We start from the raw sequence: 57,671 nt of genomic DNA on the forward strand, positions 1-57,671 counted from the left end.
TCTTTCCTCTCAAGCGCAATTATTAGTTTAACAAACCAATTGTTTACTGTCAAGAATAAAATCATTTTTAAAACTAAACATTAAATAGTTTACTTAAAAAAACAAATATTATTCACTAAAGCTTATACTTTTTTTCCTTCTGACTTTAAACGCAAATATTTATTATAAGCTTTCTTTATCTTTAAAAAGTCCTTCCAAACAGGTTTCTTCTTACTTGTATCATGTAATAAAGCAGCCGGATGAAAGGTAGGTAAAAAGTACTTTCCCTTTTCTTGTACCCAAGTACCTCTCTGTCTAGTGATACTACCATTAGGATCTAATAAACCTCGTAATGCAGTTGAACCTAAAGGAACAATTAATTTGGGATTAACAAATTGTATTTCTTGAGCCAAAATCCACAGACAAGCCTGCATCTCTTCTTGTTGAGGAGTTCTATTCTCTGGAGGACGACACTTAATAATATTACTAATATAGACTTCTTCTCTATCTATTTCAGCTGCCTGTAATATTTTATTTAATAATTGCCCTGCCTGTCCTACAAAAGGAACTCCTTGTCGATCCTCATCTCTACCAGGCCCCTCACCTATAAACATCAAATCAGCTTCTTGGTTCCCAGTACCAAAAACAACTTGAGTACAACCTTCTCTTAAACTGCATCGCTGACAATTAAGTGCTACTTCTTTAACCTCAGTTAGACTTCTTAACTTGTTTTCTGGTTGATTAGCAAATAAATCTAATTGAGACTGACCAGAAAATAACATTTGGATCCTCCTAACATTAAATTATACCGGTAATAAATTACTCAAATTTAAAACATTAATATCAAAATCTTCCTGTTTAATCTCTTCTTGCGTACAGGACTTATCTTGTAAAAAATCTAATTGCTTGTACAACTTACTGAATTCTTCATCATCCTGTAATAATCTCTCTTCATAAAAGCCTCTGCCTATTTTAAGCAAAAAGTTTACGTTTTCTTGATTTAATTGTGATAATTTATCTTGTTTACGATTTAAAGAATTAGTTAATCTTTCCTTCCGATTAATAATTTCTTCTCGTTTATCACTTGCTTCAGGAGATAAATTGGATAACTCCACTTCAGATTCACTAATTCCTTCTTCTAACCCAGAAATCCGACTTTGTAATTGAGAGCAAATTTGCAAATTGTTAACTAATAAAGTTAATTGTCGCTTTAATTTAGAATTTAATTGATTATTATACTGTACAATAATTTGAGCATAATTCTCAATTACTAAACATCCTACAGAAATTAGTAAGTTTTTCATATCCTTATCACTACCCTTAGTCTTCTGATATTCATTAACTACTGCTAACATATATATCAACCCCTAATAAATACAATCCAGAAATTACTTTTATTAATCTATTTTTAACTATTTTATCTATACCACACAAACAAGTTTATCAATTACAACCAAGAATATAAATATATAGCATAGCTATAAGGAGTGACTAATATGGAAATTAACAAAACATCGACACTAAAACAGTATAACTTAGACAACAATAAAATGTCAAACCCAATTTCCAAAAAAATAGATCAGATTACAACTAAGTCCTTAACTATTTCTGACTTATTAGACAATTTATCCTTAGATACAACTAAACATAATAAATTAATAGCTACTGAACTACTTAAAAATAATCTGCCTCTGCATCTCCCATTCTTTGAAGATATAACTGAATTCTTATAAACTAGACAGCCGATTCAACATCTAGTAATCTCCAACTAAAATTAAAGTAGCACTCCTCTTAAAAAACTTGATCTACCGCTGAAACCTAAATTTTTTAATCTGTTTAAAGATTATGATCCTAGCAACCAACAAACTAAACTAACTAGGATTGACTTTACAATTTAAAAGGTGCTAATGAACAAAAAAAGAAGGGGCTATAGCTTTACAATACAATATAGAGCAAGACCAAGCCCCTAAAGTTATAGACAAAAGAAGAGGAAACCTAGTACGAAAAATTATTCAGATTGCTGAAGAAAATGATATATATTGAAGAAGCCAAGATCTAATTGAAATACTACTGAAACTAGAACTAAACGAAGAAATTCCAGAGGAATTATATGAAGTAGTAGCTGAAAGATTAAGTTTTATCTTTGCAGTAGAAGAATTAGCTTAATTATTCATAATAATTACAATACTCAATAATTGGGCATTCTTCACATTGAGGACTTCTTGCTTTACAAGTATTTCGGCCATGAAAGATCAACCAATGGTGGGCTGGTGACCACAAATCTTGGGGAATAACCTCCATTAATTCCTCCTCTACTTCTGTTACCTGGTCACTATTAGCCAGCCCAATCCTCTTAGCCACTCTAAACACATGAGTATCAACTGCAATAGCATCTTTCCCAAAGGCACAACTAGCTACTACATTAGCTGTTTTTCTCCCTACACCTGTTAACTCCATTAACTCCTTTTTTGAGGTCGGAACTTGACTAGCAAAGTCAGTAACTAGTTTACGACAAGTCTGGACAATATATTTACTCTTATTACGATATAAACCAACTCCTCTAATATAAGGTTCTAAATCTTCTGGCTCCAATTGAGCAATCTCCTCAGGAGTTGAAAAAGCTGCAAATAAGTCTGGAGTAACATTATTAACTTGCTTATCAGTTGTTTGAGCAGATAAAATAACTGCTATTAATAACTGGAACGGATTATCATAATTTAATTTAGTTTCTGGTTCAGGATAGGTTTCCTGTAAAATATCTAAGATTTGTTCAACTTCTGCTTTATTTTTCATACTCTTCCTCCTTCAACCTACAAAAACTATTCTAATTCACTCATTAAATTAGCCATTTCCAAAGCACCTACAGCAGCATCCCAACCTTTATTACCTGCTTTAGTACCAGCTCGCTCAATAGCCTGTTCTATAGTATCAGTCGTAATAATTCCAAACATAACAGGTAAGTCTGTCTCAAAACCAGCTTTAGCCACGCCCTTTGAGGCTTCAGCACATACATAATCAAAATGAGGAGTGTCTCCCCGAATTACTGTTCCTAAACAAATCACAGCATCATATTGATCACTAGCAGCCATCTTTTTAGCTACTAACGGAATTTCAAAGGCTCCTGGTACCCAAGTCACCTCAACATCATCTTCTTTAACTCCATGACGATCTAAAGCATCCAAAGCCCCAGTTAATAACTTGCTAGAAATAAATTCATTGAATCTACCTAATACAATTCCAAATTTTAAATCTGCTCCTACTAAATCACCTTCATAAACTTTTCCTACATTATGATTCATTATTAATTCCTCCTCATTTTAAATTAAATTTAATTATTAAAAATTACCTTCTAATATATGACCTAACTTGTCCTTTTTAGTTTCTAAATAATCTTTATTTACTTCATTAGGTTCTATCTGATGGGGAACTCTCTTTACTACTTCTAGTCCATATCCTTCTAAACCTACAATTTTCCGAGGATTGTTAGTCATTAACCGAATACTACTCAATCCTAAATCAGATAAGATTTGCGCTCCAATACCATAATCGCGCATATCATCACCAAAACCTAATTCTTCATTAGCTTCTACAGTATCTCGCCCTTCATCCTGTAGTTGATAAGCTTTTAATTTATTAGCTAAGCCTATCCCTCGTCCTTCCTGGCGCATATAAACCACTACTCCTCTTCCTTCCTCTTCAATCCGCTCTAAAGAACGTCCTAATTGAGCTCTACAATCGCATCTTAAAGAACCTAGAGCATCACCAGTCAAACACTCAGAATGAACTCTAACTAATACATTCTCTTTATCTTTAACTTCTCCTTTAATAATAGCTACATGACATTTATCATCAACTTCGGTCTCATAACCTATAGCTCTAAATTGACCAAACTTACTAGGGAAATCCACTTCAGGTATAGGATAAACCAAATTTTCTTGCTTCATCCGATACTCAATTAAATCTTCTATAGTAATAATTTTAAGATCATGTTCTGCAGCAAACTCCATTAACTCGGGAACTCTAGCCATAGTTCCATCATCAGACATAATCTCACAGATTACACCAGCTGGTTTGAAACCAGCTAATCTAGCCAAATCAACAGCTGCCTCTGTATGCCCAGTTCTTCTTAGGACGCCGCCTTTTTTAGCTGCCAGAGGAAAAATATGTCCTGGTCGATTTAAGTCTGCTGGTTGTGTATCATCAGCAATTAAAGCTTTAATTGTCTCACAACGTTCAAAAGCAGAGATACCAGTAGTAGTCTCTTTATAATCTACTGAAACTGTAAAGGCAGTTTCATGAGGATCAGTATTATCTGTTACCATTTGATTTAATTCTAACTGATTAAGTCTCTTATTTTTCATTGGAGTACAGATTAATCCTCGACCATAACTAGCCATAAAATTAATACTTTCGGGAGTTACTTTTTCTGCTGCTAAGAGCAAATCACCTTCATTCTCTCGATCCTCATCATCTACTACAATAACCATCTCACCATTTTTAATATCAGCAATTGCTTCTTCAATGTTATTAAATTCCATATTATCACTCCTCACTTAAGCTAATAAAAAACCTTTTTCTCTTAATAAACTCTCATCTATATCCTCAGTAGTATCTTCTGTTGTAAACTTCATCATTCGTTCTATATACTTCCCAATCATATCCGCCTCTAAATTAACTTGATCCCCTACATCCTTATTACCTAACACAGTCACCTGAGCAGTATGAGGAATTATAGATACCGCAAAAGTAGGTTCTTCTAGTTGAGCAATAGTTAAACTAATACCATCTATTGCTATTGAGCCCTTAGGAATTACATATTTTAATAATTCAGCCTCAGGCTTAATAGTTACCAGCAATGCATTATCTTCTTTAGTATAACCTACAATTTCCCCTACCCCATCAATATGACCAGAAACTAAATGACCACCTAATCTATCACCAACTTGTAACGCTCGTTCCAAATTAACATTATCTCCTACCTTTAAATCGCCTAAACTAGACTTGCGCATTGTTTCCGGCATTACATCTACACTAAATTGTTGTTCATTAAACTCTGTAACTGTTAAACAGACTCCATTAGTGGCAATACTATCTCCAAGTTGAATATCTTCTAGTATCTTATCAGCAGCAATTACTAATTCAATCGATTTACTGCCTCGCTTAATCCGAGTTACTTCCCCTAATTCCTCTACAATTCCCGTAAACATAGTTACACCCCCAATCTATCAGCTGTCTACCGTCTGCTTAAAGCGCCTAACAACCAATTCACAACCTGATTCTTTATAATTTCTAAATCTTTTAATTATACTCTGGATACCCAACTACTAAAATATCTTCTCCACTTAAACTGACATCTTTATCTGTCAGTTTAATTCCTTCTTTAATCTGCTCTACTCCAGTACCACTGACTACTGACACAGCTTCTCTGCCCCCAATAATCTTAGGAGCAATAAAATAATATAACTTATCAACTAATTCAGCTTCCCAGAAGGAAGTATTAACTTGACTTCCTCCTTCTACTAGTAAACTAGTAATCTCTTGCTCTCCTAATTTATCCAACAACAAATTTAGGTCAACTTCACTAGACCCCACCTCAATAATATCAGCTCCTGCTTGAGTTAATAACTCTTTTTTTTCCCTAGCGGCTTGACTAGTAGTAGCAATTATTGTGTTAGCAGCTGACTCTTGATTGATTACATTAGCATTACAAGGCGTTTCTAATTTACTATCTAAGATAATTCTAATGGGATCCTCTCCTTCTCTATCCGGCAGACGAGTAGTAAGCCTTGGATCATCTGCTAATACAGTCCCAACCCCTACTAAAATAGCATCCACTTGATCTCGTAAATTATGAACTAGTTGCCGAGATTCTGGACCAGTAATCCATTTAGAATCTCCAGTCTTAGTAGCTATCTTACCATCTAAGGTTACAGCATTTTTCAGCAGAACGAAAGGTTGTTGAGTAGTAATATACTTAATAAAAACCTCATTTAATTCTCTAGCCTGTTCTGCCAAAACACCTACCTCCACTGCAATACCAGCCTCTTGTAGTTGCTTAATTCCTTCACCTGCTACTTGAGGGTTGGGATCTTTCATTGCTATCACTACTCGTTTAATTCCACTAGCTATAATTGCTTCTGTGCAAGGAGGAGTCTTACCGTGATGAGTACAAGGTTCAAGAGTAACATACATGGTAGCTCCTTGAGCAGTTGGCCCTGCCTTTTGTAAAGCATTCACTTCAGCATGAGCTCCACCAGCATAATGATGATAGCCTTGGCTTATTATTTCCCCATTTTTAACAATTACAGCCCCTACTAGTGGATTAGGGCTTGTTCTACCAGTTGCTCTCCTGGCCAATTCTATAGCTTGCTGCATATATTCTTCTTTAGTCATATCATCCCTCCTCAAAAATAAAAAAAGGCTCCTAAAGTTAATCCTTCAGGAACCTAAATCAGGTATAATTCATCTTATTTCTCTCTCCTCCCTGCCAGACTATTACTGTCGACTCTGGAATTACACCAGATCAGCTATTCGCTCGCGGGTTGTTACCGCCGGTTAGGAATCCCACCTGTTCCCGAAGAAAGTACTACTTACTAATATTAAATTGTAGACAATTATATTATATAATTTATTCAGCAAGAATTCAAATTTTATTTGCAGCATCTTTAAAATCAGCAATAGCTTGTTCTCTGTTAGTAGCACCAAAAACAGCAGAACCAGCTACTAAAATATTAGCTCCAGCTTCTATAGCATCAATTGCTGTAGTCTCTGGTTTAACACCACCATCGACTTGAATATCAAGTTCTAAATTACGTTGCTCGATTATATCTTTTAACGAGGCAATTTTAGATAATACCTCTGGAATAAAAGACTGTCCTCCAAATCCAGGATTAACAGTCATTAATAATACCATATCCAATTCCGGTAATATAGGTTGAATAGAAGTTAAAGGAGTAGCTGGATTCAATGCTACTGCTGCTTTAGCTCCTTGTTGTTTAATATTTTGGACTGTTCTATGTAAATGCGGACAAGCTTCAGCATGAACAGTTATAATATCTGCTCCAACCTCAGCAAAGTCTGGAATATATCTATCCGGATCCTCTATCATTAGATGAACATCCAAAGTATGATCAGTTTTATCTCTAATCGACTCTATAACTAACGGGCCAATAGTAATATTAGGCACAAAATGACCATCCATCACATCAAGATGTAGATATTCAGCTGCTTTAACTGTAGCAATCTCTGACTCTAATTGACTAAAATCTGCTGCTAAAATAGACGGGGCTATCTTAATCATCTTATCTCCTCCAATCTTGTGCTTCTTCTTTCTTTATTGTAGCCAAAAATTCTAGATAGTGATCATAACGATGTTGAGCAATCTGACCATCTGCTACTGCTTCTTTAACTGCACACTCTGGTTCATGGCTATGAGAACAAGAAGAAAATTTACACTGGTGAAGATACTCCTTCATCTCAGGAAAAAAATACTGTAGCTCCCGAGAACCAATAAAAGATATATCTAACACATTAAAACCTGGAGTGTCTGCTACCCAGCCTCCAAAGTCTAACGGAAGTAATTCAACTCGACGAGTAGTATGTCGTCCTTGTTTAGTCTTGGCACTAACCTGTCCTGTTCGCAATTCGAATCCAGGTTGAAGAGCATTTAGTAAACTGGATTTACCAACTCCTGATGAACCTGCAAAAACGGAAACTCTATTTTGGAGTTGTCTCTGTAAATCTTCTAAACCTATCTTTTCTGCAACACTAGTATACACAAGGTCATAGTCAAGGCTCTGATATGGTTGCATCATTTCTTTAGCTTTTTTTAAATCCCCTAAATCAACTTTATTAACACAAATAGTAATTTTTAATTTTGCTGCTTGAGCTAGAATTAATAATTTATCCAGTAATTTAAAGTTCAACTTAGGATTACAAACAGCAACAACTACTACTATGTGGTCTACATTAGCTATAGGAGGACGAAATAGGGAATTATCACGGGCCAACCGTTGCTCTATAACAGCTGTACCATCAGTTAAAATACTAAATTTAACCTGATCCCCTGCTATCACTTCAATATCATCTTGCTGTAATCTACCTCTGATTTTCGACTGGTAGACTTTATCTTGAGCACTATGATGAACAAAAAAGTAGCCCCCCTGAGCTCGTAGTACTCTCCCTTGTTGCATGATCACTCTCCTTTCTTCTGTACTAGATCTTTTTCTCAATATTTAATCGACCATCAATATATACTTTAATAGTAGCTGAACCTACAGTTACTATTTTCTGTTCTACTTTATCCTCAGGCTGATGGACTTGCTGGTAGACAATCCGACGCCCATTATCATCCTTAACTACAATCTTTACTTCTCTTTCTTTCCCCGGCGAAATATAAGTCTTAACAGTTGAAGTTCGGACAGGAGCATCATAAGGGTTTCTAATCCCTTTACTGATAATCAATTTAACAGTCGATCCTTCTGCTAATTCCTGGTTTGCTGTAGGCTGTTGCGCAATAATTTGTCCCTGCCGATAATTCAAACTTTGCTTTTTAATAATCTGACCTACAATTAAGTTTCGTTCCCGTAATTCATTAGTTCCTTCTTCTTGTCTAAGGCCAACTAAGTTAGGAACAGTTACTTCTTGAGGTTGTTCGCCTTTACTGACTACCAATTTAACTTCAGTTTCAGACTTAACCTCTTTTTCGGGCTCAGGAGTCTGGGAGATAATCTCCTCTTCTGGTACTTCAGCATTATAAACCCTCTTTACTTCTTTTAATACTAACTTTCGCTTATCTAATTCTAATCTAGCTTCTCTAAGTGTTTTCTCTCTTAAATCAGGAACCTCTACTAATTTAGCTCCTTTACTAACATCAACTTCTATAACCCGATTTATTTTGACTACTTCCCCAGACTTAGGACTCTGAGATACCACATGCCCCTCTTGCACTTGATTATTATAACTTTTCTGCCGTACTTCCAACGCTAAATTCTGTTGACTTAAACTCTGTTTAGCAGTCTCTAAATCCTGTTCAATAACTTTAGGCACCTTTACTTCTGGTACAGTCAAATAATCCACTAAAAAATAGTAGCCTGCTCCTAATAAAACAACAATTATTAATCCTACAATACCTAATCCCCATACTAAACTGCGGTTACTATTCTTTGCTTCCTGATTTGATGTCACTATTGTATCATCCTCTAGATCACTTTTCAATTTTTTAGTTGTCTCTTCTGCTTGATTTTGATTAAAATCAGATCTAGATATTACCATTGTTTCCTGATTGGATGTTTCTTTTTCAGCTTGCAAACTAGCAGTCACTTCCTTAAGATCACGTAACATCTCAGCAACTGAATTATATCTTTCTGCTGGTTCTTTAGCAATAGCCTGTAAAATAATCTTCTCTAACTCAAGGGGTAAAGTAGGAATCTTATCCCGCGGCGAAATAGGGTCTTCTTCCATATGCTTTAAAGCTATCGAAACAGAATTTTGACCACTAAAAGGTAACTCACCAGTTACTAGCTCATATAAAACTATTCCTAGCGAATAAATATCAGACTTAGTACTTACCTTTTCTCCAGCTGCTTGTTCAGGAGACAAATAAGGAGCCGATCCTAAAATGGAATTAGTCTGATTTAAAGTAGCATTAGTTACTGCTTGAGCAATCCCAAAGTCAGTTACTTTAACATTATCTCCAGCAGTTAATAAAATATTATGAGGCTTAACATCACAATGAACAATATTATTCCGATGCGCTTTAATCAAAGCTCGGCAAGCTCCCTGGGCAATTTCCAGAGCACGGCTAAGCTGTAATGGCTTCTCTTTGTTTAATACTTCCTTTAAATCCTGGCCAGTAATATACTCCATGACTATATAATGCAGGTTATCCTCCTGGCCTATATCAAAAATATTAACAATATTAGGATGGGATAGACTAGCTATAGCTTTAGCTTCGTGATCAAATCTAGCAACTGCCTTCTCGTTATCAACGAACTGTGGCTGTAAAATTTTAATAGCTACTCTACGATCTAACAATCTATCTTTGCCTAAATAAACTATAGCCATGCCCCCAGCACCAATCTTTTCTATTAATTCATATCTATCATTGAGAACTCTTCCAATCATCCCTGTCACCCCAGAACTCAAGCTACCTGTTATGTGATTAGTATACCAGAGAATCTATCACAACATAACCAGCAACTATAAATTTTTACTAGCTTAATCAGATTGATAAAGTAAAGCAGTTATATTATCATGTCCTCCAGCTTGATTAGCCTGCTTAATTATTTGATCCACCTTATCCTCGATCTTCATCTGTTGTTCTATAATCTTTGTTAATTCAGCTTCGGATAACATTTCAGTGACTCCATCAGAACAAAAGAAAAGCAACTCCTGATTGGTTAGCTCCAAAGTCATACTATCCACTTCAATTTCCTCTCTAATTCCTAAAGCTCTAGTCAATAAATTCCGTTTAGGATGTTTAGCAGCCTCTTGAGCATTAATTACACCTTGCCTTAACAATTTCCCAGCATAAGAATGATCATCAGTAAGCTGTCGTAACTGATCTTGCTGATATAAATAAGCTCTACTATCACCAATATGACCAATAGTTACTTGCTTGTCTTTAACCACAGCTAAAGTTAGAGTGGTACCCATTCCCTGATAAATACTATTTTGCTGGGCTTGCTGTAAAATTTCTGAATTAGCTAGCTTAATACACTCCTCAACTTCCTCTACTAAGTTCAGACCAGTAAACTCATAATTGGTTACTGTTTGCACAGCTAAAGAACTTGCTTTAGCTCCCCCATTATGACCACCCATTCCATCAGCTACAACCAGAATATCCAATCCATTCTGATTAATATCAACTAAACAATCATCTTGGTTCTCTTCCCTGACTTGACCTTGATCTGATCTTACTGCATAATCCATATTTTCACCTCGCTTAAAGGCTGTCTTTAGTCTATATTATTCTTTATAACAAAACTTTAAGACTGCTTCACCTAATCTGATCTGATCCTGATTAGCTAACTGCTTTTCTGTAACAAATTTTCCATTGACCACTACTCCATTTGTACTATTTAAGTCACGAATTAAATAATAATATTTCTTGTTAATAATCTGAGCGTGGACTCGAGAAACACTTGGATCAGAAATCACTATTTCATTACTAGATTGCCGGCCAATATTAGTTTCTATTGACTTAAGCTGAAAAGAAGCTTCTATTTTATCTGTTCCTAATAATTTAAGATAAGCTTGATTTTTACTTACAGGTGTAACTTGAATAGTAGAATTTATCTCTTGGTCTGAATCTCTTCTATCTTTAACCCCCTGAAACATTTTAGTCTCTTGGGTAATAACTCTATTTTCAGTCCCTAACTCAAGTCTAAAATCGCTAGTGATATAAGGAGTAGAAATCTCAGTTGTTACCTCAAATTTCAATTGTAACTCATTCCTTAAATCAAACTGGTGGTCAATTATTCTCTCTTCTATAAGCAGCTTAATTTCCTTCTTTAGCTGCTGATCAACTAATTCCAATTCAGAAGGTCGAAGATATATTTGATAATAATCGGGAACATAAGCTCCCTGCTTTCCTCGCCGGGATTTAGACTTCATTTCAGTTGCAATCTTAGTTACTATCCTATCAAGTAGGGACTCTTGTTCGTTGGCCCCAAAAAAACCTTTTACTTTCCGGGCCAACTTAGCTGCTAACTTCATCATTAGTCCTCCTTAGACTGCAGTTGCCCACAAGCTGCTTCAATATCAGTACCGCGCTCCACTCGCATACTAACGGGTATATTTCTACTAGTCAATTCTGCTTTAAAATTATTAATTCTTTCTCTGTCCGAACCTTTATAACCAGTCTCCGCAACTTGGTTTATAGGAATTAAATTAACGTGGGCCAACATCCCAGCCAACAAATCACTTAATTGCCTAGCATGTTGAAGAGAGTCATTAGTTCCCGCTACTAAAGCATACTCAAAAGTTATTCTCCGACCTGTTTGTTCGATATAATAGCGACAAGCTCTTAATAATTCCTCAAGAGGATACCGGTCATTAATAGGCATCATCTCGCTTCGCAATTCATTATTAGGGGCATGAAGTGAGATAGCTAAAGTAAGTTGTAACTCCTCTTGGGCTAATCTCTTTATTTCAGGGACTAGACCACAAGTCGATAAAGTTATCTTTCGCATTCCAATATTCAATCCTTGATCATGATTAATCAATCGAACTGCCTTAAGAACTTGTTCATAATTAGCTAGTGGTTCCCCCATCCCCATAAAGACTACATTAGTAATCCTAGTTTCTGTAATCTGTTCTATAGTTAAAATCTGATTGATTATCTCTCCTGCTGTTAAGTCTCGAGTTAATCCTTGTAATCCAGTAGCACAGAATTCACAACCCATAGCACAACCAACCTGAGTAGAAACACAAAGAGTATGTCTATTATCTGCTGGTAAGTAAACTGTTTCTATTCGCTTACCATCTTCTAAAGCAAAAAGATACTTTTCAGTCCCATCAGTAGCTTCTTGCTGGGCTATAACCTCTAATCTGCTAATTTTAGCCCTCTGTTGTAACTTACTTCGTAACTCTTGGGCTAAATTACTCATTTCTGAAAAATCAGTTACTTGTTTATCATATAACCAACTAAATAATTGTTGCGCCCTAAAACTTGCTTGGCCTAATTCCTCCACTAATGCTTCTAATTCTGTTAGGTTCTTACCTATGAGATCTATTTTCTTGCTCATCACTATCCTTCCTTTATCAATAATAGTCGTCTGTCATCTGCTGTGTGTCATGTGCTATGTGCCAAATCTTACTTATTTTAATTAACTCATAGCACATAGCCCACGACTAATAACCAATCATTGCTTACTCTTTCACTAACTTAGCCAAAAAGAAGCCTTCCCATAAACTCGAGTCAGGTAGTATCCGTAAATAACCATCCTGATAAGCAGCTTCTAATCCATAAGCAGTCGCTTGTTCTTGTAAATCAACTACTCTAAAGTCTGACTCAGCTTCTAAAAACTGAGTAATTACTTCAGTAGTCTCTTCAGGAGTAAAAGTACAAACAGTATACAATAACTCTCCTCCCGATTTTAGCAAGGAACTGGCATTAGCCAATAATTCTAACTGTAATTCTTGTAACTGTTGTAAATCTTGCGGTTTTTTCTGCCATCTGATTTCGGGCTTATTGGCCATAATTCCTAATCCTGAACAAGGAGCATCAACTAATATCTTATCAGCTTGGTCAGTAAAAGAAATCTCTCGTCCATCAGCAGAGTGAAATTCGACGTTATTAATTCCTAAACGCTCACAATTCTCTTTAATTAAGTTAACTTTATGCTGATGGAGTTCTACTGCCTTAAGCTGACCTTGATTATCCATCAACTGGGCTAGATGAGTCGTCTTTCCCCCAGGAGCACTACATAAATCAATCACTAACTCATCTCCTGTAGGCTCTAAAATATGACCTGCTAAGATAGAACTAAGGCCCTGGACTATAAAGTCTCCCGCTTGAAAAGCAGCCAAATTACTAATAGAGGAATAATCAATTAACTTAATAGCCTCAGCTACTTCTGGAATTAGCTCAGCTGTAACTTCTTCTTCTTCTAAATTAGCTAATAATTCTTCGCGAGATTTTTTTAAAGTATTAGTCCTGATCACTAATGATGGTATCTGATTCAATTGTTGGCAAATAGCAATAGTCTTTTCAATTCCATAATATTTACGCCATCGTTCTAACAACCATTGTGGATAAGAATACTTATAGCGCAAATGCTGGACTGGTTGCTCATCTAAAGCAGGATACTCAAGCTCCTCTAAATTTCTAATGATATTTCTCAAAATACCATTTAAGAATTTAATTGCTCCTGGATTACAATACTCCTTAGCCACCTCTACTGTCTCATTACAGGCTACCGGGGCAGGAATCCGATCCAAATGATTAATCTGATATACACCTAACCGTAAAGCATTTCGCACCCAGGGAGTCATCTTTTCTACCTTCCGATTAGCAAATTGATTAATTACCCAATCTAGACTATTCCGCCATCTAGTTGCCCCATAAACTAACTGAGTAACTAAATTTCGATCTCGTTGGTCTAAATTTGTTTTACCTAATAATTCATTAATTACTAAATTAGAATAAGCTTCTTCTTCGTTAATCCGATAAATTGCCTCTAAAGCTACAGAACGTGCTCTCTCCATAACTAGCCTCCATAAACTCGTAAGTTTTTAGTAGATACGAATATTTTTTGATTAGCAAATCTATTGAATACAGAATTAGCATAATTGTCCTGATTAATCCCTGCAATAACCATTCCTGCTACTTGGGCTGAAGTAGTAAACTTTTTCTGGACCCAGACTCCTAATGAGGGACCTAAAAAATTAGCTAGCAATAAAGCAATCACAACATTAAATAAGCTAAAAGTTTTAGTTATAAATAATAAAGTGAAAAAGATAAGAGCAGATAAAATATTAGCCATGCTTAAACTAGTACCACATCTTTTATGCACAACTAAATCCTGCTCTCCTTGTTGGAGTCGAAATAACCCCTCCTCAGCAGCTTCTTCAATAACTGCTGCATTAAAGACCCCACTAATATAAAAACCATCCTCTTGGGCCCAACCTGATAGATTTTTACAACCATATTTTTCCTCTAAGACATTGATTGTAGCGTGTTCTAAAGCGTGATTACGCCTCAAATCAGGATTAGTAGCTATAGCAATAATTTGTTGTGGAGCGTGTAATAAAGTAATAATCGAATCAATGGTAAATTTATAGGGAATCAGCAAGACTAATAAAAAAATAGGAAACAAAAACAATAACAATAGATACATTAGCTATCATCTGCCATACCAAACATCATTAGTAAGCGCAGCAAATGACCAATAGATACTAAAGTAGCAGCTACATAAGTCAAAGCAGCAGCATTGAGTACTTTTTTAGTACCTTTAGCCTCTTCTCGATCTAAAAAGTTATATCTTTGTAATAGTTTTAAGGCCCTACTACTAGCATTAAACTCAACAGGCAAAGTTATAACCTGAAATAAAACAGCACCAATAAAAAACAAAATTCCTAACCCAATTAACAGCTGAGACCTAAAGAAGATAAACCCAAATACTGCTAACATTGGCCCAAAACGAGACCCAAAATTAGCTACTGGAAATAAAGAATGTCTTAAACTAAGTGGTTTGTAGGCAGTAGCATGCTGGATTGCATGGCCTGTTTCGTGAGCTGCTACCCCAATAGCAGCTAACGAATCACCGCTAAAGACATCTGGTGATAGACGCAATGTCTTAGACCGAGGATCATAGTGATCAGATAATTCACCATCAGTCTGTTCTATTGTTACATCTCTAACTCCTTGTTGCTGTAATAACTCTCTAGCAATCTCAGCTCCTGTCTTACCTATCTTAGTTGGGACAGATAAATATTTATTAAATGTAGCCTTTACCTTATATTGAGCATAAAAAGTAAATAAAATAAAGGGCAGTAACACAATCATTGTCGGATCAAAAAAGAAGGGAACCATAATATCACCCCGTTTTTTAGTAGTTTACAGTTTATAATTTACAATTTACAGTTCAATTCAAATAACTAAAAACTAATTCCAAAACAACCTTTATAACCCTTGTACATTGTCAATTATCAATCACTAAGCCAATATCTCTTCAATAGCTGTTTCAATCTTATCCAATTCAACCTTAGTATTAAAGCAAGGACCATTCGGACGCAGATTAACCACACCTACTACTGGTAAAGGATAAACATCCTTAATCCCACTGCTCAAATCTCGTTCGCAAGCAATAGCAATAATTACTTTAGGTCGCTTTTCTTTAATAATCTTCCGAGCTAGAGTGCCACCAGTAGCAATAGCTAAATTAATCCCATATTCCTCTGTTAAATCAATTAAATCCTGTACCTGACATTGACCACAATGTTGACAATTATCCAAGTCACTAGTTACCCGGTGACTACATTCTGACCACTGAATACAATGTGGAGTCAAGATTAATACTTCATCAGGTGTAACATCAATTTCTTCGGGATCCACTAGCTGATTTCCTACCTTAATAAAGGAGGACATAACCTCCTCCTTCTCAAAACCTATTATTGCTCCTAACTGGATTATAACAGGTAAAAAGTAAGAAATAACTAATTTGGTAGGAACCACTAAAGCTGGTACTGGCTTACCACGTTGACTCGTTAACCAAATCCCTAACACACCTAAAACTAAAACCAATCCTATTCCTGAAATAACGAATCCTAAGGTTAATAATACAGCTTGACTTAATAAATTAAACCCAAAAAAGTTAAGATACCAAATACCACTGACTAAAACTCCTACTACAGTTAGAGTTAATAATAATAAACTAATAAATAATCGACTGGACTGCTCCATAGCTTAATTTCCTAACCTAGTTCCTGGTTCTAAATCATGTCCTAACAGATAATCGCTAGCAGCCATCTGCTGTTTACCAGCAGGCTGGATTTCTGTCAGTAATAATTGGCCTTGACCTGTTTGGACTACAATCCCTAAATCAGTATCTGCTTGTAAAATAGTACCTGGTTTATCCTCTGGCTTAGTCTCTGCCTGATGGACTTGAGAAGACCATAACTTCATTCGTTGGCCTTCAAGATAGGTATAAGTCCCAGGCCAAGGATTAAAACCACGAATTAAATTCCAGATTGTTGTAGCATCTTCACTCCAATCCACTTCCCCTTCTGCTTTATCAATCTTAGGTGCATAAGTAGCTTGCTCATCATCCTGGGGAATTCGAGGGGCAGTTCCAGCTGCGATCTGATCAATAGTTGTTATTAATAAATCAGCTCCTAGCTGAGCTAACTTATCATGTAGACTACCTACTGTATCTTCAGCTGTAATATCCACTTCTTCTTTGAGAATCATATCGCCCGTATCCATACCTTCATCCATATACATAGTAGTAATTCCTGTCTTCTGGTCTCCATTGACAATAGCTCGATGAATTGGAGCAGCTCCACGGTACTTAGGCAATAAAGAAGCATGCACATTAACACACCCCTTAGGAGGCACATCAAGTACTTCACTACCTAAAATCTGACCATAAGCCACAACAACTATCAAATCAGGAGCCCAATCATTTAACTGCTCAACTCCTGTTTCAGAAGTAATCTTTTCCGGCTGAAAAACCTCTATATCAGATTCTAAAGCTGTCTCTTTAACTGGAGTCGGTTGTTTTTTCTGTCCTCTTCCTTTTTTTCTATCTGGTTGGCTAACCACTCCTACTACATTAACAAACTCTGCCTGACATAATGCTTCTAAACAAGGCACAGCAAAATCAGGAGTTCCCATAAATACAATATCCATCTTATCCCTCCCAATAACTAATTTACAATTGACAATCATTAAGTAATTTCAATAATAAATTCTTAACTTGATTTTTAAATTATATATTTTAAATTGTCAATTGTACATTCTCAATTGTTTATACTGTCTTATCTATAAATAATTTACCTTTTAAATGATCAATTTCATGTTGTAAAGCTCTAGCTAATAAACCTTTTCCTTCTATTTCAAACTGCTCACCAGTTCTATCTAACGCCTCTACCTTAACAGAAAAGGCTCGTTCCACTTGACCTGTTTGCTCAGGAATGCTCAAGCAACCTTCCTCGTCAATATATGTTTTCTCAGATTTCTCTACAATTTCCGGATTGATTAATTCAATTAATCCCTTACCTATATCAATCACAATAATGGATTTAGAGATACCTACCTGCGGAGCAGCCAAACCTACTCCATCTGATTCATACATAGTCTCGGCCATATTATCTAACAAATTTCTTGTTTTATTAGTAACTTCAGCAACTGGCTGGGCTGTAGTTCGTAATACAGGGTCACCAACTTCTCTAACATTTAACATTGACATACTAGCTAACACCTCCGTATATAATATAAATCAATCCCCCTACCCTAAATTAATAATTATCAGCTATCAATTAAATTATAGCACTCCTAAGGGGTCTATATCAATACTTACTTGCACACTTTTGCAATTATCAAGCTCTTCTAGCTCAGCTAGTGCTTCTTGATTAAGTTTTCTTAAACTATCTAAGTTGGCCCCCTTTAGTAATAACTGCCATCTATACTCTCCTCTAATCTTAGTTAAAGGAGCTTGGACTGGGCCTAAAAGTTGAACTTCTTCGTTATTTAGTTCAGCTAGCTGACTAGTAATAATCTTTCCTAGCCGTTGGGCTACTTTGATAGTTTTTTCTTCCTCTTGATCACTAACAATTAGATTAATCAAATGGGTAAAGGGCGGATACTCCATTTCCGATCTAAATTCAATCTCTTGCTTATAAAATCCTTGGTAATTATGTTCTTTAGCCTGTTGAATACTATAGTGTTCAGGAGTATAACTTTGAATTATTACTCCCCCTCCTTTAGCTCCCCGACCAGTTCTACCTGCAACCTGGGCCAACAACTGAAAAGTCCGCTCACTAGACCTAAAATCCGGCAAATTAAGCGCTGTATCTGCTGTAATAACTCCTACCAGAGTAACATTAGGATAATCATGTCCTTTAGCTACCATTTGAGTACCTACTAATATATCTATTTCCCCTTGAGCAAAGGAAGATAAAATTTCTCTGTAGGCTCCTTTCTGAGTAGTAGTATCCCGATCCATTCTAGCTACTTCAGCCGAGGAAAATCTTTGCTGTAAAGCTCGTTCTACCTTTTCTGTTCCAACTCCAAATTGTTTAATATAACTACTGCCACAATCCGGACATAGATCAGGCATTGTCTGTGACTGATCACAATAATTACACCGTAATGTCTCATTAGCAGAATAATAAGTTAAAGAAACATCACAGTGATCACACTCTAGTACATAACCACACTCTCGACACTGAACAAAAGTAGAAAAACCACGCCGATTGAGAAAGATAATCACTTGTTCTTCTTGAGCCAATCTATCTTCTATCCCCTGAGCTAACTTACGACTTACCATCTGTCTATTCCCGGCCTTTAATTCTTCCCGCATATCAACTACTTCTACCTCGGGCAAGGGCCGATCATCAATCCTAGTCGGTAACTCCAACAACTTATAATTTCCTTCTTGAGCTTGATAATAGGACTCCAAAGAAGGAGTAGCTGTTCCTAAAATAGTCACCGCTTCATTTAACTGAGCTCTTTTCTCAGCTACTTTGCGGGCGTGATATTTCGGGTGGTCTTCTTGTTTATAAGTTGTTTCATGCTCTTCATCAATGACAATTATACCCAGATTGCTAAAGGGAGCAAAGATAGCTGACCGAGCTCCAATAGCTATTTTAGCTCTACCTTGTTTAATTCTCCGCCACTCATCAAACCGCTCTCCTGTAGATAATTGACTATGTAGGACAGCTACCTGATTACCAAAGCGTGCTTTAAAGCGAGCAATAGTCTGCGGAGTTAATGATATCTCGGGAATTAATACAATTGCTTCTTGGCCTTGATCCAACACCTTAGCAATAGCTTGAAGATAAACTTCAGTCTTACCGCTACCAGTAACCCCATGTAGTAAATAAGTAGCGGCTGTAGAATCATTAATAGCCTCATTAATGGTAGCTAAAGCTTCCTTCTGAGCCGGACTAGGAGTTAGAGGAGTCGTAGGATCAAATTCTATATCTTGATAAGGGTTACGTTCTACTTCAAGAGTATTATACTCCACTAGGTCTTTATCAGCCAATCTACGGACAGTCCCCGAGCCAGTATCTACCTGGCTAGCTAATCTAGTAGCAATCAATTGACTAGTAGGATGGTCTATCAAATAAGATAAAATAGCTGCCTGTTTTGGAGCTTTCCCCTTTAAATCCTGCACAATATCTTTAGTTTCAACCACTGATTGGGCCAACTCCACCACCCGTTTGGTTTTAATTTTTTGATTACCGCTAGGTATAATTGCTTTTAAAGCAGAAATCAAATAACACTGGTAGTAATCAGCCATCCATTCTGCTAACTCTAATAATTCCTGGTCAAACAAAGGCAGAGAACTAGTCACCTTGCCTATTTCTTTGGTAGTAAAATCAACTTCAGCTACCTCTCCAACTATATAGCCAGTGATCTTGCGCGGTCCAAAAGGAACAACTACTTGCCTCCCAATCTCTAGCTCACTCTGTAATCTATCTGGCACATGATAAGTAAAGGTGCGATCAACTTGTTCCACTGGTAAATCTATTACTACAGCTACATACTCCATTATATCCTCCTTAACTATGCGAACCTACAGCTGATTTAGCCAAAATACGTAATAAAATAAGCCCGCCTAAAATCAAAACTAAATAAAAAGTTATAAACCTCCAGACTAAAGATAACAACCCTACTAACCCAGCTGGTACAAAACTAGAAAATAAAGAAGCAAATCCTAACTCAGCCACTCCACTACCACCAGGAGTAGGAATATAAGGTAAAATCAAAAAAAAGATTGTCTGCATCACAAAGGAGCGTAAAAAGAAAGGCTCAGCTCCTAATCCTAATAAAATAACTGGAGCAATAACAAAAAATAATACCCAGTAACAAATAGTAGAGACTCCAGCCCAGACCAAACTACTTTTTCTATACTTAGTTAACTGCCATAAACTATCATGAAATTCTTCTACTTCGTGGTATAATCTATTGACTAACTTCTTTATTCTTTCATATTTTAACAATGGTTTAAAAAAAGGTAAAGCTTTTAGTTTAGCCACTATAGTTTTTATCTTTTTCGGTTGCCAGATAAAATAGACCATTACTACTGAAATCAGCAAAGCAGCTCCAATAGCTAGATTAAATACTTGGGCCGGAATTAAGCCCGGATTAATCAGATCCCTAAATACTATAAATAATACTGGAGCAACTAGCCCAAAAAACATCAACCGCAATACAAACTGGATTACAATAACAGTCGTTGACTTTCCTAGAGAGAAACCATCTTTATGTAATAAAAAAACTTGAGCTGGCCCCCCTCCAGAAGCAAAAGGAGTTACATTAGAGACAAAAGCTCCAACTAAAAAAATCTTAACTGCCTTACTTAAAGATAATTCTTCCCCTACAGCATCAGAGATTAATTTAATTCTTAACCCGCCTAACCCCCACATCAGACAACTAATAATTAGGGCTAAAAACAAATAAAAAGTATTAACACTTAATAATTTACTGATAGTTTCTTCATTTATAGTAAATAAAACTAATCCTCCTAGCGCTAAAACACTAACTAGTAAGGACAACTCTAATCCTTTCTTTATTGTTTCCTTATTTAACTTGCCTTCCATGATTATGCCTCCTAGTCCCTAAACTGCTAAATTGAATTTGCTTATCAATATTATTCTTCAAGTTAATAATTAATATTCCTGTTTTAAATCAATAATAACTTATCACTCCAATAAAAAACCCCTGCTATTAACAGGGAATTTTTCAGTTGATCATACTTATTTCTCTATCAACTACTATAACATACTTCTGTAAGCTATACAACTTAGGTTAATCATCCATCAATAACTGTAATAAGTCATTACCATTGACAGGAGAAGTAAAAAAGTAACCTTGTAAGACATCACAATCTTCTCGTTGTAAAAACTGTAATTGGCCTGCTGTTTCTACTCCTTCAGCAGTAACAGTTAAATCAAGATTATGCCCCATCATAATAATTGTTTCTGCAATAGCACTACCTTTATTATCTGTTGTTAACTCCATAATAAAGGACCGATCAATCTTTAAAGTGGTAAGCGCAAATTCTTTTAGATAACTTAACGAAGAATAGCCAGTCCCAAAGTCATCAATCGCTATTCTGACTCCTAACTCTCTTAATTTATTTAACACTTCAATTGTATATTCTATATCCTCCATTGTAGCCCGTTCTGTAATCTCTAGCTCCAGATATTGACTAGCTAAACCTGCCTCTTCTAACACATGCTCCACCTTAGAAACAAAATCTTTGCTATTAAATTGTTGGGGAGCAATATTAACAGATATATATAACTCATCATAACCTAACTGATGCCACTTTTTAAGCTGTTGGCAAGCACGCTTTAAAACCCAGTTTCCGATATCGACAATTATACCACTTTTTTCTGCTACTGGAATGAATTTATCAGGAGAAATCAATCCTTTAATAGGGTGTTGCCATCTAATTAAGGCTTCTACACCGACAATTTCTTCTCTTTGAGCACTATATAGAGGCTGATAATGAAGAAAAAATTGGTCTTTTTTTAAGGCTCCTTTTAATTGGACTTCTAACTTCATTCGAGTTGATAGCTTATCTTTCATATCACCAGAATAAATCTGGACTCCATTACCATTTCTATTCTTAACTAGATGCATCGCCAGACTAGCATTCTTAATCAGCAGTTCACTATCAGTACCAGCTTCCGGATAAATAGCAATCCCTAAACTAGCAGTAATATAAATTACTTCTCCATCTATAGCATAGGGTTGACTAACTTTTTGTAAAATTTGTTGGCCTAATTCAATAATTTCATGTTCATCTTTAGTCTCTAAATCTTTAAAATAAAGAAAAAATTCATCACTGAATCGGGCTAATACCACTTGTTGATTTAATTTTTTCTGTAATCGCTGCGCTAAACACTGTAATACTTTATCTCCCATCTGATGACCAAAATTATCATTGATGGTCTTAAAATCATCAATTCCTAGCGCAAATAAAACTAAATTATTATTAACATTTATTTTTTTAAATCCAAACTTAAACTATCTTGAAAATGGCTTAAATTTAACAGATCTGTTAACAAATCTTTGTGAGTTAATTGATTAATCTTGTCCATCATATAGTTAAAACTATCTGCCATAGCACCAAATTCATCAGCAGAATCTATATCCGCTCTAACTGTTAAATCTCCTTTAGCAGCTTGAGCAAATTTTTCTTGTAATCTACTGATAGGATCAGCAATCTGTTTAGCTCCTACACTACTTAATAAAATAACTACTATAATAGCTACTACTCCTATTAACCATAGTCTCTTGTTGACTACAATCAAAGGTTGGTTCAGATAATCACCAGGTATCTCTAACATAAGTTTCCAATCTCTAATACCAGGGATTGTCTGATAAAAGATATAACTAGTACTATTCTCTGTTGAATATGTAATAACCCCTGCCGATTGATCTTTAACAGCTGTAGCTAATTTAGAATCTATTTTATTAGATGGTTGATAAATATTCTCGGACAGAATTAAACTTTTGTCTGGATGAGCTATGATCTGACCCTGACTATCAATAATATAAGAATAGGAATCAAAATAATCCATTTTAAACTGACTAACATAATCTGCAAATTCATCGAGTTTTGTTATTGCTCCTAAAACTCCTATTATCTCCTGTTGTTTATTTTGCAGAGGAGTAGTGATTATCATAATTGGTTCTTCAGTCAACGGGGATAAAGTAGGTTGCGATAAATAAGTTTGTCCTTGCTTAGCTTGAATAAAATATTTTTTATCTTGCATAGTCCCTACTCTACCTAGTCTAGTTGTGCTATAATCTCCTTGTTGATCAGCAATAAAGAAGGAATCATATTCTTGGGCTCTAGTAGCTAATTCCTGTTGTAAATAATCTCTTCTTTGCAACCAATCTTCAGTCTGGATAACAGGCGTATGAGCATAAACTTTTAATTCTTGCTTTTGCTCCTGTAACCGATTCTTTATTCGACGAGCCGCAAAAGTAGCCCTTTGTTGGCCTTGGTCAATCATTAATCCTTCTAAAGTATCAGTTGCTAACAAAGAAGACAAACTAAGTAAACTAATAGTTACTACAATACTAATTGCTATAACTAAAATTATAATTTTATATTTAATATAATTTAGAATTTTCTCAACTCCTCCTTAGCTATATCTACAATATAATAGCTAACTTATTTAATAATATACTCTTTCCCCGTCAAGCTGGAACTTCCTACAATTATTCTATCTAACTTGACTTATTACTAGCTGGTAGAGGAGAATTATTAAATAACTTATTCATCACTTGTAAAGAAAATTCCACTACTGGGCCAACTCCTAGAGCAGTACAAATAGTCCCAATTCCTACTGGACCACCTAATAAATAACCAATTGCTAAAGCTGTTAATTCAATCCCATTTCTAATCAGTCCTAACTGAAAATCCAACTTCTTATCCAAAGCCATCATTAGACTATCTCGGGGACCTGTTCCACATTGAGCTGAAATATAAGTCCCTGCCCCACTACCAAAGACTAAAATACCACCTAATAAATATAAAGAACGGAAGAATAATAATTCAGGTTCAGGAATTATAGGTACCAAAAAATCAATTAAAAAACCTACTATAATAATATTCATAACTGTTGCTAGGCTAGGTTTTACTCTAGCTACTACGAAACTAATTCCCACAACTACTACACCAGTTAGCTGTCCTGCTTGTCCTACTCGTAAAGGAAAATATTGAGTTAAACCAATATGAAATACTGTCCATGGTGAAGCTCCTAATTCAGCCTTAATAATCAATACAATACCTAAACTAACTACTATTTGACCTAGTAAAAAAAGCGACCAACTTCTTTCTTGATTCATTGTACATCGGCTCCTCTCACTTATAAACTTATTAACAACTTTCATTATAACAGTTAAAGATAAAAAAAGCCAGGCTCTAGATACCTGACTTAAATAATCAATAATACAGCTATTAAAGTAAAGACACTAACTGCTAACTCAGCTCCTAGACCTACGAAAAACGGCTTTAACCCTGTCTGTTTCATTTTAGAAAACTGAGTCCTAAATCCAACTCCTACAAAAGACAACATAAAGACCCATTTATAAAGGTGCTTAAAATTAGTAATCTGCTGACTACTAAAGAAACCTACAGTAGCTAATAAAGACATTAATAAAAAGCCTAATAAGAATTTAGGGAATCGCTCCCAGATAAATTTGCCCTTGTGTTCTACCTGCTCAGTAACACCTTGCTGGGCATAATAAAGAGCAAACCCTAAAACTACAACTCCCATTAAAGCATTCCGGGATAATTTGGTAATTGTAGCTATCTGGCCTGCCTGTTCAGAAAAAGCAAAACCAGTAGCTAATGACTCAGCTGTATTATCCACTGCTAAACCAGACCAAAAACCAAAGGCCTGATGAGATAAGCCAATTAACTCACCTAACAAAGGATATAAAAAAACCATTACTGCTCCAAAAATCAAAATAGTAGCAATTGCTAGACTGGCCTCTTCTTCATCAGCATCAATAGCCCCTGTTGCCCCAATAATAGCTGATACACCACAAACTCCAACTCCAATACCTAATAGACTACTTAGTTTATCACTCAAACCAAATTTAGCAGCCAACCACTTGACAGTAGCAACTGAAACAATAATTTCTAAAATCACTAACATGATTCCTACTAAACCTATCTGCAAGACATTCTGAAGTACTAACCTAGCCCCTAATAAAACAATCCCTAACTTCAACCATAATTCATAAGTATCAATTCCTGGTAGAAAAATCTCAGGCAGTTGAATAGTATTACTAATTATCATCCCTAATAAAATACAAATCAAGACATACTCAATATGAGGGATATAACCAGCTATTACCTTCGATAGATAACCTACGACAAATAATAATAGGACCCCTGGTAGCTTAGCTAACATTGACTTCAACTTCTTACTTACTGCTAGTCTCCCGGCTAATTCCTGTTCTTGAGTCGACATCAAAACCCTCCTTTACCACGGAATATTAGCTACTAAACCAGACTTAACTAATAAAGCCAAAACCAAAGCTAATCCTACAGCAAACCAATCAGTAGTAATTCCAATTTGTTCTAGTTTCACCCTTTCACCTCCATAAGTAATCATTATTTATACTAGTTTCAAATTATGAATTTGCTGTTGAATTATTGATCCAATAAAATATTCTCTACAATAAACTGTAGAGAATAAGTAAAAAACTTATCTAGTTAATAATTCAGCTATCCTAGTCTCTCCTGCTACTGCCTCTATATCATCTATCCCTAATTCTTCAAATATCTTAATCAGATTTAGATTATCAAATGGAGTCATAATTAAAGAATCCTCTCCGTAGTCGTTAACTAATTTAGTAGCTTGATCAACTTCAATATTAGTCCTAGGACCACCTACACATCCTCCTTCACAACCCATTCCTTCTATAAAGTTAGCTGTTATTTCTTCCCCCTTTGCTAAAGTATCCAGAATTTCTTTACACTCAACTACCCCGTCAACTCGTTGCGCATCAAATTTAATCAACCTCCGGGGAGCAATTCTATTAACTACTGTCTTAACTGAAAAACTGACCCCTCCAGTTCTAGCGTAGACGCGACCAGCAAAGGAAGCTTGGTCTTTCTGATCGGCAGGTAAATCAGCTAAACCTATCTCCACCGCCTTAAATATTTCCTCTAACTCCTGGTAAGTAAGAACAAAATCAATATCAGCAGCAAATTTTTCTTCCTTAGCTTCAGATTTTTTAGCTATACATGGGCCAATAAAGACAACCTTAGCCTCAGGATATAACTCCTTTAGTAGCCTACCTGAAGCAACCATTGGTGATAAAGAAGGTGACATATTAGCAAATAAATCAGGATAATTCTGCTTAACTAAATTAATCCAGACTGGACAACAGCAACTAGTTAAAAAGAAATCATCTTGTTCCTTAACTAAATCATTAAACTCAAAAGCCTCTTTAATAGTCAAAATATCAGCAAATAAAGCTACTTCTATCATATCCTTAAAACCTAATAACTTAAGAGCAGTTCTCAGTTGGCCCATAGTAACATCAGCTCCAAACTGGCCTACTATCGAAGGAGCTACTGTAGCATATACTTCAGTACTATCATCTTTTAGTTCCTCTAACAGTGGGACAAATTCTATCTTATCTGCTAAAGCACCAAAGGAACAACTAGTTACACAGTTACCACAACTTAAACACTTATTATTAACAATAAGTGGACCTTCAGTTCGCTGGTACATTTGAGCTTCATACTTACATGCTTCTTGACAATCACTTGTGCTAAATTGTCTACCACATTCTTCACAGACTCCTTCTATTTTAGTTACTACTGGCTCTTCTACTCGATCACGCTTGATTGCCTGAGTTACTTCATTGGAAAAAGTATCTTCAGCTGTAGAATCCAAACCTAAAGCTACTCTGATATGGTCTTTAATAAAAGAGATATCCTCTGTTTGATAGTTATATTTTTCCTTAATCTCCTGGGCCAACTGCTCCAAATTATGATTACTTAAATTCTCCTCCCAACCTCGCTTGACTAGTTCCCGAAAAATCTCCATTCTTTTCTTTTGAAAATCCTTAAATTTATTTAACATATTAGCTCACCTATAATAGTAGTTTCTATTATTGTAACCTAAATAGAGTTTATTTAATTCATCCAGACTAAAATTTAATAGAAACTATCTTTAACAAAAAATAAATTCAATTCATATTATATACAAAAAGGAGGTGGCAAAGATGCCTGGTGGTCATAAAGATATAGAGTTTATTGTTTTCTTAGTTTTAATCTTGTTACTATTAGGAAAGCATTAAAACTAAGCTTTAGTCCCAAAAACCACCTAAGGGGGGGTCATATGGGAGATTATGGAGACATCTATGATGATGGTGCTTATCTTGTCTTCTTAATTCTCATCTTATTACTATTAGGCACAGACTACAGTTAACAAATAACTAAAGAACAAGAAAATTGGAATTTTCCAATCTTCTTGTTCTTTCTAACCCTGATCTGAAGATGTTATATCTGACACTCTCCTGGATTCTTCTTTAAGTAGTCTTGATGATATTCTTCTGCTTCATAAAACTTACTAGCTGGTACTATCTCGGTAACAAGTGGCTTATTATATTTATCACTAGCAGCTAATTCCTGTTTGGATTCTATAGCTATTTTCTTCTGTTGCTCAGTATGATAAAAAATAGCTGATCTATATTGGCTGCCTACATCTGGCCCTTCTCGATTTAATGTAGTGGGATTGTAGTTCGTCAAACAATGCTTGCACACCCCAAAAACATCCAACGGCAAAAGTAGCTTGTTCCATGTTTTCCACTCCTTATCTATTTTAATTTGTGTTTCATCATTATATCATTGCCCTTTCTCTTTTTAAAATTCGCCAACAAAGAAATAGGAATTAATAAACTCCAATAACATTTCTTTAGATTTTAAAAAGACTTCCTTTTAAGGAAGTCTTTTTTATCCTAAAACATTATCTAAAAACATCATCACTACAAATCCTATTAAAATAGCATGAGTAGATAAATTAGAGGCCCTATCTTTTTGAGCTTCAGGAATAATTTCATTATTAATCACAAATAACATAGCCCCAGCTGCAAAAGCTAAAGCAAAAGGCAACAAAGGACGAGAAATCTGAACTAATCCAACTCCTAACACACCACCAATAGGCTCTACTAATCCACTTAATAAAGCAATCAAAAAAGCTTTCCAGACTTGTACCTTCTCCCGAACAAAAGGAATAGCTACCGCTAACCCTTCTGGTATATTTTGTAAACCAATAGCAATAGCCAAACTTAAACCACTATAAATATCCCCATCTCCAAATCCTACTCCGACAGCTAAACCCTCAGGAAAATTATGTATAGTTATTGCTACAGCAAATAACCAGACCTTTCTTAAATTAACATCTTCAGTAGTCGAAGCAGAATTAGATAACAAGTTAGTATCGGGGAAAAACTTATCTACAATATCCAAAAATCCACCTCCAACCAAAATTCCAAAAAGAGTTATAGTAGCTCCAGTAACTCCGCCCCCTCCTTTTTCAATGGCTGGAATGATCAAACTAAACGAAGTCGCAGCTAACATAACTCCAGCTGCAAAACCTAAAGAAGTATCTAATATTTTTTTAGAAATATTACGCGTAAAAAAGATAGGCAAAGCTCCTACACCTGTAGCTAAACCAGCTGCTAGACTAGCTAATAAACCTAGTAGAATAATATTTTGATTTGCTAGATCTAAAAACATTTTATCCCCCCCTTCACTCCATTCTATGTGGTAAAAAAAAATCTGTGACAAGGAAAATTAATATTCAAAAGAAGAGTGCTAGGGGACAGACGCAACTAAATTGTAAACTAATCTAATTTCTTAAATGCTACAGATAACATTAATTTAATCCGATTTAATTGATTTACCTCACTAGCTCCTGGATCATAATCAATTGGTTTAATATTAACATCTGAATAGGAATTCCTGATTTCCTTAATCATACCCTTCCCTATAATATGATTAGGCAAACAAGCAAATGGTTGCAGGCAGAGTATATTCTTAACTCCACTTTCAATTAATTCAACCATTTCTCCAGTTAGAAACCAACCTTCACCAGTATGATTACCTAACGAAAGATGATCTTTAGCTCCTTTAGCTAATTCATAAATTGATTTAGGCGCTGTGAAGCGATTACTCTTTTGCAAAGCCGCTTTCATATGACGCCTATAAAAAAACTCAAGTGCTTTAATACCTAGTTTCCCACCAATCATCTGCAACCAACTACCAGATAATTTCTGATACTTTTCTTGGGCATTGTAAAGTGGATAAAGAAAGAAATCAAATAAGTCAGGCACTACTACTTCTGCTCCCTCTGCTTCTAGAAAATCAACAAGATTATTATTAGCTGTTGGATGAAACTTGACTAAAATCTCTCCTACTAACCCCACTTTTGGTTTAACTAGATCTTGCTTTAAATCTAATTCAGCAAAGTCTTGTACTAGATTGCTAATGTTATTTTTAAACTCCCTTCTTCCGCCCTCAAGCAGTGAATTTTGACACTTAGTTACCCATGTTTGATACAAATCATTAGCCGAACCAGCTATTTGTTCATAAGGTCGTACTTTATATAATACCTTCATTAAAAGATCTCCATAAACCATTCCTTTAGCTAGATCATCCAGTAGGGAAATAGTAATATTAAACCCAGGATTTTCTTCTAAACCTAATCCATTTAACGAAATAACTGGTATATCTTCTAAGCCTGCATCCTGTAATGCTTTTCTAATAAAAGCAATATAGTTAGTAGCTCTACAGCCCCCTCCTGTTTGAGAAATAATTACTGATGTCTTATCTAAATCATACCTACCAGATTGTAAAGCCTTTAATAACTGACCAACCACTATAATGGAAGGGTAACAAGCATCATTGTTAACATACTTAAGACCTTGATCAATAGCTTCTTTATCTACTGCAGGTAATACTTTAAAATCATATCCTGCCTTTTGGAAAGCTGTCTCTAAAAATTGAAAATGAATTGGCGATAATTGAGGAGCTAAAATAGTATGTTCTTGCTTCATTTCTGTGGTAAAGATTACTCTCTCCCTAGGTTCTTCTACTTTCTGAGAGGTAAAGTCTTGTTTATCTCTTTCTTGCATAGCTGCTAATAAAGAACGAATTCTAATTCGGGCTGCTCCTAAATTACTAATCTCATCTATTTTTAATAAAGTATAAATTTTTTCATGACGTTGTAAAATCTCCTCTACCTGATCGATAGTTACAGCATCTAAACCACATCCAAAGGAGTTAAGTTGGATCAATTCTAAATTATCTTGCTGTGCTACATAAGTAGCTGCTGCATATAAACGTGAATGATAAACCCATTGATTTATAACTCGCAGTGGTCTTTCTATATCAGTCAGATGACAAATAGCATCCTCAGAAATTACAGGCAAGCCTAAAGAAGTAATCAGTTCGGGGATCCCATGGTTAATCTCTGGATCAAGATGATAAGGTCTGCCAGCTAATACAATTGCGGACTGATTAGTCTGCTCGAGATAATCTAATACTTCCTCTCCTTTCTGACGTACATCAGCTAGATAATTATTTAATTCTACGTAGGCCTTATCTACTGCTGCAACTAACTCAGAATAAGGGATTTCTTCTGCTGCTAATTCTGTAGCCAATCGACTGATTAATCTATCTCGATTATCTAAAGGTAAAAAGGGATGATAAAAAGTAATCTCTTCCTCTTTTATTTTTTCAATATTAGTACTTAAAGTCTCTGGATAAGAAGTAACTATTGGACAGTTATAGTTATTAGCTCCTGCTTGGTTTTCCTGGCTATTATAGGGAATACAAGGATAAAAAATCTTTTCTACTCCCTGGTTAATTAAATCCACAATATGACCATGGGCCAACTTAGCAGGATAGCAGACTGACTCGGAAGGAATAGTCTCCATCCCCTGCTTATAAAGCTCTTTCGAGGAAGGACTAGATAAAATCACCCGATAGCCTAATTCAGTAAAGAAAGTAAACCAAAAAGGATAATCCTCATACAGATTCAAAACTCGAGGTAGACCAATCCTACCTCTAGTAGCTGCCCTCATCTCTAAAGGTTGATAGCTAAATAAACGATTATACTTATACCGAAATAAGTTAGGTACTTCTTGCTCTTGGGCTTCAATTTCTGCTCCCTTGCTACACCGATTACCAGAGATAAATTGACGACTACCAGAGAATCGTTTAATAGTCAGCAGACAGTTATTACTACACTTACCACAGTGAGTTTGTGAGGTACTAACCTCAAATTCTGCTAATTCTTGAACAGTTAACAGACTTGATTGTTCTTTAATATCAGTTCGCTGGTGGGCAATTAAAGCTGCTCCAAAGGCCCCCATAATCCCAGCAATATCTGGGCGAAGAACTTCTTGATCTATTATCTGCTCTAATGCCCGCAAGACAGCATCATTATAAAAGGTACCCCCTTGAACAACAATATTAGTTCCTAATTCTTCACTATTTCTAAACCCAATCACTTTAAATAAAGCATTTTTAATCACAGAAATGGCTAACCCAGCGGAAATATCACTAATATTAGCCCCTTCCTTTTGCGCTTGTTTAACCTTAGAATTCATAAAAACAGTACAGCGACTCCCTAGATCAATTGGATTATCAGCTTCAACACCAAGTTGAGCAAATTCTGCTATATCCAACTGTAGAGACTGGGCAAAGGTTTCAATAAAGGAACCACACCCTGAAGAACAGGCTTCATTTAACATAATCGAATCAATAACACCATCTTTGATCTCCAGGCACTTCATATCTTGGCCCCCAATATCCAAAATGAAATCAACTTCAGATAAAAAAGACTGTGCTGCTTTATAGTGGGCTACTGTCTCTACTTCTCCAATATCTATCTTAAGGGCCGATTTAATTAATTGTTCTCCGTAACCAGTAACTGCTGAATTAGCAATCTCTATATCAGAACTCAACTCTTCATATAAGTTTTTAATAATTTTAATAGTAGAGCCTAAGGGATCCCCTTGGTTATTTCTATAATCAGAATATAACAATTTACCTGCCTTACTAATTAAAGCTAGTTTTGTTGTTGTAGATCCTACATCAAGCCCTAGATAAGCCGGCCCTTGATACTCTGCTAAGTCAGCTTTTTCTACTTCATACTGGGCATGTCGTTGTTTAAACTCCTTATATTCTTCTGTAGTAGCAAATAAAGGGGCCAACTTTTCTCTAGCAGAAACTTTGATTTTATGAATCCTAGGTAGCTTGTGATATAACTCTTGAGCCTGATAAATCTCTTCTTGTTGGTTCTCTAAAGCAGCACCTAAGGCCACAAAATATTGCGCTTGCTCAGGAAGCAATACTTGACTATCATCTAAATCAAGAGTCGCACTAAACCTTTCCCGTAATTGAGGAATAAAATGCAGGGGCCCACCTAATAATGCTATATCACCTCTAATTGGTCGCCCCTGGGCCAACCCACTAATCGTCTGGTTAACAACAGCTTGTAAAATAGAAAGAGCAATATCTTCTTGGGCCACTCCATCATTTAATAAAGATTGGACATCTGATTTAGCAAACACTCCACAACGAGAGGCAATAGGATACAGATTCTCTGCCTGTTTGGCTAATTCATTTAACCCAGCTATATCTGTCTGTAATAAAGAAGCCATCTGATCAATAAAAGCACCAGTGCCTCCAGCACAAGTACCATTCATTCTCTGCTCCACTGAGCCACCAAAGTAAGTAATTTTAGCATCCTCACCTCCCAATTCTACTGCTACATCTGTAGTAGGCAACATCTTTTTTACTGCATTAGTAGAAGCTATTACTTCTTGAATAAAGGGCACCTCTAATTTTTCAGAGATGCTGATCCCGCCTGAACCAGTAACTGTAATAGCAACTTGCTTATTGTGGAGGACTTCCTTAGCCTCCTGGAACATAGTAATGACAGTATTTTTTATATCAGAAAAGTGTCTAGTATATTTTTGATAGACAATCTCCTCCTGCTGATTGAGAATTAGCAACTTAACTGTCGTAGAACCAACATCAACCCCTAACCTGAGACTCTGACTCATCCTAATTCCTCCTCCTAGAATCACATATCATCTGCTTTTATTTATGACTATTCATCTGCTCACAAATAATTCATAAAAGGAATTAGGTTAAGAGCCAAATACATTTACAAGTTAAATCCTAGCTCCAAAAAAAGACAAAAGCCTCGGAAAAATTTCCGAGGCTAATACCCGCAATCTATATTAATTATAACTTAAAGACACTTTCAGCTTGAGGCCCACGATCGCCTTCAACTACTTCAAATTCTACCTCTTGGCCATCCTCTAAACTTTTAAAACCATTTTCTTTGATTGCAGAAAAATGAACAAACACGTCGTCTCCTTCTTCTCGCTCGATAAATCCATAACCCTTTTCTCCGTCAAACCATTTAACATTACCTTGTTCTTTCATTATTCAAATTCCTCCTACTAATAGTTTATCACTTACATAATACTATCAATTTACATATTAGACTAACATATATTTTTATAATTGTCAAAGAGTTTAGTTAATAACCATTAGCCAACTTCTGGTACCTAACTCATTTATTTGCTTAGGTAAAGGAGTTCTTAAATTAGCTCGAGTAAAATCTATTAATTTATTTGAGCTTGAATATAATCCTGCTTTTGTTGCTTAAAGTCAAGTCTATAACTCTTAATTAGATCTAACACAGTATTTCTAGTCTGATTAACTTCATTATTTAATGCCATATGAAAAGCTTGCGCTTGACCAACAAGATAAACTCTCTCCTGCCCTCTAGTCAATCCTGTATACAACAGATTTCTATTAAGCATGATATAATGAGAAGTAGACAAAATATAGATTACTACCGGATACTCAGAACCCTGCATTTTATGAGCAGAACAACAATAAGCTAAAGTAGTATATTTTAGAAAGTCCTGTTTAGGATAGGCTATAGTTCTCTCTTCTAAGCCATTATCTAATCTACAAACCACTACTTCTTCTGTTTCTTTGCTTCCTTCCCGAGAAAGTTCAGTATCTTCTTTAGCTTGCTCTTCAATTCCTAATACTTCTAAAGTATCACCATTAACAAGATCTAACTCTGTCAGATTCATTGTCTGCATTACTTTATCATGTTGTTTTATCTTTTTATATTTGGTATTAATCAAATAATCATTAGCATTAAATTCTTCTTGAATCAGTTCATTAATCGCATTAATTCCTACTACCCCATTGTATTGGGGACTAATAATTTGTAGATCAGTAAAGTCTACATTTTTCTCTTCTAATTCATAATTAACTAATTTCTTGATATAATCTAAGATTGCTTCATTTTTCTTTCTGACTGACCTAATATCTTGATAATCAATCGTACTCGGGTTAATCCCTTCTGCTATTTTATTACAAACAGTTGCTATATGACTATCACTAGCTTGTCTTTTAATCTCATCTAGCTCTACAAATAATCCGTCTAGCAAATTACTATTAATCAGATTAATAATATCTCTAAAGACATTACCAGGTTGGACAGGAGGTATCTGGGCCACATCCCCAATTAATACTAGAGTCTGATCCTGGTTTAATCTTTTCAATAACATATAAGCTACAGAAGTTGATAACATCCCTGCCTCATCAACCATAATCACATCATAATTACTAAATTCAAGATTATAACAAGCACTATGGATAGTATGAGCTTCTTTATCTGTTACTTCAATTATTCGTTTAGCAGCTTTACCTGTCGGGGCCAAATTCAAGACCTTATCCCCATTTTCGGTAAACATATTAATGATCCCTTTAGATACAGTAGATTTACCAGTTCCTGCTTTTCCGGTCAAGACTACTAACTTTTCTTCTAAACACTGCTCTAGTATCTCTCGTTGCTGATTAGCATAACTAAAACCTTGGTCTTGTTGTTGCTCTTTAATCAATTGTTTAATCTCTTCTTGGGCTAGATTAACAGTAGCAGGTCTAGAATTAATAGTCTGTAATTTCTGATAGATCTTAATCTCTTGTTCGTAGCTTTTTGTCGTAGCCACACATAGATTTTCTCGCTTAGCTACCAGGCTAAAATCCTGTCTGTTCTGCTTATCTAAAGGCTCTAAATCATCTTCATTAAACAAGACAAAATCTTTGCTAAAAGTTCTAGTAACTATTTCATCATCTTCTTTAATATTGTAGCTGATTTCTTCAAATTCATAATAAGCCTGCAAGACCTGATTAAAAGCCTGCTCTATCTCTAGCTCATCAGCGATAGTTTCTATTAATTCTTCTAGTCTAAAGTAAGTATGGCCTCCTGCTTTAGCTGATAAGTAATAAGTTAAAAAGCTATTAATCCGATAATTACTATCCTTAGCTAATCCTATCTCTTGGGCGATTTCATCTGCCTTTTTAAAACCAATCCCTCTTAATTCAGTAATCAAGTAAGGATTTTGCTGTAAGAGATTAATTAACTCTGTCCCATACTTTTCGTATAACTTAAAGATCATATTTTCAGTTATATCATACTTAACGGCAAATTTAATTACTTCTTTAATCTGCATCTTGGCTTGAAAAGACTCAATTATAGTAGCTGCTCTTTTATCACCAATGCCTGAGATACTAGTTAATCTTTCTGGCTCTTCTCTAAAGACATCTAAAGTATCCAAGCCAAACTTATCTACAATCTTAGTAGCAAAATGTTCACCAATTCCCTTAAAAAACTTAGAACTCAAAAAATGAATTAATGCTTTCCGATCAGAAAAAGGTAGTTCTTTACTTTGAGTTACATTAAAGTTTAGTCCATAATCATTTTTCTCAAAATAGCCCTTTAATTCTAGCTGAGTGCCGATAAAAACTGGGGAACTGGAAATACAAGTAAAGTCTTCTGCATACTGATCAGTATCTATCTTAAAGACATTAAAACCATCATCCTTATAAACTATACTAGTTACTTCGCCTGCTAAAATTTCTAAGTCTTCTTCACTAGCTCCTTGTTCTTCAATCTCAAGATTATTCCCAGTAACTCTAATTTCGTAATTTTTATATTTATCATTCCATTTTTTCTGGCCTGTTGTCTTAACTAGATTACCTGGTTCTATCTGTTCAGCAATCTCAGCCACTAAATTTCCTTTTAAAGTTACTTGTTCGTGATTATCTCTTATAATAGAGAAGATATAGAAATTATCTTGCTCATAATAAACTTTATTAATCCGTCCCTCAATCATCATCTACGCCTCCTATTAATAACCTACTTCTAAATCATATCTTAGTTAACTTGCTTAATCTTAGCTAAAGAACGTTTTCCATATTTTCTGAATTTAGTCAGTCCTACTCCTTTAATTTGAATCACTATTTTAATTTTGGTTAAACATTTTATATCTTCTCTACACGATTCTACTTTCCTGCAAAGACAAAATAATTATTGTCGTAATATAAAATTAATTTATAACATTAATGTATTACTAGTTTTAAAGCCGAACCAGTTAAATATACTCGGCCAGGCTTTTAAACCTATCTTCTGAATTTAGTTTAGACTCTACTAAGAGCAATGAAGATGGTGATTAAGATGTTAAGAAAGTATAATGTAGTCGCAATTCAAGTTCCGATTGTCTATAATGAGTTTGGCGATCATGACCCTGAGGGGTTAATGTATGCACTGGAGGAAAAAGAAACTGAAATTAAAAATGTAATTGATGAGCAAGGATTAGTCCCAAATGATTTAGTTGAGCCTTTAGTTTTAAGAGCAAACCAGGGAGATAAAGTAGAAATTAAATTTAAAGGGGCTCGATTATAAAGTTAGAACTGCCGATGGAGCTTTTGTCGGTCAAAATCCAGATACTACCGTAGACCCCGGTCAATCTATTATTTATGAATTCGAAGCTAATACCCAAGGAGCTTTCCAGTTTAGCGATTTAGGCAATTCATTAAGTTCAGAATTAGGCAGCAATCTCCATGGGCTGTTTGGGGGGTTGATAGTAGAACCGCCGGGGTCAACCTGGACAGATCCCCAAACCGGTGAACCACTAGCTAGTGGGGCGCTGGCTGATATTCACAATCCGCTGCTGCCTGATTTTAGAGAAGCAGTTATTCTATTTCACGATGAACCAGCCGTCAAGGCCGAAGACGGGTCTGCCCCGATAAATCCCAATACTGGATTAGAAGAATCTACTCACGCCATCAACTATCGGTCTGAACCAATGCGCAACCGACTTGAACTAATTGAAAATGAAGAAGATATCTGTCCGGAATGTTTCGGCGAGGAAGTTCACCATGATTCCTGGCCTTTTGGCGATCCCGCTCCTCCAATTCCCAGGGCTTATGTAGGCGATCCAGTTAGATTCCATGTTATCCACGGCGGTGTTAAAGAAACTCATGTGTTCCATCTTCACACTAACCAGTGGCTATCGGAAATCAACGATCTGCAGGCAGAAATAATTGATTCTTTTTCCATCAGTCCACAGCAAACAACCAGCTTTGATATTCTTTATGGAGCCGGCAGCTTACAGGGAGCTTACGGCGACTCTATTTTCCACTGCCATCTATATCCTCACTTTGGAGAAGGAATGTGGAGTATATTTAGAACTCATAATGTGCTAGAAACTGGGGAAGATAGATTTTATCCCGACGGTACACCAATTCCTGCTTTAGAACCACTACCGGATAGAGAGCCACCCCCCGGAACCTACTCCGGAAAAACCTGGGTTTCCTTTATTTATTCCTGGGGAAGTCAACCGCCGATCACCACAACCGCCGTTAGGTTTTGATCGAGACTTTAGTCCTACAGAACTAGAGACTAATGCCTTTGCTGATAACGCAATTCCCGGAGCTACGTTTGTTAATTCTTGTCCAGAAGACGCACCGGTAAGAAGGTATGATATAGTTGCTATGGAAATCCCGATTATCTATAATGATGAAGACTGGTATGATCCCCAAGGTAGATTATATGTCTTAGCTGAAGATGAAGAGGATATTCGCGCCGGCCGCAAAGAGCCAGAACCATTATTTATTCGGAACTTTAATTGTTGAACCAGAAGGAGCAAATTATCGTGATTCCTTTACAGGAGAATCTAACCCCACAGTCCAACAAGCTGATATAATTACTCCTTTCCGCCCTAATTTTAGAGAATTAGTACTTCTTCAGCATGATGGAGTTTTCCTCCTGACTGAAGATGGCGAGTTATTGCCTAGATTTTTCGTCGATTCTTTTGATGAAGCAGAAAGAATAGATTTAGATCCGGAAGATCAAGGCATGAAAGCATTTAATTTAAGAAGTGAACCCTTCCTTCATCGGATTCAGGAAAATCAAAATGTGAACCAAGTATTTAGTTCCCTAATTCACGGTGACCCAGCTACTCCTGTCTTTAACGTAAATACTGGTGATCCAATTACTATTCGGTTAGCAATGCCGGCCGACAAACGGCGAGCTCATAGCTTTTTGCTCCACAACCACCTTCAGCGACAACAGCAGCGAGATAATAATTCAGATATTATTGAAGTTCAGGGCACAGTAACCATCGGTAGAGAATACAATAAGCCAATGTTATCTGGCGCCGGCGGACTGTTAACCAGCCCGGGAGATTTCATGTATCGTTCTGGTCTAATCCGCTGGGATATTGAATCAGGAATGTGGGGTATAGTGAGAGTCCTACCTCGTCTAGAATCTAATCTGTTGACTTTAAATAAGTAGTCTTTTGACCAAATATTTTAAATCAAAAGAGCCCCCTTATTATGGGGGCTCAAACTGGTTACTTAGCTACTTTCTAATTGCTAGAAACTAGGAAAATGAAAATTTCAGAATATAATTCCAGATTTATCTTTGTTGACAGCTATAAGTCCCTTTTTTAATCGCCGCTACTAAATCTTCCCTACCTTAGCAGCTTCAATCAAATCTATTTCCTGGGCTATACTACAAGCAGATCTTTCTGCAGCATGGACGTGACGTGCAAATCTAATTTCATATAATCTTCCTTATATTCTTAACTGGATAATTGATTTTATTGGGGAATCTTTGTTCCGGTATATGTAAATTCAGTCCGATCCATATCTACATAGTTTGTACCTCGTCCTGTCTTTATATCACCTATTATATTACTACAATTAGAACAAATTAATTGATCATCTTTAACTTCACCATAGATTCTTCTGATCTTTTCTTCCCAGCATCTCAGTACTTTACCTTCACCTATTTTTTTATATTTTAAGACTTTATCTTTGCATCTAGCACATTTAATGGTTAGAATGTTATCCCTCCTTATCTTAGCCCACTAATAAATCCTCATTAATTATAACTAAGTTCCTGTTTATTATTTTAACTCATGATGTAAATCTACAACTAAAACTCGTTTCTTTTCTAACCATTCTACAGAATATCTTTTCCTGTTATTCCTAATTCTCTTAACTGGAAGTTGGCCCGGGAATTATATAACCTATTTAACTACTTTTAATTAAAATAAACACATCTTTTTCCTTTGCAACCATGAGGATGCCGGGTAGAAAAAGTACAACCACGAATCTGACTTACTGATAACTGCACCCCAAATTGTTCTTTTAATAACTCTACCCCTGTCTCTAGAGCAGTTCGTACACTCTGCTTACAACAACCAGGACCACCGGTATTAGCAATTGCTACTAAAGTAGCATTAGTAGCCCTCATAGCTAATGTCCGTTCTCTATCTTTAGCACAGGTAGCTTCATATAAAATACTAAATACAGCCCCTACTCCAGTACCTGCTCCACAGGAGCCATAATCAGCACAACTACAGCTAGGTATCTGTTTCATCCGCCTAATTCCTTCTTTAATATCTTTTTCTGTTACTTGTTTTTCTACGCCCTGAACTTTAAATTGGCCGTAGTTTTTTAAAGCTACCAGTAAGGCAGCACTAACTACTAAGTGATGAGCACTACCAAGAAAGGGCATATTAGGATGAGCCATCATTTTCTCAGCAAATTGCAAAGGATTTTTTACCTTAGAATTAAGAGCTGATTCCTCAATAAAATCATTTATCTCTTGGCCATGACAATCATCACAGACAAAGTGACCAGTAGAACAATATACAGAAGCAGATTTTTCCTCTTCACAATAAATGCACTCTTTTGTTTCCGGCTGAGAATTATAAATTAATTCCCCACCACAAACCATGCAATTTTCAGTTTGAAGATCTTTTGCTGAACAACAATTATTAGTTTCTGATTTACCACTACAACAACCCATATTATCTCCTCCCAATAATTAAAAACTATTTTAAAACAATACTTACCACTTGAAAAATCAGGAATCTATAGTTTCCTGATTGATAACTTTATAAAGCATAACCCTGATCTGAAAGTAACTAATTTCTTCTGGCAATGCTTCTTTGATTGGTTTTAATCTAGTATCCTTTCTATCTTTTATTTGTTCTACAATTAAACCTCGATGGTCATTAGAGACAAATACTTCTAAATCGACTTCTAATCCTTCCTTAGCTACTCGTAAAATATGTTTCTGAATAGTACCTAAGGCTAAATCTCTTAAACTAGCTATTTCTTCTAAATCATATCTTAGTTAACTTGCTTAATCTTAGCTAAAAAACGTTTTCCATATTTTCTGAATTTAGTCAGTCCTACTCCTTTAACTTGTAACATTTCCTTACCAGTAGTTGGTAACTTATCAACCATCTCTCGCAGGGCACTATCAGGAAAGATAATAAACGGGGGCACCCCTTCTTCAGTAGCTATCTCTTTTCTTAAGTCACGTAATATATCAAATAATTGATTGGTACTAGCAATCTGGTTACTTTCTTGGCCAACTTTACGCCAGACTTGCTCTTCTTGTTGTAATACAGGATAAGCTTTCTCAGTCAGTTTAACTGTTGCGTATTTTCCTGTAGTTAACTTAATATACTTTTCTGCTACTAGAAACTTAATCAGATTTTTAATTTCTTTAATTGTCTGATCTTGCATAACCCCATAAGTTGATAACTGATCAAGTCCTAACTCCAAAATCTGTTTAGCTTCTGAGCCGTGCAAGACCTTAGCTACTTTGGTAATCCCATATCTCTCTTCCAGGCGATAAATACAAGATAAAATCTTTTGGACTGCAATAGTTATATCTTCAGACCTGTTATCAATTGCACAGTTACTACAATTATCACACTTATCAGCTACGTTACTTTCCCCAAAATAAGCTAAGATATAGCCTCGCAAACACTGACTAGTATAACAATAATCAATCATCTGTTGTAATTTCTTATGCGCTAAAGCTTTCCGTTTGCTAGATAAATCAGACTGTTCAATGAAATACTTTGGTAGTCTAATGTCGCTAGGCGCAAATAATAATACACATTCGCTAGGCTCGCCATCTCGACCAGCTCGCCCTGCCTCTTGATAATAAGATTCTATATCTTGGGGCATATTATGATGGATCACATATCTTACATTTGATTTATCAATCCCCATCCCAAAAGCATTAGTTGCTACTACAATTTTAAGCCGATCATATAAAAAATCTTCTTGTGTCTCTTTTCTTAATTCTTTACTCAATCCAGCATGGTACTTCCCCACTGCAAAGCCTTTCTGCTGTAAAAATTCATACAGATTATCTACTTCTTTTCTCGTTCCGGCATAGATAATACCAGCTTCAGTACTATTTTCCGTTACATATTGAGCAATAAAATCACGTTTATCTTGGCCCTTAATTAATCTAAAGTTTAAATTGGCCCGATCAAAACTGGTAAGTACAGATTCTTCAATATCTAAGATTCTACTAATATCTTGTCTTACATCTGCAGTAGCTGTAGCAGTAAAAGCAGTCACTATTGGATCACTAGCTAATTCTTCTAAAAAATCAGAAATTCGGAGATAAGCTGGTCTAAAATCATGGCCCCACTGCGAAATACAATGGGCTTCATCAACTACTACTAAAGAAACTTGAATCGCATCTAATAAATTTAAAAATTGGTCCGAGTTTAATCTTTCTGGTGCTATATAAAGTAAGTCATAATCTCCATTTTTAACTTGTTTGAATCTAGACTTTATTTCTTGGGTAGTTAACGAACTATTAATAAAGGTCGCAGCAATGCCTACAGCCTGTAAAGAATCAATCTGATCCTTCATTAAGGAAATCAAAGGCGAGAAAACAATTGTAATCCCTGATAAACAAAGAGCAGGAATCTGAAAACAAATCGACTTTCCTCCTCCAGTAGGCATGACTCCTAAAGTATTCTTTTCCTCTAAGATACTAGTTATAATCTCTTCTTGACCAAGTAGAAATGATTGATAGCCAAAATAATCCTCTAAAATCCATTTTGGTTCTGTTAACATTTATTTTCCTCCAGTATAAAATTAGTTTAAAAATTAATTATTATTATAACATTAAATGAAGCCAATATTAAGAATGTCAGTTAAATAGTACACAAAATCCGAGCCATAGTTAGCTCGGATTAGAATCCACCTATCATTCTTTTACTTAAATCCTAAATTGTTAGCCTATAAGTGAACTAGAGGAAGCTATTAGCCCAGCATAATATCTTCCTCAGGATAACGATAATAACGAACTCGAGAGTTTATTTCTCCTAGTGAGATTAACAAAGTTAGTGGGCCAACTCTCCCTGCTACCATCATAACTATAATTACTAACCGACTTAGTTGACTCAAATCCCCGGTAATTCCTGTAGAAAGTCCTACTGTTCCAAAAGCTGAAACAACTTCAAATAAAATTTTAATAAACTTAGCATCTTCTATACTAGTTAATATTAAAGTAGCAAAAATAATCAAAGCTAGAGAAATAACGACTATAGCTATTGCTTTATCAACAATCTTGTTACCTAATCTTCTCTCCAGTAGAGTATAATCATCATCCTCAAGTAAAGCAGAAGAAACATTAGTCAATATAGCTCCAAAAGTAGTAGTCTTAATTCCACCTCCTGTAGAACAAGGGGAAGCACCGATAAACATCAATATAATAATAAAAAAGATAGTATTAATTCTTAATGCCCCAGTAGGTACAGTATTAAAACCTGCCGTTCGAGGAGTAACAGATAAAAAGAAAGAAGCAACTAACTTATTGCTTAACTCTAATCCTCCCATAGTTTGTGGGTTATTAAATTCAAAAATAAATACTACTCCAGTACCTAGCAAAAGAAGAAAGATAGTTATATAAATAACCACTTTACTATGTAAAGATAAAATTATAATTGATTGATCATTATTAAACTTATTCCATAACTCCTTAGTAACTGTAAACCCAAGTCCTCCAATGATAATAAGAAATGCAATGATAAGATTGATTCCTATATCAGTAGTAAAACTTTCTAAGCTATTACCAAAAAGATCAAATCCAGCATTACAAAAAGCAGAAATAGAATGAAAAATTGAAAACCAAGCAGCTCTCAAATTATCCATTTGTCGATTTAAATTTAAAAATAATAACAAACCTCCAATAAACTCAACTCCTAAAGCAAGACCGATAACATATTTAGCTAATTGGACAAGTCCAGAATAATTAAGATTACCAATATCCTCTTTAATCAAAATTCTACTACTAAAGGTTATATTTTTTCCCAGCAATATGAAACCTAAAGTAGAAAAAGTCATAAACCCCAAACCACCAATTTGGATTAAAATCAAGATAATAACCTGCCCAAATGTTGTCCAATAAGTTGCTGTATTAACTACTATTAAACCAGTTACACAGACAGCAGAAGCAGATGTGAAAAGGGCCTCAATAATACCAGCAGATCCAGAATTCTGAGTAGCTATAGGAAGAGAAAGAAGAACAGTTCCTCCTAGTATAACTATAAGATAACCAAGGAGAATAATCCTTGGGGGAGTAATTTTAATAGGTAGACTATTAGTTTTCAATTGTCATCAACTCCTACATCAGTCTTAAATAGCACTCAGACCTTTATTTGAGTTTATCTAATTGTTCATTTTCACCTAAAACAACTAATACATCTTTTTTATGAATTACATCTTCTCCTCCAGGAGAAAGATTAATATTATCTCCTCTACGAATTGCTATCACATTAACATTAAATCTTGATCGTAAATTAGTCTCTTTCAGAGATTTATTAATCATAAAATCTGGAGCATTAATTTCTACTATACTATGATCAGAAGTGAAATGGATATGATCAATTACATTAATGTTAGCAGAAATTAAATGTTGGGTAATCTTTTCTCCCATCTCTCTCTCGGGAAATACTACTTTATCGGCCCCTGATCCTTTCAAAACTTTAGCATGCATATCTGTTCCTGCTCTTGCTACTACTTCAGAAACCCCAAGTTCTTTCAAAAGCAAAGTTGAAAGAATACTAGAAAGAAGGTCGTCTCGCATAGTAATAATCCCAACATCAAAATTACTCACTCCTAATGACTCTAAAACATTACGATCAGAAGCATCCGCTTGTACAACATGAGTAATTTTATCTTTAAACTTTTTTACCTTTTCCTCTTCTTTATCAATAGCAACTACCTCATAATTTTCTTGCATTAAACTTTTAACAATACTGGTACCAAAATGACCTAGACCAATCACTAAATACTGTTTCATAAAAGTTTCCTCCTTACAATAAGTATATTGCCTTATTCAAATCAAAACTAACAAAAGTTTCAAAAAACATTTACAAATAAATATATTAAAAGTTAGTTACTCTTATGCATTTTATTATTTATTTCTTATTCAATCTTTGCTGACAGCTATAAGCTCCTTGCTTTATTGCTGTTACTAAGTCTTGATCACTAGTAACTTGTTGTTCAAACTGGTTATAAAAAACTCCTACATCTTGATCATCATGGGCATCAGAGTTATAAATCGCCTGACTTGCTAAAGACTTAATTAAGGAGCGACGTTGCTCTGTTTTTCCATCGATTATATTTGTAGAATATACCTCTATTGCATCAGGTACAAATTGATCCAGATCAACATTCACATAATCTTTATAGCGATAAGGATGAGCTAAGACAATAGTGCCTTCTTCTTGGCGCACAAAGTTATATAATTCAGGATAAGTCCAATCATCTGCCTCTAAAATAGGATCATGAATCCCATAAACTAAAAAGTCTTGGCCTTTAATCCTAATCTCAATACCACCAAATATTCTAAAGGATGGGTATTCTTGATTCAATTTTGCTAATTTATCTTGAGCAATTAATTTATGATGATCTGTAAAAGCTAAACCATCTAATCCATAATCAATAGCAGCTTCAATTAAATCTATTTCTGGAGCTATGCTACAAGCAGATCTTTCTGCAGCATGGACGTGCAAATCTAATTTCATACTATCCCTCTTTTCTAACCTAAAATCTCAACCTTTACTTTGATTATAACATTAAACTATAGTAATATTAAATAGTCTAACTTGATAAAATAAAAATTCCGAGCCGCAGTTGGACCGGAGCAAATAAACTATAAAAACTAAGTTAATAAAATATTCTCATCTGCTACTTTGATAAAAAATTTAACGAGATGAGGATCATACTGCTCATTTGCTCCTTCTTTTAATTCCTTAAGAGCTTTTTCTTTACTTAAAGCTGGACTATATGGTCTTTTGCTGGTCATTGCATCAAAACTATCTATAATCCGTAATACTCTAGCATAAAATGGAATATCGCTTCCTTTTAATCCTTCGGGATAACCTGTTCCATCAAAATTTTCATGGTGATAACGAGCCATTGCCAGAATATCTGGAGAAGATTTTAGGGGACTAAGAATTTGTGCTCCCGTCTCAGGATGTTGTTTGATTGTTTCCCATTCAGATTGATCTAGTCTATCTGGCTTCATTAAAATATCTCGTCCAACTTCAATTTTTCCTATATCATGGAGAAAAGCCCCATAAGTTAATTTCTTCTTTTCTTCTGATGACAACTCTAATGCTTCAGCAAATTTCTTGACATAATCTGCTACACGTTCTGAATGTCCATAAGTATATCTATCTTTAGCATTAATTATATTTAATAAAGTTCGTACTGAATCAAACAACTCTTCTTCTGAGTTCTCATTTTCAGCTGCTAGTTCATTTAAAACCTGATGATAAATTTTAACCTGATCCTTTTGAGTTGTTTTAACCTGGTATAAAGCATAATCAGCCATATCAATCAATTCTTTCTTGGTTTGAGCCTGCTGAGGAAAAGAAGCTATACCTAAAGAAAAAGTAAGGGATTCTTCTAAAAATTCCTCATAAGGGATGGTTAAGTTATCTTGAATCTTATTTTTAATTTGATTAACTTTCTTACAAGCAACTTGTTGTTGATAATCAAAAAATAGAAAAGCAAACTCATCTCCGCCACACCGAGCAAAAAAAACATCTTCTTCTATCTGTGCTTGAACTAAATTCGCTACGCTTTTTAGTAGCTCATCCCCTTTTTGATGGCCTAGTGCATCATTAAAATGCTTAAAGTTATCTAAATCCAGTAATGCTAAACTTAACGACACTTGCTTTTCTTTAGCTTTATTAAGCCACTGATTTAATGTCTGTTGAAAGTTAGCATGATTTGGTAATCCAGTCAAACTATCTGTAATAGCCATTTTCTCCAGATGTTTTTGCATTCTACGTTCTAAATCTATAAATCCACCAATTAACCAAGCAATCCAGAAGAATAAAATAATAAATATTATATCATAATCTAAATAAGAAAAGTCTTGTAAAGAATAACTTAGTACCACTAAATTCAAAGTAGAATAACCTGCTGTCAATAAACCAAATCTTTGCCCATAATTGACTGTAGCTAAAATAATTGGACTTAAATAATAGACTTTTAAAAAATGTTTATTAAAAGCTACACTATTATAAATTGCAAAGGAAATAACAGTGATAAATATACTAAATATAAAATAATCTTTCTTTGTCGGAAAATCAAGTATAGTCTTATTACTGATATATCTGGAGACTAAATATGTAAATAAAAAAAATAATGAAACAAGAAAAAAATTATATACTATAATACTAGAATTATTAAATACAATAAACTTTACAAATATTAATCCCAGCAATAATAAAGACAAAATATAACTAAAGGCAACATAATCTGTTAGTTTATTCTGTCTCATTTCCCTCAAGTTGACATATTGATCATCCAATACTATATCCCTCCATAAAGTCAAGTAAAGAGGCAACTTTTAGCTGCCTCTTTACTTGATCTCTAAAATTTACTCTTCTGGTAATTCAGGTTGGTAAAGTCCTGCAGTACAGGCTGAAACAATTCCTGTTGAAGCAACTGCTAATAGAACAGCAGCTATTCCACTTACTAAAAATTTCTTTATTAATTTCTTCATTACTAACACCTCCCTATAAATATTATAATATTTATATAAATTGATTAAAAACTAATATATTTTCTAGATTAATTCAGCTTTAATCTGATAATAAAAATCAAGCAATTTATAAGCCAAAGGATTAATTGTTACTGCTTGAAATAACAATCCTAAAATTATACTTACATTAACCAAAACAAATCTATCTTGATAAAGATAAAATGAAAGAAATACCATAGTTAACAAAAGAATAGCAAGTACTAAAGAAATCAATCTTAGCTTTCTTCTGTGTCTCTTATCCTTGATAGGCTTTTCTGCAACTTCAGCTGGACTCCATAACAGCAATGAACTGATTATGTAAAGAGAACTAACAACCAATACTAATAACCAATGATCATAAACTACTTCTTTAATCTCCAGGCTAATTAAACCTAATAAATTAATAATAACAGCACCAAAGGAAGCACACTCCCAGACACTTTTCAAATGAATTCCGCCGGAAACTACTTTTAAGATTGCACTTGTAAATAAAATAAATACTACAGGTTTGAAAATACCTAATAACCAAGCTAAAATAAGAGAAAAAGAAAGTGATATAACTGTCGAAATCAATATTTCAATCCCAAATCTAATTCTATCTTCTTTCTTAGCAGTTAAATTTAATTCTTGTCCAATATAGCTACTTAACTCTTGAACTGTCTCTTCATAACTCATACCTTGATTACTCCTTCTTCTGTCTTATCTGCAAAATAATATAACCTACTAAAAATAATAGAATAATCTGCGGCATCATAGCGATTGTTTTCCATAATTGATTTTCTATAATTACCTCTATTGGTTTATCAATGATATGAACTAAAATATTCATAGTCAGTATCTCAAATATTGATAATAAAATAATAGTTTTTAGAATAGATACAAAAGATTCTAAGACTCTTCTCTTATAAAAGAAAGTTAACAATATTGTATAAGAAATAAGAGAAAGTATAGTATGAAAGCCAAAAGTAATAGGAAGACTTCTAAAAAAATACACCATTAGTCCTTGGATTAATCCAATAAAAACTACTCTGCGATCAATTGTCACCTTCAGAAATACTACAGCAGAAAAAACAAGTGCTATTGACTCAGGAATTGATTGTAAGAATAATGAGATTAGCTCTTGGTACATTTAATTTGCTCCTTTATTTTAAAATAATTTTATTAGATCAATTAATTATTTAGCCCATTCACTTTGGATTATTCTATATAAATGAAATCATTCCTGCAATGAATAAAAAAAGAGGCCCATATAAAAAAATACCGGGCCAACTTCCCCGCCCGGTATAAAATCTATTGCTCTTCAGTTTGCACTATATATGTCGTGCTACTTCATAAGCATCCCAGATAGTAGCCATTATATTCTCTGCTTTTAGAGCATCACCAATTAAGTGTAGATTAGCAATATCAGACTTAAGTTCCCGATACAGTTCTTTCTTAGAATCAAGTCCACAGGCTAGAACAATAGTCTGGGCCTTAAGACTTTCTTGCTTAAAGGAATCATCTATTACTACAGCTCCTTGATCTGTTACTTCAAATAAAGATTTATTGGTAATAATATCTACACTACTATTAGCTAATAAATCAAGTAGCATTTCTTTATTAGCATGAGGAACCTTAATTCCCGATTGCATTAAACCATCTTTTTGTTCTATAACCATTACATCTTTACCTTGCTTACTTAAAGCCAGGGCAGTTTCACAGCCGACTAGTCCGCCACCTATAATAGCTATTGGTTCTGCTAATTCGGTTTCCTCTACTAATGCTTCAGTTGCTGTAATGACTTTTTCTTTTTCTATCCCTGGAATATCTGGTTTTATATACTCTGATCCATTAGCTACAATTACTTCATCAGCTTTATCTTCTAATTCATCTTCTGCAGTAATCTCTTGATTTAAGTTAATCTCTACATCCAATTTATCCAATTGAGTTTCATACCAGTCTAACAGTCTATGTTCAGACTCCTTAAATTCCATAGCACTAGCAGCTATTACATGACCACCTAATTGCTTATTCTGTTCATAAAGTGTTACCTGATGGCCTTTAGAGGCACAAACCCGAGCTGCTTCCAGTCCTGCTAATCCACCTCCAATAATAGCTACATCTTTTGTTTCCTTTGTTTGCGGAATATCATATTCTCTTTCTCGACCACAAGCAGGATTTACAGCACAAGATAGTGGTTTACCAGCAAAAATCCGACTTAAACAACCATCATGACAAGCAATACAAGGCCGAATATCTTCAGTTTGATCAGTCCTTACCTTAATAGGCCATTCTGGATCAGCAAGTAAACCCCGACCAAGAGCAACCATATCTAAAGCTTCACCATCTGCAATAGCTTCTGTTGCTAACTCTGGATCATCCATTCTACCAGCAATTATAAGCGGGACATCTACTTTATCTTTAAGTTGTTTAGTCAAATCTAGATAGCAACCATAATCTTGATAAATCGGTGGATGAGCCCAGTACCAAGCATCATAAGAGCCAGCATCAGCAGTAAAGGCATCATAACCAGCTTCTTCAAGTATCTGAGCCGCTCTAAGTCCTTCTTCTACATCGCGTCCTTTCTCTTCAAATTCTTCGTCAGGTAATCCACCTTGATTCCAATCTTTGATATAATTTTTAATACTATATCTAAGTTGAACCGGAAAATCATCACCTAAATTATCTTTTATATTGTGTACAACTTCACTAGGAAATCTTAATCTGTTCTTCAACTCTCCTCCATATTTATCTGTTCGATTATTAAATAAATCGATGGTAAATTGATCTAATAAATATCCTTCATGAACAGCATGAATCTCAACTCCATCAAAACCAGCTTCTTTAGCAATTTCAGCCCCTTGCACTGTCTTCTCCACTAAAGTTTCTACTTCTGTAGTAGTCAATTCTCGACAAGTCACATCCGGCTCCCAATAATTAGGAACTGCAGAAGGTGCTACTGGTTTTGTTTCTAAAATATGAGGGGCAGCCACTCTTCCTAAGCCAAGCGTTAATTGCAAAAATATTTTTGCACCATGAGCATGAACTTGTTCCGTCATTTCAGAAGCTGTCTTAATGAATCGAGCAGGATTGGCAGAAACAACAGGAAAAATCCCTGGTTTTAATTCTTCTATCTCATTTTCTACTTTGGTAATACTAGTGATTATTAAACCTGTTCCACCTTTAGCTCTTTCTATATAATAATCTCTAGCTCGTTTAGTAAAACACCCATCCTGGGTAACTAAGCCTCCTATGCCCATCGGTGCCATAGCTATTCTATTCTCCACTTCCACTGAGCCAATTTCAATAGGTGCAAATAACTTTGAATTATTCATCTTTAGCCTCCTCTAGTTTACTTTGTTATGATCATAACAAAGTATTACGTCATTGTAAATATATAACAGGTAGTTGCTTTGTTCTATTACCATTTTAAGCTTTAATTTTCTCTTCTTTGGCATTATAACCAGTAATAATCTGCTCTATACCTGCTAATAACTGCTCTTTTTGAGTTTCTATCCGATTTAAATAATTCATTACTATATTATCTAAAAATTTATTGATGAATAATATAATTCCTACAACCAATAAAAAAGACCATACAAAGTAAAGAAGTATAAATAATAAAAAATATGAAAAAATAAAATTAGTCAAATGTTAAAATAATTAATATCACTAATTATTACAAAAACTTTTTAAGATTCGCAGGAGGTGCAAAAAATTAATTTTTATCAACAACAGATTAAAGATGTATTTAAAGAACTTGGCACTAGTCAGGAAGGACTTTCAGAAAAGGAAGCCACCAAAAAATTAAAAAAACACGGTGAAAATAAATTAAAAGTTTCTCAAGGAGCACCAAAGTGGCTCTTATTTATATTACAGTTTAAAGATGTATTAACTATAATGTTACTAGTAGCTGCTGGAATGTCCTTACTAATTCAGAATTATCGTGATGCTATTGTAATGTTAGCAATAGTTGTTATTAATGTAGTAATTGGATTTTTGCAAGAATTTAAAGCTGAAAAAATAATGTCTTCTTTAAAGAAATTAATCCAATCTCCTGCTAAAGTTTCTAGAGATGGAAAGATCAAAGAACTGGAACAACAGAAATTAGTCCCTGGTGACATAATTAATCTTGAGCAAGGAGACAAAGTCCCTGCAGATATAAGAATAATAGAATCTAATAATCTTAGAACAAATGAGGTAGCATTAACAGGTGAATCAATGCCCCAAGAAAAACAAAGTGATCCAATTAGCGAAGAAAGCGCTCTTGGAGACCGAAGCAATATGGCTTATATGGGGACTACTGTTGCTTCTGGATCAGCTAAAGGCGTAGTGGTGGCTACAGGTCCAGATACTGAAATGGGTAAGATTGCTTCTTTAACCCAAGAAGAAGAAAAATCCGAATCACCTTTACAGGAAGAATTAAGAATAATTGCTAATCAACTAGCTATTGGTGCTATTATAATAGGCATCTTACTATTTGGGGTCAGTATTTATCGGGGACTTGATCTATATTATGCCTTGGTTTATGGTCTAGGTGTAACTATTGCTGTTGTCCCCCAAGCATTACCAATGCAGGTTACCGTCTCACTCTCCCAAGGAGTAGCTAAAATGTCTGAAGAAAATGCCATAGTAAAAAAACTTTCTTCAGTTGAAACTCTTGGGTCCACAAATGTAATAGCTACAGATAAGACAGGCACTCTTACTAAAAATGAAATGACCGTTCAGACTGTCTGGTTTGATGAGCAAGAATATAAAGTTACTGGACTTGGTTATGAACCAGAAGGAGATATACTACATCAAGATGACACACCTGTTGCTGAAGAAGAAAAAGATGAATTAGAAATCATGCTTGACTCTGCAACTATGTCTTCAAATGCTGAAATTCATCCTCCTGATGATGATCATGAAAGCTGGTACCCTATCGGAGACCCTACTGAAGCAGCTTTAATAACTTTATCTACTAAACTAGGCCTTAGATCTCCTAAAGAGGATGAAGAAAATCCTGAAATTCATGAATTCAGCTTTGATTCAGAACGGAAGAGAATGAGTTCTATAAGAGAATATGAAGATAGTAAGGTTTTAACTATGAAAGGAGCTTTAAATAGTGTCCTTTCAATCTCAAAATACATTTATAAAAATGGTGAACAGGTAGAAATTACTGAGCAAGATAAAAAGAGGTTACAAGAAATAAATGAAAAGTATTCAAATCAAGCTTTGCGAGTTCTAGCTGTTGCCCGCCGTGAACTTGATCCTGATGAAACTGATTATGAGCTAGATAAAATCGAACGAGATGTTGTCTTTTTAGGATTAGTAGCTATGATTGATCCACCTAAAGAAGGGGTCAAAGAAGCCATTGCTGATGCCCACAAGGCTCATATCGACACCTATATAATGACAGGTGACCATGCCATAACAGCTAGTGCAATTGCAGAAGAAATTAATCTAGGTGGTGATAAAAAACCACCAGTAATCAGCAACCAAGAGTTAGAAGAGCTGTCTGATGAAGAATTAAAACAAAAAATGGAAGAAAACAGATCATTAGTCTTCTCTCGTGTTTCTCCCGAAAATAAACTGAGAATTGTACAAAATCTAAAAGAAAAAGATAAGATTGTAGCAGTTACAGGAGATGGTGTCAATGATGCACCAGCACTAAAAAGTGCTCATATTGGTGTTGCTATGGGAGAGATGGGAACTGATGTATCAAAAGAAACAGCAGAAATGATCCTACTAGATGATAGCTATCCAACATTAGTTGACGCTATTAAAGAAGGACGGACTATTTATAATAATCTGAAGAAGACAGTGCTTGGTACCTTAACAAGTAATATAGCCGAATTATTAATTGTACTATCAGGTTTAGTGGGAGCATTTTTCTTTGAGTGGCCGATACCAATATTGGCTATTCAAATCCTTGCTATTGACTTATTGGCAGAAATTCTACCTTTGACAGCATTAACCTTTGATCCTGGTTCTGAAGAATTAATGACTAATCCTCCCCGTGATCGGGATGAGCATATTATTAATCAAAGTTCTACTATTGAAGTCAGCTTTTTAGGAATTATGATGGGCGGATTAGCTTTTTTAAATTATGGATTGTTTGTCAACAATATTGGAGGTGGCTTCACAGCAAATCACGCCTTATATCCTCGAGCTATTACTATAACCTATTTAACTATCGTTATTTGTCAACTTTTAAATATACTTTCCCGACGTTATAAATTTACCAGCCTCTTTAATGAAAACTTCTTTAGTAATAAGAAGATGCTTTATTCAATCATTATTTCTCTGGGGTTAGTATTATCTGTTGTTTACGTGCCAGGTCTTAACTCTTATCTTGATTTTGCACCACTACCAGCAATAGACTGGTTAAGAATATTATCAGCAGGTGGAATTTTCTTACTATCTTTTGAGATGGTTAAATGGTATAAACGAAAAAATACTTTTAGCAACCAACGCGCAACTAATAGGAAAGAAGCAAAAAATTTAAAACCACAATTTGACCTAGAAACAAGCGAAGAATTAGCTCCCAAGAAGAACGATGAAAAAGAAGAAACACCTAAAGATGAATCTTGATTTCCAAATCAAATACCTCCTTCAATCTAATTTTAATGCAAGATTGGAGGGGGAATCCGATAAACTTCTGATGGAACCAACTTCCCCGCCCGGTAATAAATTTTCAACTTTTAAGCTATTAGTACTTAACTAATTCTACATTTTCCCCTCATTACTACACATTAACTCCGCCTGATCCATTACAGTCTCAATAGCTTGCTTTTGTTTATCAGGTGGATAATCATATTTTCTAAGTAATCTTTTCACATTAACTCTCATCTTAGCCTGAACACTCTCTCTACAATTCCAATCAATCGTTACATTATTTTTTATCATTTGAGTAAGCTCAACTGCTATCTTCTTTAACGTTTCATCCTCCATAACCTCTACAGCTGCATTATTCTCTCCTAAAGCATCATAAAAGGCTATTTCATCTTCACTTAATCCAATATCTTCATCTTGCTCTTGAGCTTCATTCATCACTTTAGCTAACTCAATTAACTCCTCAATAACCTCTCTCGTCTCTATTGCCCGGTTTCGATACTTATTAATCGTCTCATTTAACATCTCAGAAAACTTTCTGGATTTAACTAAATTCTTCTTAGCTAAAGACTTCACTTTAGTTTTCAATATCTTCTCCAAAGTCCTAGCAGCTAAATTTTTATGTTGTAACTCTTTTACTTCTTCCAAAAACTGATCAGATAAAATAGACATATCAGGGTCAATACTTGTCCCTTCAAAAATATCAACAACTCCATCAGCAGCTATCGCCTTAGAAACCATCTGATTAATAGCACCATCTATCTGTTGTGGACTTTTATTATTATCTTCAGAAAAATGTTTCCGTAATGCTGATTTAACAGCCTTAAAAAAGGCTATATCCTCATTAATTTCTTTTGCTTCTTCTCTAGTAGCACACAAAGCATAAACTTTAGATAATCTATTTACATGTTTAATAAATCTCTTTTCTCCACTTTCATGAGCTTCATCTTCTCTAATTGATAAAATATATTCCATACACTCAGTAATAATCCTCATTTTATCCTGAGGTTTAGCCTCAAAGAATCGTTTATAATCAAAATCATGTAAAATATCACATACAATTTCATACTCTTTTAACAACTCTGCTACTGCTTCTTCAGTATCAATTGCAGTATTTTTCCTATCTGTTTCAGTATAATGATTTAACGCCTCCTTTAAAGCATCAGCAATCCCAATATAATCAACTATTAGTCCACCCGGTTTATCTTTATAAACTCTATTAACTCTAGCAATTGCCTGCATTAAATTATGTCCTTTAAGGGGCTTATCAATATACATCGTATGCAAACAAGGTACATCAAAACCAGTTAGCCACATGTCACACACAATCACTAACTTCAAATCATCTTCTGGGTTTTTCATTCTCTTCTCAATAGTCTTTCTTTCTGATTTTCTCCTAATATGTTGTTGCCATTCTTGGGGGTCATCAGCACTCCCTGACATTACCACCTTAATCGCACCTTCATCATCTGCTTCACTATGCCACTCTGGTCTTAAATTAGTAATTTCATCATATAACTTTACAGCTACTTCTCGAGAAATAGTAACAATCATTCCTTTACCTAAAATGGCCTCTTGTCGTTCTTCAAAATGGTTAACAGTCTCTTCAGCTACAGTCTTAATTCTTTCATCAGCACCTATAACTGTTTCTAAACTAGCATTTTGAGTTTTATATTTTTCTCTTTCTTCCGCTACGACTCCAGCTGTAAGGTCTTCAATCTCATTATCTAATCTTTCCTTTTCATCTTCAGGTAAATTAACTTGTACAATCTTACTTTCATAATAAATCTTAACCGTCATTTCATCTTTCACTGCTTGTGTCATATCATAAACATCAATATATCCACCAAATACAGCAGGTGTATTCTTATCCTGTTTCTCAATTGGTGTTCCCGTAAAACCAATATAGGAAGCATTAGGCAAAGCATCTCGCATATATTTAGCATAACCATACTTAGTTTCAGCCTTACCATCATTTTGTCTGATCTCAGCTTCAAAACCATACTGACTACGATGAGCCTCATCTGCTATTACAATTACATTTCTTCTATCTGTTAGTACTGGATTTTCCTGATTCTCTTCAAATTTCTGAATCGTAGTAAAGATAATTCCTCCAGATTCTACAGATAACAATTTCTTAAGATGTTCTCTATTTTTAGCCTGTTTAGGTTCTTGTCTTAATAACTCCTGAGAATCACTAAAAGTATCAAATAATTGATCATCTAAATCATTCCTATCAGTAATTACTATAATAGTAGGATTATCCAATCTTAAAACTAATTTTCCTGAATAAAAGACCATTGATAGACTCTTACCTGACCCTTGGGTATGCCAAATAATCCCTATTCTTCGATCTCCCTCTTCACTAATAGCTCGTTCAGTATTAGCCACTGCTTTTTTAACAGCATGATACTGATGATAAGCTGCAAAAATCTTGGTAATATCAACTCCATCATCCTGAAATAAAACAAAATAATGAACTAACTCCAAAAAACGTTCTTTATCAAAAATCCCCTTAATTAATACTTCCAATTCAGGAATACTTTTAGGTGCTAGATCTTCTCCATCTATACTTCTCCAAGGCATAAATCTTTCTCTATCAGCCGTAATAGTTCCTACCCGAGCATTAGTCCCATCACTAATAATCATCATTTCATTGTAATCAAAAATAGAAGAAATCTCATTTTTATAGGTCTGTAACTGATTATAAGCCTTATCAATAGTAGCTTTTTCTTCTGAGGTACTTTTTAATTCAAAGATGGCTAATGGAAGTCCGTTAACAAAAACAACTACATCTGGTCGTCGATTATTATTTCCTTCTATTACAGTAAACTGATTAACAGCTATCCAATCATTATTTCTTAGATTATCTTCATCAAATAACCAAACTTTATCCCCCTTAGTACTTCCATCTTCTCTTTGGTATTCTATATCTACTCCATCAGTAATCATCTGGTGAAAGTCACGATTATTTTCAATCATATCAGCATTTTCAGGAATAGTTATTTTTCTAATTGCATCTTCAATTGCTTTAGTAGGTACATCTCGATTGATTCTATATAAAGCATCTCTTAATCTATCTTCTAATACAACTTGTTGATAATCTTTTCTTTCACTTCGCTCTTCATCTGGGGCTATATCAGGGCCAAACAATACAGTATAGCCTAATCCTCTAAACCAATCCAATGTGGCCTCTTCTAATTCCTCTTCCGAGAACAAATAATTCACCTCGCAGTTTTTATATTATTTAAGTAATACCTTCTAAAAATCTTGATTTATTATCCCCATGTATAATTCTTAAAAACTTCTTTGGTCGACTTACTCCCACATAGAACAATCTTTTTCCATTTTTAATATCTTTCTCAGCTACACAACTATCACCAAATCCCCCATAAGGTACTCTACCTTCATCAATTCTATTTAAAATAACAGCATCGAATTCAAGTCCTTTAGCTGAATGAAGGGTTTGATTAACTATACCATTAATTCCTGCTAGTATATTTAGATATTTTACTAATGGCCAACCCTGAGCATTTTCATTTTTTATCCCATTTATAATCTTATCTATAGTATAATGATTAATTTCAAAATAACTATCCAAAATAGATTTTATATCTTTCAATCCATCTATAATA

The 57,671-nt window shown here is 34.9% G+C and carries 49 protein-coding genes, 2 pseudogenes and 1 riboswitch (1 of these 52 running past the window's edge); of the genes and pseudogenes, 7 read left to right on the forward strand and 44 right to left on the reverse strand.

Annotated elements, in window-relative coordinates:
* Nucleotides 1-122: 122 nt before the first annotated feature.
* Nucleotides 123-761, reverse strand: a complete 639-nt coding sequence (locus tag ACYQ3D_RS03065) for a uracil-DNA glycosylase (protein WP_459836103.1) — start codon at nt 759-761, stop codon at nt 123-125.
* 21 nt (nt 762-782) lie between these two features.
* Nucleotides 783-1,334 carry a hypothetical protein gene (locus ACYQ3D_RS03070; protein WP_459836106.1) on the reverse strand — a complete coding sequence of 184 codons (552 nt, stop codon included), beginning with the start codon at nt 1,332-1,334 and terminating at the stop codon, nt 783-785.
* Between the two features lie 141 nt (nt 1,335-1,475).
* Between ACYQ3D_RS03070 and ACYQ3D_RS03075 the strand changes: the two genes are divergently transcribed.
* Both ACYQ3D_RS03075 and ACYQ3D_RS03080 read left to right on the forward strand, forming a co-directional pair.
* Nucleotides 1,476-1,712, forward strand: coding sequence for a hypothetical protein (locus tag ACYQ3D_RS03075; protein ID WP_459836109.1), 237 nt, complete (start codon nt 1,476-1,478; stop codon nt 1,710-1,712).
* Between the two features lie 196 nt (nt 1,713-1,908).
* Nucleotides 1,909-2,022: an EscU/YscU/HrcU family type III secretion system export apparatus switch protein gene (locus ACYQ3D_RS03080; protein WP_459836683.1), complete on the forward strand. Its 114-nt coding sequence runs from the start codon at nt 1,909-1,911 to the stop codon at nt 2,020-2,022.
* 123 nt (nt 2,023-2,145) lie between these two features.
* On the opposite strand, the gene nth is transcribed toward ACYQ3D_RS03080, so the two are convergent.
* From nth to recD2, 29 genes and pseudogenes are all read right to left on the reverse strand, one after another.
* Nucleotides 2,146-2,772, reverse strand: a complete 627-nt coding sequence (gene nth / locus ACYQ3D_RS03085) for an endonuclease III (protein WP_459836112.1) — start codon at nt 2,770-2,772, stop codon at nt 2,146-2,148.
* A gap of 26 nt (nt 2,773-2,798) precedes the next feature.
* The gene (gene ribH, locus ACYQ3D_RS03090) at nt 2,799-3,278 is read right to left on the reverse strand and encodes a 6,7-dimethyl-8-ribityllumazine synthase (protein ID WP_459836114.1); all 480 of its coding nucleotides are present in this window, start codon (nt 3,276-3,278) and stop codon (nt 2,799-2,801) included.
* A 36-nt stretch (nt 3,279-3,314) separates the two neighbouring features.
* On the reverse strand, nt 3,315-4,517 hold the full coding sequence (locus ACYQ3D_RS03095; protein ID WP_459836116.1) for a bifunctional 3,4-dihydroxy-2-butanone-4-phosphate synthase/GTP cyclohydrolase II: 1,203 nt from the start codon (nt 4,515-4,517) through the stop codon (nt 3,315-3,317).
* Nucleotides 4,518-4,532: 15 nt separating this feature from the next.
* Nucleotides 4,533-5,186: a riboflavin synthase gene (gene ribE, locus ACYQ3D_RS03100; protein WP_459836118.1), complete on the reverse strand. Its 654-nt coding sequence runs from the start codon at nt 5,184-5,186 to the stop codon at nt 4,533-4,535.
* Nucleotides 5,187-5,277: 91 nt separating this feature from the next.
* On the reverse strand, nt 5,278-6,372 hold the full coding sequence (gene ribD, locus ACYQ3D_RS03105; RefSeq protein ID WP_459836120.1) for a bifunctional diaminohydroxyphosphoribosylaminopyrimidine deaminase/5-amino-6-(5-phosphoribosylamino)uracil reductase RibD: 1,095 nt from the start codon (nt 6,370-6,372) through the stop codon (nt 5,278-5,280).
* Nucleotides 6,373-6,450: 78 nt separating this feature from the next.
* Nucleotides 6,451-6,565: riboswitch (FMN riboswitch) on the reverse strand.
* A 57-nt stretch (nt 6,566-6,622) separates the two neighbouring features.
* Nucleotides 6,623-7,279: a ribulose-phosphate 3-epimerase gene (rpe, locus tag ACYQ3D_RS03110; protein ID WP_459836122.1), complete on the reverse strand. Its 657-nt coding sequence runs from the start codon at nt 7,277-7,279 to the stop codon at nt 6,623-6,625.
* A gap of 1 nt (nt 7,280) precedes the next feature.
* Nucleotides 7,281-8,171: a ribosome small subunit-dependent GTPase A gene (gene rsgA, locus ACYQ3D_RS03115; RefSeq protein ID WP_459836124.1), complete on the reverse strand. Its 891-nt coding sequence runs from the start codon at nt 8,169-8,171 to the stop codon at nt 7,281-7,283.
* A gap of 22 nt (nt 8,172-8,193) precedes the next feature.
* Complete coding sequence (gene pknB / locus ACYQ3D_RS03120; RefSeq protein ID WP_459836126.1) at nt 8,194-10,104, reverse strand: Stk1 family PASTA domain-containing Ser/Thr kinase; 1,911 nt, start codon at nt 10,102-10,104, stop codon at nt 8,194-8,196.
* A gap of 93 nt (nt 10,105-10,197) precedes the next feature.
* Nucleotides 10,198-10,911: a Stp1/IreP family PP2C-type Ser/Thr phosphatase gene (locus ACYQ3D_RS03125; protein WP_459836128.1), complete on the reverse strand. Its 714-nt coding sequence runs from the start codon at nt 10,909-10,911 to the stop codon at nt 10,198-10,200.
* Between the two features lie 36 nt (nt 10,912-10,947).
* Complete coding sequence (locus ACYQ3D_RS03130) at nt 10,948-11,697, reverse strand: FHA domain-containing protein (protein WP_459836130.1); 750 nt, start codon at nt 11,695-11,697, stop codon at nt 10,948-10,950.
* Nucleotides 11,698-11,699: 2 nt separating this feature from the next.
* Nucleotides 11,700-12,728: a dual-specificity RNA methyltransferase RlmN gene (gene rlmN, locus ACYQ3D_RS03135; protein WP_459836132.1), complete on the reverse strand. Its 1,029-nt coding sequence runs from the start codon at nt 12,726-12,728 to the stop codon at nt 11,700-11,702.
* Between the two features lie 124 nt (nt 12,729-12,852).
* A complete protein-coding gene (gene rsmB / locus ACYQ3D_RS03140) occupies nt 12,853-14,190 on the reverse strand; it encodes a 16S rRNA (cytosine(967)-C(5))-methyltransferase RsmB (protein ID WP_459836135.1) in 1,338 nt (445 codons plus the stop codon).
* Between the two features lie 2 nt (nt 14,191-14,192).
* Nucleotides 14,193-14,822, reverse strand: coding sequence for a DUF6391 domain-containing protein (locus ACYQ3D_RS03145; RefSeq protein ID WP_459836137.1), 630 nt, complete (start codon nt 14,820-14,822; stop codon nt 14,193-14,195).
* Nucleotides 14,822-15,517: a zinc metallopeptidase gene (locus ACYQ3D_RS03150; protein WP_459836139.1), complete on the reverse strand. Its 696-nt coding sequence runs from the start codon at nt 15,515-15,517 to the stop codon at nt 14,822-14,824. The genes ACYQ3D_RS03145 and ACYQ3D_RS03150 overlap by 1 nt, the downstream gene beginning before the upstream one ends.
* 123 nt (nt 15,518-15,640) lie before the next feature.
* The gene (locus ACYQ3D_RS03155; protein ID WP_459836141.1) at nt 15,641-16,387 is read right to left on the reverse strand and encodes a DUF116 domain-containing protein; all 747 of its coding nucleotides are present in this window, start codon (nt 16,385-16,387) and stop codon (nt 15,641-15,643) included.
* A 3-nt stretch (nt 16,388-16,390) separates the two neighbouring features.
* Complete coding sequence (gene fmt / locus ACYQ3D_RS03160; protein ID WP_459836143.1) at nt 16,391-17,335, reverse strand: methionyl-tRNA formyltransferase; 945 nt, start codon at nt 17,333-17,335, stop codon at nt 16,391-16,393.
* 118 nt (nt 17,336-17,453) lie between these two features.
* Nucleotides 17,454-17,894 (reverse strand): peptide deformylase, encoded by a 441-nt coding sequence (gene def / locus ACYQ3D_RS03165; protein ID WP_459836145.1) that lies wholly within the window; start codon nt 17,892-17,894, stop codon nt 17,454-17,456.
* 75 nt (nt 17,895-17,969) lie between these two features.
* Nucleotides 17,970-20,201, reverse strand: coding sequence for a primosomal protein N' (gene priA, locus ACYQ3D_RS03170; RefSeq protein ID WP_459836147.1), 2,232 nt, complete (start codon nt 20,199-20,201; stop codon nt 17,970-17,972).
* Nucleotides 20,202-20,211: 10 nt separating this feature from the next.
* Nucleotides 20,212-21,252 (reverse strand): lysylphosphatidylglycerol synthase transmembrane domain-containing protein, encoded by a 1,041-nt coding sequence (locus ACYQ3D_RS03175; protein ID WP_459836149.1) that lies wholly within the window; start codon nt 21,250-21,252, stop codon nt 20,212-20,214.
* A gap of 208 nt (nt 21,253-21,460) precedes the next feature.
* Entirely contained in the window at nt 21,461-22,666 is a 1,206-nt protein-coding gene (locus ACYQ3D_RS03180) for a putative bifunctional diguanylate cyclase/phosphodiesterase (RefSeq protein WP_459836685.1), read from the reverse strand.
* A complete protein-coding gene (locus ACYQ3D_RS03185) occupies nt 22,663-23,712 on the reverse strand; it encodes a HAMP domain-containing protein (protein WP_459836151.1) in 1,050 nt (349 codons plus the stop codon). Before ACYQ3D_RS03185 ends, ACYQ3D_RS03180 begins: the two co-directional genes overlap by 4 nt.
* Nucleotides 23,713-23,899: 187 nt before the next feature.
* Nucleotides 23,900-24,520 carry a YczE/YyaS/YitT family protein gene (locus ACYQ3D_RS03190; protein WP_459836153.1) on the reverse strand — a complete coding sequence of 207 codons (621 nt, stop codon included), beginning with the start codon at nt 24,518-24,520 and terminating at the stop codon, nt 23,900-23,902.
* A gap of 89 nt (nt 24,521-24,609) precedes the next feature.
* Complete coding sequence (locus ACYQ3D_RS03195; RefSeq protein WP_459836155.1) at nt 24,610-25,653, reverse strand: YeiH family protein; 1,044 nt, start codon at nt 25,651-25,653, stop codon at nt 24,610-24,612.
* A gap of 237 nt (nt 25,654-25,890) precedes the next feature.
* Complete coding sequence (locus ACYQ3D_RS03200; protein ID WP_459836157.1) at nt 25,891-27,279, reverse strand: [Fe-Fe] hydrogenase large subunit C-terminal domain-containing protein; 1,389 nt, start codon at nt 27,277-27,279, stop codon at nt 25,891-25,893.
* Between the two features lie 419 nt (nt 27,280-27,698).
* A pseudogene (locus tag ACYQ3D_RS03205) lies at nt 27,699-27,977 on the reverse strand (peptide-methionine (S)-S-oxide reductase MsrA); the annotation flags it as partial.
* A gap of 174 nt (nt 27,978-28,151) precedes the next feature.
* A complete protein-coding gene (locus ACYQ3D_RS03210) occupies nt 28,152-28,937 on the reverse strand; it encodes a ZIP family metal transporter (protein WP_459836159.1) in 786 nt (261 codons plus the stop codon).
* 107 nt (nt 28,938-29,044) lie between these two features.
* On the reverse strand, nt 29,045-33,274 hold the full coding sequence (locus tag ACYQ3D_RS03215) for an acyl-CoA dehydratase activase-related protein (protein ID WP_459836161.1): 4,230 nt from the start codon (nt 33,272-33,274) through the stop codon (nt 29,045-29,047).
* 184 nt (nt 33,275-33,458) lie between these two features.
* On the reverse strand, nt 33,459-33,662 hold the full coding sequence (locus ACYQ3D_RS03220) for a cold shock domain-containing protein (RefSeq protein ID WP_459836163.1): 204 nt from the start codon (nt 33,660-33,662) through the stop codon (nt 33,459-33,461).
* A 182-nt stretch (nt 33,663-33,844) separates the two neighbouring features.
* Nucleotides 33,845-36,418 carry an SF1B family DNA helicase RecD2 gene (gene recD2, locus ACYQ3D_RS03225; protein ID WP_459836165.1) on the reverse strand — a complete coding sequence of 858 codons (2,574 nt, stop codon included), beginning with the start codon at nt 36,416-36,418 and terminating at the stop codon, nt 33,845-33,847.
* 329 nt (nt 36,419-36,747) lie between these two features.
* Between recD2 and ACYQ3D_RS03230 the strand changes: the two genes are divergently transcribed.
* The 4 genes from ACYQ3D_RS03230 (at nt 36,748) to ACYQ3D_RS03245 (ending at nt 38,880) form a co-directional block, all read left to right on the forward strand.
* Nucleotides 36,748-36,987 (forward strand): hypothetical protein, encoded by a 240-nt coding sequence (locus ACYQ3D_RS03230; protein ID WP_459836167.1) that lies wholly within the window; start codon nt 36,748-36,750, stop codon nt 36,985-36,987.
* A gap of 175 nt (nt 36,988-37,162) precedes the next feature.
* The gene (locus tag ACYQ3D_RS03235) at nt 37,163-37,957 is read left to right on the forward strand and encodes a hypothetical protein (RefSeq protein ID WP_459836169.1); all 795 of its coding nucleotides are present in this window, start codon (nt 37,163-37,165) and stop codon (nt 37,955-37,957) included.
* Between the two features lie 121 nt (nt 37,958-38,078).
* On the forward strand, nt 38,079-38,219 hold the full coding sequence (locus tag ACYQ3D_RS03240; protein WP_459836172.1) for a hypothetical protein: 141 nt from the start codon (nt 38,079-38,081) through the stop codon (nt 38,217-38,219).
* Nucleotides 38,152-38,880 carry a hypothetical protein gene (locus tag ACYQ3D_RS03245; RefSeq protein WP_459836174.1) on the forward strand — a complete coding sequence of 243 codons (729 nt, stop codon included), beginning with the start codon at nt 38,152-38,154 and terminating at the stop codon, nt 38,878-38,880. Before ACYQ3D_RS03240 ends, ACYQ3D_RS03245 begins: the two co-directional genes overlap by 68 nt.
* Nucleotides 38,881-39,633: 753 nt before the next feature.
* Here ACYQ3D_RS03245 and ACYQ3D_RS03250 read toward each other — a convergent pair.
* The 11 genes and pseudogenes from ACYQ3D_RS03250 to ACYQ3D_RS03300 all read right to left on the reverse strand — a co-directional run bounded on the left by ACYQ3D_RS03250 (nt 39,634) and on the right by ACYQ3D_RS03300 (nt 51,024).
* Nucleotides 39,634-40,404: a DUF5714 domain-containing protein gene (locus ACYQ3D_RS03250; protein ID WP_459836177.1), complete on the reverse strand. Its 771-nt coding sequence runs from the start codon at nt 40,402-40,404 to the stop codon at nt 39,634-39,636.
* Between the two features lie 57 nt (nt 40,405-40,461).
* A pseudogene (gene recQ / locus ACYQ3D_RS03255) lies at nt 40,462-42,491 on the reverse strand (DNA helicase RecQ).
* A gap of 189 nt (nt 42,492-42,680) precedes the next feature.
* Nucleotides 42,681-44,030, reverse strand: coding sequence for a TrkH family potassium uptake protein (locus ACYQ3D_RS03260; protein ID WP_459836179.1), 1,350 nt, complete (start codon nt 44,028-44,030; stop codon nt 42,681-42,683).
* A 43-nt stretch (nt 44,031-44,073) separates the two neighbouring features.
* Nucleotides 44,074-44,721, reverse strand: coding sequence for a potassium channel family protein (locus ACYQ3D_RS03265; RefSeq protein WP_459836181.1), 648 nt, complete (start codon nt 44,719-44,721; stop codon nt 44,074-44,076).
* Nucleotides 44,722-44,839: 118 nt separating this feature from the next.
* The gene (locus tag ACYQ3D_RS03270; protein WP_459836183.1) at nt 44,840-45,448 is read right to left on the reverse strand and encodes a PHP-associated domain-containing protein; all 609 of its coding nucleotides are present in this window, start codon (nt 45,446-45,448) and stop codon (nt 44,840-44,842) included.
* Nucleotides 45,449-45,585: 137 nt separating this feature from the next.
* Nucleotides 45,586-47,247, reverse strand: a complete 1,662-nt coding sequence (locus ACYQ3D_RS03275; RefSeq protein ID WP_459836185.1) for a bifunctional diguanylate cyclase/phosphohydrolase — start codon at nt 47,245-47,247, stop codon at nt 45,586-45,588.
* 69 nt (nt 47,248-47,316) lie between these two features.
* The gene (locus ACYQ3D_RS03280) at nt 47,317-47,442 is read right to left on the reverse strand and encodes a cyclic lactone autoinducer peptide (RefSeq protein WP_459836187.1); all 126 of its coding nucleotides are present in this window, start codon (nt 47,440-47,442) and stop codon (nt 47,317-47,319) included.
* A gap of 63 nt (nt 47,443-47,505) precedes the next feature.
* Nucleotides 47,506-48,135, reverse strand: coding sequence for an accessory gene regulator ArgB-like protein (locus ACYQ3D_RS03285; RefSeq protein ID WP_459836189.1), 630 nt, complete (start codon nt 48,133-48,135; stop codon nt 47,506-47,508).
* 7 nt (nt 48,136-48,142) lie between these two features.
* Nucleotides 48,143-48,589, reverse strand: coding sequence for a hypothetical protein (locus ACYQ3D_RS03290; protein WP_459836191.1), 447 nt, complete (start codon nt 48,587-48,589; stop codon nt 48,143-48,145).
* A 181-nt stretch (nt 48,590-48,770) separates the two neighbouring features.
* Nucleotides 48,771-50,774, reverse strand: a complete 2,004-nt coding sequence (locus tag ACYQ3D_RS03295) for an FAD-dependent oxidoreductase (protein WP_459836193.1) — start codon at nt 50,772-50,774, stop codon at nt 48,771-48,773.
* A 94-nt stretch (nt 50,775-50,868) separates the two neighbouring features.
* Complete coding sequence (locus ACYQ3D_RS03300; protein WP_459836195.1) at nt 50,869-51,024, reverse strand: hypothetical protein; 156 nt, start codon at nt 51,022-51,024, stop codon at nt 50,869-50,871.
* A gap of 123 nt (nt 51,025-51,147) precedes the next feature.
* On the opposite strand from ACYQ3D_RS03300, the gene ACYQ3D_RS03305 reads away from it, so the two are divergent.
* On the forward strand, nt 51,148-54,015 hold the full coding sequence (locus tag ACYQ3D_RS03305) for a cation-translocating P-type ATPase (protein ID WP_459836197.1): 2,868 nt from the start codon (nt 51,148-51,150) through the stop codon (nt 54,013-54,015).
* A 135-nt stretch (nt 54,016-54,150) separates the two neighbouring features.
* Here the strand turns inward: ACYQ3D_RS03305 and ACYQ3D_RS03310 are convergent, their stop codons facing one another.
* Nucleotides 54,151-57,264 (reverse strand): type I restriction endonuclease subunit R, encoded by a 3,114-nt coding sequence (locus ACYQ3D_RS03310; RefSeq protein WP_459836199.1) that lies wholly within the window; start codon nt 57,262-57,264, stop codon nt 54,151-54,153.
* Between the two features lie 19 nt (nt 57,265-57,283).
* Nucleotides 57,284-57,671 carry the 3' end of a UvrD-helicase domain-containing protein gene (locus ACYQ3D_RS03315; RefSeq protein WP_459836202.1) on the reverse strand. The gene runs 1,325 nt beyond the window's last position, so 388 of the gene's 1,713 nt are visible here — the last part of the coding sequence; its start codon lies off the right edge, out of view; it ends in the stop codon at nt 57,284-57,286.

The sequence above is a fragment of the Halanaerobaculum tunisiense genome (genome assembly GCF_054657635.1).

What these genes read in the sequence shown, in the direction of transcription:
- ACYQ3D_RS03200 (WP_459836157.1), bottom strand. Translation starts at nt 27,279, where the DNA reads ATGTTAAATAAATTTAAGGATTTTCAAAAGAAAAGAATGGAGATTTTT.
- rsgA (WP_459836124.1), bottom strand. Translation starts at nt 8,171, where the DNA reads ATGCAACAAGGGAGAGTACTACGAGCTCAGGGGGGCTACTTTTTTGTT.
- ACYQ3D_RS03290 (WP_459836191.1), bottom strand. Translation starts at nt 48,589, where the DNA reads ATGTACCAAGAGCTAATCTCATTATTCTTACAATCAATTCCTGAGTCA.
- ACYQ3D_RS03075 (WP_459836109.1), top strand. Translation starts at nt 1,476, where the DNA reads ATGGAAATTAACAAAACATCGACACTAAAACAGTATAACTTAGACAAC.
- ACYQ3D_RS03250 (WP_459836177.1), bottom strand. Translation starts at nt 40,404, where the DNA reads ATGGGTTGTTGTAGTGGTAAATCAGAAACTAATAATTGTTGTTCAGCA.
- rlmN (WP_459836132.1), bottom strand. Translation starts at nt 12,728, where the DNA reads ATGAGCAAGAAAATAGATCTCATAGGTAAGAACCTAACAGAATTAGAA.
- ACYQ3D_RS03210 (WP_459836159.1), bottom strand. Translation starts at nt 28,937, where the DNA reads ATGTTTTTAGATCTAGCAAATCAAAATATTATTCTACTAGGTTTATTA.
- ACYQ3D_RS03190 (WP_459836153.1), bottom strand. Translation starts at nt 24,520, where the DNA reads ATGAATCAAGAAAGAAGTTGGTCGCTTTTTTTACTAGGTCAAATAGTA.
- ACYQ3D_RS03195 (WP_459836155.1), bottom strand. Translation starts at nt 25,653, where the DNA reads ATGTCGACTCAAGAACAGGAATTAGCCGGGAGACTAGCAGTAAGTAAG.
- ACYQ3D_RS03175 (WP_459836149.1), bottom strand. Translation starts at nt 21,252, where the DNA reads ATGGAAGGCAAGTTAAATAAGGAAACAATAAAGAAAGGATTAGAGTTG.
- ACYQ3D_RS03215 (WP_459836161.1), bottom strand. Translation starts at nt 33,274, where the DNA reads ATGAGTCAGAGTCTCAGGTTAGGGGTTGATGTTGGTTCTACGACAGTT.
- ACYQ3D_RS03095 (WP_459836116.1), bottom strand. Translation starts at nt 4,517, where the DNA reads ATGGAATTTAATAACATTGAAGAAGCAATTGCTGATATTAAAAATGGT.
- nth (WP_459836112.1), bottom strand. Translation starts at nt 2,772, where the DNA reads ATGAAAAATAAAGCAGAAGTTGAACAAATCTTAGATATTTTACAGGAA.
- rsmB (WP_459836135.1), bottom strand. Translation starts at nt 14,190, where the DNA reads ATGGAGAGAGCACGTTCTGTAGCTTTAGAGGCAATTTATCGGATTAAC.
- ribE (WP_459836118.1), bottom strand. Translation starts at nt 5,186, where the DNA reads ATGTTTACGGGAATTGTAGAGGAATTAGGGGAAGTAACTCGGATTAAG.
- ACYQ3D_RS03265 (WP_459836181.1), bottom strand. Translation starts at nt 44,721, where the DNA reads ATGAAACAGTATTTAGTGATTGGTCTAGGTCATTTTGGTACCAGTATT.
- ACYQ3D_RS03285 (WP_459836189.1), bottom strand. Translation starts at nt 48,135, where the DNA reads ATGAGTTATGAAGAGACAGTTCAAGAGTTAAGTAGCTATATTGGACAA.
- ACYQ3D_RS03155 (WP_459836141.1), bottom strand. Translation starts at nt 16,387, where the DNA reads ATGGAGCAGTCCAGTCGATTATTTATTAGTTTATTATTATTAACTCTA.
- recD2 (WP_459836165.1), bottom strand. Translation starts at nt 36,418, where the DNA reads ATGATTGAGGGACGGATTAATAAAGTTTATTATGAGCAAGATAATTTC.
- ribD (WP_459836120.1), bottom strand. Translation starts at nt 6,372, where the DNA reads ATGACTAAAGAAGAATATATGCAGCAAGCTATAGAATTGGCCAGGAGA.
- def (WP_459836145.1), bottom strand. Translation starts at nt 17,894, where the DNA reads ATGTCAATGTTAAATGTTAGAGAAGTTGGTGACCCTGTATTACGAACT.
- ACYQ3D_RS03130 (WP_459836130.1), bottom strand. Translation starts at nt 11,697, where the DNA reads ATGAAGTTAGCAGCTAAGTTGGCCCGGAAAGTAAAAGGTTTTTTTGGG.
- ACYQ3D_RS03125 (WP_459836128.1), bottom strand. Translation starts at nt 10,911, where the DNA reads ATGGATTATGCAGTAAGATCAGATCAAGGTCAAGTCAGGGAAGAGAAC.
- pknB (WP_459836126.1), bottom strand. Translation starts at nt 10,104, where the DNA reads ATGATTGGAAGAGTTCTCAATGATAGATATGAATTAATAGAAAAGATT.
- ACYQ3D_RS03150 (WP_459836139.1), bottom strand. Translation starts at nt 15,517, where the DNA reads ATGGTTCCCTTCTTTTTTGATCCGACAATGATTGTGTTACTGCCCTTT.
- ACYQ3D_RS03070 (WP_459836106.1), bottom strand. Translation starts at nt 1,334, where the DNA reads ATGTTAGCAGTAGTTAATGAATATCAGAAGACTAAGGGTAGTGATAAG.
- ribH (WP_459836114.1), bottom strand. Translation starts at nt 3,278, where the DNA reads ATGAATCATAATGTAGGAAAAGTTTATGAAGGTGATTTAGTAGGAGCA.
- ACYQ3D_RS03245 (WP_459836174.1), top strand. Translation starts at nt 38,152, where the DNA reads ATGAAGAGGATATTCGCGCCGGCCGCAAAGAGCCAGAACCATTATTTA.
- ACYQ3D_RS03270 (WP_459836183.1), bottom strand. Translation starts at nt 45,448, where the DNA reads ATGAAATTAGATTTGCACGTCCATGCTGCAGAAAGATCTGCTTGTAGC.
- ACYQ3D_RS03065 (WP_459836103.1), bottom strand. Translation starts at nt 761, where the DNA reads ATGTTATTTTCTGGTCAGTCTCAATTAGATTTATTTGCTAATCAACCA.
- ACYQ3D_RS03295 (WP_459836193.1), bottom strand. Translation starts at nt 50,774, where the DNA reads ATGAATAATTCAAAGTTATTTGCACCTATTGAAATTGGCTCAGTGGAA.
- ACYQ3D_RS03220 (WP_459836163.1), bottom strand. Translation starts at nt 33,662, where the DNA reads ATGAAAGAACAAGGTAATGTTAAATGGTTTGACGGAGAAAAGGGTTAT.
- fmt (WP_459836143.1), bottom strand. Translation starts at nt 17,335, where the DNA reads ATGGATATTGTATTTATGGGAACTCCTGATTTTGCTGTGCCTTGTTTA.
- ACYQ3D_RS03280 (WP_459836187.1), bottom strand. Translation starts at nt 47,442, where the DNA reads ATGAAGAAATTAATAAAGAAATTTTTAGTAAGTGGAATAGCTGCTGTT.
- ACYQ3D_RS03240 (WP_459836172.1), top strand. Translation starts at nt 38,079, where the DNA reads ATGGAAATCCCGATTATCTATAATGATGAAGACTGGTATGATCCCCAA.
- rpe (WP_459836122.1), bottom strand. Translation starts at nt 7,279, where the DNA reads ATGATTAAGATAGCCCCGTCTATTTTAGCAGCAGATTTTAGTCAATTA.
- priA (WP_459836147.1), bottom strand. Translation starts at nt 20,201, where the DNA reads ATGGAGTATGTAGCTGTAGTAATAGATTTACCAGTGGAACAAGTTGAT.
- ACYQ3D_RS03145 (WP_459836137.1), bottom strand. Translation starts at nt 14,822, where the DNA reads ATGTATCTATTGTTATTGTTTTTGTTTCCTATTTTTTTATTAGTCTTG.
- ACYQ3D_RS03230 (WP_459836167.1), top strand. Translation starts at nt 36,748, where the DNA reads ATGGTGATTAAGATGTTAAGAAAGTATAATGTAGTCGCAATTCAAGTT.